Raw genomic sequence first — 57,671 nt, forward strand, 5'->3', positions numbered from 1 at the left:
ATCAAAATTACACTGAACAATACGATAAGCTGGGACGCAAGATATATAAGCTCATACAGACGTGGAAATAAGGCTGAAGGTTCGAACTTCGAACATCGAACTTCGAACCTCGACGGGTAATGGCGTGCCTTTTGTAGAATGAACCGGCGAGTTACGGTAGCAAGCGAGGTTAAGGCGGGGAGCCGGAGCCGAAGCGAAAGCGAGTCTGAAGAGGGCGAAAAGTTTGCTGCCGTAGACCCGAAACCGGGTGATCTACCCATGTCCAGGGTGAAGCGGGAGTAAAGTCTCGTGGAGGCCCGAACCGACCGACGTTGAAAAGTCGGCGGATGAGGTGTGGGTAGGGGTGAAATGCCAATCGAACCCGGAGATAGCTGGTTCTCCCCGAAATAGCTTTAGGGCTAGCCTCAGGGGATGAGTTATGGAGGTAGAGCACTGAATGGGCTAGGGGCCTGAGCAAGGTTACCGAACCTTATCAAACTGCGAATGCCATAACTTGGACCCTGGGAGTCAGACTATGAGGGATAAGCTTCATAGTCGAGAGGGAAACAGCCCAGACCGCCGATTAAGGTCCCGAAGTACAGGCTAAGTGGGAAAGGATGTGCAGCTGCATAGACAACCAGGATGTTGGCTTAGAAGCAGCCATCATTTAAAGAGTGCGTAATAGCTCACTGGTCGAGTGGTTGTGCGCCGAAAATGTCCGGGGCTAAGCCTGTCACCGAAATCGCGGATTCGCTTGAGTCACCAGTGTCCTATAAGGCGAACAGGGAAAGGAAGGAGATTTAGTCAAAACCGACCTTAAGAAAGGAATAATGAGGTTTTGACTAAATGCCAACAGCTAAGCCTGTCCGTCAGATAGGGTAGCGGTGACTCAAGCGAATGGTAGGGGAGCGTTCCATGGGCGGAGAAGGCATACCGAGAGGAGTGCTGGAGCGCATGGAAGTGAGAATGCCGGTATAAGTATGCGAAAAGGCAGGTGAGAATCCTGCCCGCCGAAAACCTGAGGTTTCCTGGGGAAGGCTCGTCCGCCCAGGGTAAGTCGGGACCTAAGCCGAGGCCGAAGAGGCGTAGGTGATGGACAATCGGTTGAAAATCCGATACCACCATACAACCGATATTACGAAGGGGTGACGCAGGAGGCTAGGGAGAGCCGGTGATTGGAAGGACCGGTCCAAGCCAGTAGGGAGTGAGGCAGGCAAATCCGCCTCACGGAAATCCTGAGAGGTGAAGGGGAGCCCGTAAGGGCGAAGCTTCTGACGCCAAACTGCCGAGAAAAGCCTCTAAGGAGGGGGTATGGTGCCCGTACCGGAAACCGACACAGGTAGGTGAGGAGAGAATCCTAAGGCGAGCGAGAGAACCCTCGTTAAGGAACTCGGCAAAATGACTCCGTAACTTCGGGAGAAGGAGTGCCGCTAGATGTGAAGGGCCTTGCGCCTGGAGCATAGAGCGGTCGCAGAGAAGAGGCCCAAGCGACTGTTTACCAAAAACACAGGTCCCTGCCAAAGCGAAAGCTGACGTATAGGGGCTGACGCCTGCCCGGTGCCGGAAGGTTAAGGGGAAAGGTTAGCTGAGAGGCGAAGCTTTGAACCGAAGCCCCGGTAAACGGCGGCCGTAACTATAACGGTCCTAAGGTAGCGAAATTCCTTGTCGGGTAAGTTCCGACCCGCACGAAAGGCGTAACGACTTGGGCGCTGTCTCAACGAGGGGCTCGGCGAAATTGTAGTACACGTGAAGATGCGTGTTACCTGCGACAGGACAGAAAGACCCCGTGGAGCTTTACTGTAGCCTGACATTGGATTTTGGTATTGCATGTACAGGATAGGTGGGAGACTGGGAAGCTTAGGCGCCAGCCTAAGTGGAGTCGGTGGTGGGATACCACCCTTGTGATATTGAAGTTCTAACCCGAACTCGTGAGCCGGGTAGGGGACAGTGTCAGGTGGGCAGTTTGACTGGGGCGGTCGCCTCCTAAAGAGTAACGGAGGCGCCCAAAGGTTCCCTCAGCGCGAATGGAAAACGCGCGGAGAGTGCAAAGGCAGAAGGGAGCTTGACTGTGAGACCGACGGGTCGAGCAGGGACGAAAGTCGGGCTTAGTGATCCGGTGGTACCGAGTGGAAGGGCCATCGCTCAACGGATAAAAGCTACCCCGGGGATAACAGGCTTATCTCCCCCAAGAGTCCACATCGACGGGGAGGTTTGGCACCTCGATGTCGGCTCATCGCATCCTGGGGCTGAAGTAGGTCCCAAGGGTTGGGCTGTTCGCCCATTAAAGCGGTACGCGAGCTGGGTTCAGAACGTCGTGAGACAGTTCGGTCCCTATCCGTCGCAGGCGGAGGAAATTTGAGAGGAGCTGTCCCTAGTACGAGAGGACCGGGATGGACAGACCGCTGGTGTACCAGTTGTTCCGCCAGGAGCAATCGCTGGGTAGCCAAGTCTGGACGGGATAAGCGCTGAAAGCATCTAAGCGCGAAGTCCACCTCAAGATAAGATTTCCCACTGGGAAAACCAGGTAAGACCCCTGGAAGAAGACCAGGTAGATAGGCCGGGAGTGTAAGAGCCGCAAGGCTTTGAGCGGACCGGTACTAATAGGTCGAGGTCTTAACCTCAAAAGAACTCTGTGCGGTTTTGAGGGAGCAATCCCTTGAATTGAATAATGTTCCCCGATAGCTCAATGGTAGAGCGCCCGGCTGTTAACCGGTAGGTTGCAGGTTCGAGTCCTGCTCGGGGAGCCAGTCCGGTGGCAATGGCGGTGGGGCAACACCCGTACCCATACCGAACACGGCAGTTAAGCCCACCAGCGCCGATGGTACTTGGACCGCAGGGTCCTGGGAGAGTAGGTCGCTGCCGGACACAACAACAGGCCTTCTCATAAATAAGAAGGTCTGTTGTTTTTTTCCAAAGAAAATTATTCCTTAAGTATAATCAGGAGAAAAATAAAGGACAAGCTAGTTTTCTTACACTAGTTAAAAATATTTTTCCAAAGCATTTATTGACTTACCCCATATATAGAGTATAAAATAGGTTTAGCCAAGAAATATGCTCTATATCTAGAGCTATATTCTGACAATTTCGCAAGGACGGGGAAGCATATGAAATGCCCGTTTTGTCATGAAACTGCTACCAAAGTAGTGGAATCCCGTACCGCTGATGAAGGCAATAGTATTAGGCGGCGACGGGAATGTGAGAACTGCGGTAAACGATTCACCACTTATGAGAGGATAGAAGAGCGACCTTTACTGGTTATTAAAAACGATGGGCGCCGGGAAGTTTTTTCACCGGAAAAATTAATGCACGGTCTGGTAAAGGCCGTGGAAAAACGACCAGTGTCAATGGAAGTGTTACAGAAAATAGTTACTGAGGTAGAGAGTCAGGTGCGGACCCAATTTGACAAAGAAGTACCTAGTTCTTATTTAGGAGAGCTTGTGATGGAAAAGCTGAGAACAGTGGATGAGGTAGCATATGTCCGCTTTGCTTCAGTTTACCGCCGTTTCCGTGATGTAAATGAGTTTATGGAAGAAATTAAACGTTTTTTGGAGGGCGAGAGCGGATGATCCATTATATCAAAAAACGGGATGGCCGGGTGGTTCCCTTTAATCGGGAGAAGATTAAAAATGCCATTATGGCAGCTGCTCGGGCAGTTGGTGGGGACAATGAGCAATTGGCTGACAGGCTATCGATTGAAGTAGTAAAATACCTGGAGAGCCATCCCGAAGGGCCGGAAGGTACTGTTTCTGTGGAGTATGTTCAAGATGCAGTGGAAAAGGTTTTAATTGAAAATGGACATGCCCAGACTGCCAAAGCGTACATACTTTATCGGAATAAACGCACTAGAATCAGGGAATCGCAATCCGATTTAATGGATGCAGTAGCCGAAATCCTGGTGGAGACTAGCAAGGAAAATGCTAATGTTCAGAATAGCCCGATGGCGAAAATGCTGCAAATAGCCTCTACGGGCAGTAAGAAATACTATTTAACCCGTTTAATGCCGGAGAAGCATGCCCAGGCCCATATCAATGGTGATATTCACATTCATGACCTGGACTTTTTTGCCAAAACCTTGACCTGTGTTCAGATACCTTTAGGGCGTTTGTTGCTAAATGGGTTTAATAATGGACATGGGTTTATACGCAGTCCTAAGGGCATAAAATCGGCAGCTAATTTAACAGCAGTAATTATCCAGTCATCTCAAAACGACATGCATGGTGGACAGTCGGTAGCCTATTTTGATTATGATCTGGCTCCGTTTATACAAAGGGAACGGGAAAGACAGCGCAAAATATTTGCGGAAGTCGGGGTTGAGATCAGTGATGAGCAGTTGGAAAAACTGGTAGATAAAGAGTGCTATCAGGCTATGGAAGCACTGATTTTTAATTTGAATACCATGCATTCCCGAGCGGGAGCGCAGGTGCCGTTCTCCAGTTTGAACTTTGGAACAGATACTTCTCCAGAAGGACGAATGGTTACCAAAAACCTGCTACTGGCCTATGAGGCCGGGTTGGGACGTGGGGAGAACCCGATTTTCCCCAATTTAATATTTAAGCTGAAAAAGGGAGTAAACATGGACCCTGGAGATCCCAACTATGACTTATTCCGTTTGGCCCTGCGGGTGACCTCCAGGAGAATGTTCCCGACTTATGCATTCCAGGATAGCAGTTTTAACGCGCCATATTCCCGGCGCAAAGAAGGGGAGGTAGCCTATATGGGTTGCCGTACCCGGGTAATTGGTAATGTGAATGGGCCTGAGATAACGGAAGGACGTGGTAATGCTTCCTTTACTACCATTAACTTACCGCGACTGGCCTTGAGGGCCCAGGGTGATATCAAAAAGTTTTTTGAACTGCTAGAGGAAATGATGGATTTGGTCAAGGAACAGTTGTTGTTCCGTTTTGATATTCAGCGGCGGCTGAAAGTCAAGGATATGCCTTTTCTGATGGGACAGAATCTCTATCTCGATAGTGATAAACTAGGGCCCAATGACGAAATTTATGAAGCTATTAAGCATGCCACCCTTTCCATTGGGTTTATCGGCTTGGCGGAAACACTGGTAGCTCTGCTGGGTAAACACCATGGTGAGTCAGAAGAGGCCGATGCCCTGGGTGTGGAAATAGTCAAATTTATGCGGGAAAAATGTGACCAGTATACCCGGGAATACAAGTTGAACTTTAGCTTACTGGGAACACCTGCCGAAGGATTGGCAGGACGATTTACCAAACTGGACCAAAAGGAATTTGGTATTATCCCCGGGGTAACAGACCGCATGTACTACACAAATAGTATGCACATTCCGGTGTGGTATAATATTTCGATGTATGATAAAGCCAGGATTGAGGGGAAATATCACAAGTACCTGAATGCCGGACATATCCTTTATCTGGAGTTACCGGCTGCTCCGCAACATAATATCGATGCCCTGGAAGCGATTATTAAGCACATGGCAGCCTGTGATGTAGGCTATGGAGCAGTTAACTTTCCCATAGATTTTTGTAAGGTCTGTGGTTACTTAGGGATTATTAACCACGATAAGTGTCCTAACTGTGGTTCAGTCAATGTAATGGAAGAAGAAATAGAATATGACCTGGAGTGGCCCGCTACGGGTACTACTAACTAGATAAAAAGTGAAGAGGAGGGTGTTGATTGATGAAAAGTGCTGTATGTGTACAGGAGAAATTGCCGGAACTGACTCCGGAGCAAATTGCCTATTATCGGCAGAAGGCTCTTTATGCAGCTAATGCCAGGGGCCTGGAGATAACCGGTATTGATGTATATATGACTCCTCAGGGAAAGGTGAAAGTAGTAACCCATTTTGCTCCTTCTAGTATTGAACGGGTACGGCGGGTTACAGGATATTTTTGTAAATTATCTAATTGCAATGATGCTAAATTGCAGGAAATTGCCCAAAGGGTGAAACATTCCCCGCTGGGGATTACATGTGGGTGTAACTGATGATCAGGCTGGCAGGAATTACAACTGAAAGTGTGGTGGACGGGCCAGGGTTGAGAACAGTAATCTGGACCCAGGGCTGCCCCCACCGCTGTCCGGGTTGTCATAATCCTGATACCCATGACCCTGAAGGAGGGGAACTCTGGACCTTTGAACAGGTCTTTGCTGAACTGGAAGGGGACAAGCTGGCAACAGGAATAACTCTTTCAGGAGGGGAGCCCTTCTTTCAGCCGGAAGCCTGTTTGGTTATCGCCCGCTGGGCCAGGGAGAAGGGTAAAAACCTCTGGGTTTTTACTGGCTATACCTGGGAACAATTGATGCGAATGTCAGAGAGCAATCCGGTTATCGGGGAGCTGCTGCAGTTAACAGATGTGCTGGTGGATGGTCCCTATTTAAAGGAACAGCGAGCATTATGGTTGCCTTTCCGGGGTTCTACCAATCAAAGGCTGATTGATGTACCGGCATCTCTGGCCAGTGGCAGCGTATGCATTATTGATGACAACCAGTTTGGGGTGTAAAAGAGAGGCAAAAGCCTCTCTTTTGTTTGCAAAGAAAGATTCTTCCTGATATAATATTGGCGCAAAGAAACTGGGTGAGGTGGAGACAGATGGCAGTGAATATGTTTGTGGATAATATACCCAATGGCTCATCGCTGGACATTCGACGGGGAACCGCTATTCACTTGATAAAATTAATTATCGGTTTTGCTCAAATCAAAGATAATGAAGTGGTTTTTGACCGTTTGCGTATTCAGCAACTGGCAGGGGCTGTGGGCTGTGCTGAAGAGGAGGCAATCCAGCTCTGTCAGCGGGCATATAATGGGGAAAAAGTGGAAGAAATTGTGGACCAGTTGATGGAAAAGGTTCGGGAAGAGAAAGAAAAAATGCTTTCCTTTATTGAAGCGGAAAAAAAGAAATTGTGGCAACAGTAGAAATTGTATGTTATAATTAGACAAAAGTACCTCTTTTGGGAGGGAGGGCTATGGCTGAGCGCAGGCATTTTCGCTGGCATACTCAGCTGCCGTTGTATTTTGAAGTGGCCCAGTTTGGCACATATCCCATTGAGCATTTACGTGGTAAGCGGGGACGGGGGCAGACCTATGACCTGGCAGAAGAAGGTCTCAGTTTTTTTTCAGCTCTGCGCTTACCAGTTAATATGATATTGCTTCTGGAATTAACTATCCCTGAACTGGGGACTTTAAAGCTAAAAGGCCGGGTTGTAAGATCACGGCCCTGGCAGGAGGGATGGTTAACAGGCGTGCAGTTTATTGGATTTAATGGGCCACGACGGCAAGCCCTGCGGGAACACATTGCCCACCAGGTAAAAAGTCAATATCAGCTAATCGAATATTTGTAGTTACCACTAGGGGTGCCGAAAAGGCTGAGAGAAGCTATGGCTTCAACCCTTTGTACCTGATCTGGGTAATACCAGCGAAGGGAAGTGGGTGGAACGAGTGTATACTCTACACCTGTCTCTTCGGGACGGGTGTTTTTTATTTATGAGAGGAAGGATAATAATGCGCGAAAAATTTTTTCGTATGCTAGATGCCAATTTCAACCGCTGTGTGGAAGGATTGCGGGTACTGGAAGATATGGCCCGGTTTATCCTGGAAGAGAAGGAACTGGCGAAGGCTTTAAAGCAGTTGCGACAGGAAATAGGCCTGGCCCGGCCGGAGGAAATTTGGCGATTTAGGGATGTCCAAGGGGATCCGGGAACAGAAGTGACAACACTCCGAGAACAGGAAAGGGCGTCCTGGCAGGCACTAATCAATGCCAATGCCTCCCGTGTGGCAGAGTCTTTGCGGGTGATTGAAGAAGGAAGTAAAGTGCTTTCCGACCTGGAACTGGCCGCTAAGGCAAAAAGATGGCGTTATCAAAGCTATATTCTGGGGCAAAAACTTTTATTAGCAAGTAAGGCAAAGGAGGAAAATTGAAATGACACAATTGGAGTTGGCCAGAGCTGGGAGAATAACAGCGGAAATGAAACTGGCGGCAGAAGCAGAGGGAATAGCTGCTGAAATTGTGCGGGAAAGGATTGCTGCTGGGGTTATGATCTTACCGGCCAATAAACAGCGGTATCTAGCCCAGCCCAAGTTAATCGGCTATGGGGCGACCACCAAGGTTAATGCCAATATCGGCACCTCTGGTGACTGGCCGGAGGTGGAAAAGGAGCTGGAGAAACTAGAAGTAGCTCTGGCTGCTGGGGCAGATGCCATTATGGATTTAAGTCTGGGGCCCAATCTCCGCCAGGCCCGGCAGGAGATCTTAAAGCGCTGTCCGGTACCAGTAGGGACAGTGCCAATTTATGAAGCCGGGTTTTATGGGGAACTCAGCAAAGATAAACTGTTTCAGGTAATCGAGGACCACTGCCGGCAAGGAGTGGATTTTATTACTGTTCACTGTGGCATCAATCGCCGGGTGCTGGAGGAAATTCAGGAAAGTCCGCGGGTATGTGGTATAGTCAGCCGAGGTGGGTCCTTTATCGTTCGCTGGATGCAGGAAACCGGCGAAGAAAACCCTCTTTATGCTCATTTTGATGAGTTACTGGAACTGGTAAGGGAATATGATGTTACACTGAGTCTGGGTGACGGGCTGCGACCAGGTGCCGTTGCTGATGCTACCGATGGACCGCAGATAGCTGAACTGTTAGAATTAGGGCGGCTGGTGAAAAGGGCCTGGGCCAAAGGAGTTCAGGTCATGGTGGAAGGACCGGGCCATGTTCCTTTAAACCAAATTGAAACTAATATTAAATTACAGAAGCGTCTTTGTCATGGTGCACCCTTCTATGTACTGGGCCCCCTGGTTACTGATGTGGGTGCCGGGCATGACCACATTACGGCAGCTATCGGCGGAGCGATTGCTGCAGCTGCCGGGGCAGATTTCCTCTGTTATGTGACTCCGGCAGAACACCTGGGCTTGCCAGATGCCGATGATGTACGGCAGGGAGTAATTGCTACCCGAATTGCGGCTCATGCCGCTGATTTGGCTAAAGGAATTGAAAAAGCCTGGAATTGGGATAAAGCGATGAGCAAGGCCCGTAAAGAATTGGATTGGGAACAGCAGCTTAATCTGGCCCTGGATCAGGCTACTGCTAGAGAAATGCGAAAAAGAAAAAACCCGGGACACCGGGCAGAATGCTCTATGTGCGGAGAGTTTTGTGCCATGAAGCAATGTCAATAATTGAAGCGGGCTTTCATAGCCACCACCAGGGGCTGGTTATTCAGGCGTAAACGCCAGTAATATTCACCGGCTACCAGGCGAGGAAAGGGCTGTTGAGTAATAAACAGCAGATAACGGGAAGAAATTACCTGGACGTTTCCTTGCCAGTGAGGGGAAATAAACGGCGTCGGAGGCTGAAAGTCATAGACTTTAACCCACTGATCAGCATATTGTTTGGTGCCCAGGAAGTGAATTTCACCTTCCGAACCGGGCCATGGTAACAGAGGCCATTGGGATAAAGGCCCCGGATAAAGATAGGGCGCGGGATAGCCCGACCAGTTACCACCGCGGTAAAGACCGCGGTGGTTTTCGTCTTCATAGAGGGAAGAATAATAAAAACTGCGGTCGTGTTGTAGCCAGCGCAGACGTAAAATCCAGGGCGAAGCGGGGTAAGCCAGAAGCAATTGCTCTGGATTCAGGTCAGATTCGGCAAACTGGCTGGTAATTTCGAGAGCCTGGCGAGGAGCAGTGGTCCATGAGTTTACAGCCGCTAGTACCAGCTGTTTGCTAGCGGGAAAATCTGGAGTAGCGGAAAATATGGATGCAGGGTAAAGCAGGTTTATGAAAAAGGCCAACAGGAAAATCAGCCGGTACCTGGCCATACTGACACCTCCAGCCAGGTAATTCGCTGACGTCCCTGGATATTCCTGCTAAGAAAAATGTCTCTTTTTCCCTTCTTTCCGACATCAGAGGCGGGGAATCCAGCCGAAACGCTGTATTTGTTCCGGGGCCTGCCGAATTTGAGCCAGCAAATGGTCGCGGTCCCGGTTGAGAGTGCCTTTTAATACAAACAGATTGGAAGCATGGTTGGAACGAAAGATACAGTTTTCCAGTTCAACCTGGGACAGCAGAAGCTCCAGTTCAGCCAGGAGTGTCCGTTCATCAATGGGCTGGAAGGTACCCTGTAGGACTTCCTGATATAATGGAGCTGCGGGATCGAGCATCAAGGTTAAAGCTCCGAGATAGTGGGGTTGCATAGCTGTTAAGACCCTGGCAGTGGCCTGGGCGTGTTCCTGCCAGAGGCCTTTGCCACCCAGGCCGTTGATGATTGTGACAGAGAGAAGCAGGCCAGCAGCTTTTACCTTTTCGGCAGCATCAATCATGGCCTGGCTGTCTACACCCTTATTGATTTTTTTCAAAATCAGGTCAGAGCCGCTTTCCAGTCCGAGGTAAGCAATACCCAGCCCTTTTTCTTTCAATAAATGCAATTCTTGTACAGATTTGGTCAAAATACTTTTAGGGCTGGCATAGATGCCGACCCGGTTCACCTGGGGATGGAGTGTTTGAATTAACTCCAGGATGTTAAGGAGATAATCGGTAGGAGCGGCCAGGGCATCGCCATCAGCAAGAAAAACGCGACGGAAATAGGGCCATTGAGTAGCGGACAGCAGGTCTTCCTTAATTTCAGCTACAGGTTTAAGAGCGAATTTTTTATCCTTGTACATGGTACAAAAAGTACAGCGATTATGAGAACAGCCTACTGTTACCTGGAGGATCAGGCTATCTGCTTCACTGGGAGGTCGAAAGATTGCACCCACGTAACCCATAAAATCACCTCAGTTTCATTTTACCATATTTTTTGCTATTATATAGTAACAGATAGTAACAGGAAGATAAGGACGGTGAGAGAGATGCGCAGAGCGGATAATTTTTATGACCGGATCAGACTAAAGATAGCTAACTGGGCGGAGGAAAAAGGGGGAGAAACCAGCCGGCAACTGGTAGACCTGCTTTTATTGGCGCCGGATTTCTTCCTTCTACTGGTGCGCTTATTAAGGGACCCCCGGGTTCCGGCTACAGCTAAATATGGGATAGCGGGAGCAATTGCCTATTATTTCTTGCCACTGGATTTTTTGCCGGAAATCCTGGTAGGGCCTATTGGTTTTGGGGATGATTTGATTTTAGCTGCTCTGGTAATTAATCGTTTATTACAGGCAGCCCCTGATATTGTCGTGGAACACTGGAGCGGTTCAGGAGAGGTTCTGGCCCAGGTGGAAAAAATCCTGAATAATGTCGATAAACTGGTTACTAACAAGGTCTGGAATAAAATCAGAGAGCATTGGCGCAAAATTTCCCGGTAGTGAGGAGTGGAAGCATTGGATAAGAAATATTATCGCGGCTTATTGCTGGATGACTTTCAGCGCCAGGCCATGGATTATGTGGACAATAACCTGTCGGTACTGGTTTCTGCTCCAACAGGAGTAGGAAAAACCTTGATTGCGGATTACACTATTGAAAAATGTTACCGGGAAGGGCGACAGGTTGTTTATACCGCCCCTATCAAGGCTCTTTCCAACCAGAAGTATAAGGATTTCAAACACTATTTTGGTAAGGATGCTGTGGGAATCATAACCGGGGATGTGGTTATTAACAGCAATGCCCCTATTCTGGTAATGACAACAGAAATTTTTCGCAATATGATTTTGACCAGAGACCCGGTTGTGGATATGGTACGATACCTGATTCTGGATGAAATTCACTACATTAGTGACCTGGACCGGGGCAGTGTCTGGGAAGAAACTATTATCTTCTTGCCCAAACATATTAAGATTTTAGGTTTATCGGCAACCATTCCCAATGCGGAAGAACTGGCCGAGTGGATTGCCTCGATTAAAGGTGAAGAAGTAAAGGTAGTTAAACATCATCAACGGGCTGTTCCCTTAAAGCATTTTGTTTTTGAAAAAACCATGGGGGCTGGTAACCTGAAAAAAGCCATCAAAATCCGGCGTCAAAAACTGGAGGAGATGGCGGAGAGCGGAGTTCCGGCAGGAAAAGGATTGCCTGCGACCACCCATGTGGATTTGGTCAGTTTCTTAAAGGATGAATATCTGCCTGCCTTGTATTTTGTTTTCAGCCGTAAAAAATGCGAAGACTATGCATATGAGCTATCCCGCAAGTTCAATTTCCTGACCAGAGATGAACGAATTAAAGTGGAACAATACCTGGCTAACAAATCAGCAGAACAGGGGGTTACAGCTAACCTGCTGGCTTTAGAGCGAGTACGTCGGGTGTTATTAAAAGGCATTGGTTTTCACCATGCCGGCATGTTGCCTATAGTAAAGGAAGTGGTTGAGGATTTGCTTACGGCCCGCCTCATCAAAGTCCTTTACTGTACGGAAACTTTTGCTGTGGGTATCAATATGCCGGTGAAAACTGTCTGCTTTGATTCCAATGAAAAATTTGATGGCAAAGATTTTCGGGTTATGACCAATCAGGAGTATTTCCAGATGGCAGGCCGGGCTGGACGGCGGGGAATAGATACTGAAGGTTTTGTATTTTCCATTGTGGATTTAAACTGGCTTAATCCCGACAAGATGGTAAAACCAGATGAAAGAAAACTGGAAAACCTGCAAAGCCGCTTTAACCTGGGTTATAATTCGGTGGTGAATTTGATAGGTCATCACCAAACCGAGGAAGAAATAGAGGAAGTTTTGCAACATAATTTTGCCTATTTCCAGGCCTCCCGAAAAGCTGATTTTTTACAAAAACGTATTCGAGAACTGGAGCAGGAGCTGGCACAAATCCTGGCAGAGCGCTGTGAAGATATTTACAATCTGACCTGTCCCTTGCAGTATCATACTGCCTGGTCCAGGCTGAAGGCTGACAAGCGGGAGCTTAACCGTCTCTTCCGTACCCGCTGGGGGCGGAGTAAACGTTATGAAAGCAAACGCAAGGAACTGTCCCTGCGTATCAGCCAGAACGAAAGCTTGCTGGCGGAGGTTGTTCCCCGCTTATGTACTGCGGAGCAACAGGGCCACTGTCAGGCCCAGCAGGAAAGATATCGTCGCCTGGATGAGGAAAAGAAGGAATTATATAAAGAGTGGGGGAGGTTAAGCAAGCAAACCAATTTCATCCGGGATTTTCGTTTGAAGCGCCAGCTTTTGCAAAAATTAGGCTTTGTGGATGAAAATAATGCCTTGACTCCCCGGGGCAAGTTTGCTACCCAGATTTATGTTCAGGAGTTGCTGGTAACAGAATTGTATTTTGATGGAGTCTTTCATGAATTTGAACCGGAGCAGATTGTGGCTCTGGTGGCGGCCATTGCCTATGAAAGCCGCAAACACGACTGGTTCAAAAAGGGTCCGGTTTATGATCTGGAACGGATTTACCGACTGATGTTGCCTTTGATTAGGGCGGAGGAGCAAATCCTGAATACGGTAACGGTAGAATTCCATCCTGAAGTTTCCCTCCTGGCTTACCAGTGGAGCGCAGGCCTGGAATTCGCCGATCTGCGCAGTTATTGTAATCTGCAGGACGGAGATATTGTTTCCATCTTCCGCCGTACCATCGATTTACTCCGGCAAATCCGGGGGGCAGCAGCAGCAGATCGCAGTCTGGCGGATAAACTCAGTCATTGTATTAAGTTAATAGATCGCGATGTGGTAGAATTTGTATTGTAGAACCAAAACCGCCGGCTAAAAACGGCGGTTTTAATTTTGGTAAGATTTGTTCCTTGAGTTACACCTTGACCAGTGTTACCATAAAAGCATAGGGGGAGTAAAGCGGAGAAAGAGAGGGGATAAAATGACTAATCTTAAAAGACTGATTTTATTAGTATTGAGTTTCTCCCTGGTTTTAGGTAACTTTATGCCTGTCTTAAGGGCAGAATCAGCAACAGTAATTGTACTGAAAGTAGGCAGTAAAAGTGAAGCTGTTAAACAGGTACAAACCAGATTAAAACAGCTTGGTTATTTTGCCGGACCTATTACGGGGTACTATGGCACTCAAACCAGAGATGCGGTCCTGCGCTGGCAAAAGGCTAATGGCCTGCCTGCTGATGGAATAATCGGTACAGTTAGCTGGAATCGCCTGTTTAATGTCAGTGTAACTCGCGGTACAACCGCAACAGCTCAACGGATCTATTTGACGTTGGGCAGTCGCGGGGAACAGGTGAAACTGCTGCAACAGAAACTGAATCAGCTCGGTTTCTACCAGGGGCCAATTACCGGTTACTTTGGTACCTTGACCAGAACAGCAGTGGTAAAATGGCAAAAGTCCAGGGGGTTAGCGGCAACCGGGGTAGTTAACCAGCAGGCCTGGACAGCACTGATGGCCAGCCAGAATCCTGTCAGCCGGGGGGTAACTGCAACCCGCCCAGCCGTACTGGGGCTAGGGGTGCGTTCCAACCTGGTGCTGGAATTGCAGCAATACCTGAAAACCATGGGATTGCTGACTGTACAACCCACCGGTTATTATGGTTTGTTGACGGTAATGGCAGTACAGGCCTGGGAAAAAGCCAATGGATTAAAAGTCGATGGCATAGTAGTTGAAGAGGAATTAAATAAAATCCGCACTCAGGCTAAAGCTCTGACCAATTTGCTGGGTGGTGCTGAAAAAGGCGCCTGGATTCTGGGCTATACGGCTATTGACTATCCAGGCGATAACCGCTCGGCCCAGAGTGTGATCCAGAGTCAGGGGCTGGGGGCAATAGCTACCTTTACCTATACCTTTGATAACAATGGTAATCTGAAAGGTAATGCTGACCAGGAAGCTTATACATTGCAGCAGGCCAGGGCCCGGGGGATCAAACCACTGGCTTTGTTACACAACTTTGATTATCGTGTGGGTTTTGACAAAAACCTGGCCCGGGCAGTGCTGACTGATCCCGCTAAAAGACAGCGTTTGATCAGCCAGCTGGTGAATGAGGTACAGAATCGCGGTTATCTAGGGGTTAACCTGGATGTAGAAGGAATATATCCGGCAGATGCCCCACACTACCTCGCTTTTCTGGGTGAGCTGAAACAGCAACTAGGGGCAAAAGGCTTATTAACTGTAGTTTCTATCCCGGCGAAAACCAGGGATGATACCACCAGTTCCTGGTCAGGGGGATATGATTATGCGGCTATTGGGCAGCGGGCTGATCTGGTTCAGATCATGACCTATGATGAACACTGGATTGGGGGCCCGGCTGGACCTATTGCCTCTTATCCCTGGACAGAGCAAGTAGTAAAATATGCGGTCAGCAAAATGCCGGCTTCCAAAATTCTGCTGGGCCTGGCCACTTATGGATATGATTGGGTTGGAACCAGTGCTCGCAGTGTAACCTATCCGCAAGCTGTAGCCAGAGCAGCCCAATATGGTGTTAAAGTTAACTGGGATGCTACAGCACTGGAATCCTGGTTTACCTACACCGATGAACAGGGACAAAAACATGAAGTCTGGTTTGAAAACGTAGAAAGCAATGCTAAAAGACTGGTGCTGGTAAAACAATATGGTTTAGCCGGTGCTGGTATCTGGCGGCTGGGCTTTGAGGATTCTGCCTACTGGCAGATGGTTCAGCAATATTTACAGCAATAAATATCCTGAAAAACCGGGCCGACTGGTCCGGTTTTTCTAAATAATAAATTGACTAAAAAATTCAGTCTTGTAGCGAAAATAATGAAGGATTTTGTGATTTTGTGCCGAATATTGTAATAGAGGGCTTGTAACATTAGTAACAAGTGAGGGGCACTAAATGAGGAAGAAACGCTATATCATCAATGGCATATATGGTTTTATTATCGGTCTGCTCATACCCTTTTTCGCTACCGTGGTAGAAATGCTCAGTACAGGGGTTACTTTAAGCTGGCAGGCCTTTTGGGCTACCCATTTTGGACGGGCCTGGTTTTTACTGGTGGATATGGTACCACCATTAATTGGCATTTTGCTGGCCCGACTTACATTGAGCCAGGAAGAGTTGTTGAATCAACATAAAGAGCTGGTTGCGATTAAAAAACATCTTGAAGAACAAAACCGTCTCTGGGAGACGATTTTTCAAAGTACTCCCATTGCTTATGCCTTGATAGATAAAGATTACACTTTTAAAAGGATAAATCGGGCTGCAATAGATATTGTGGGAATGCCGACAGAACGAGTTCTGGAGCGGCATTGTTTTGAGATTTTGGGGCGTAATAGCATTTGTCCCGGGTGTGCGGTAGCCCGTGCTTTTGTTAGCAAGGCGGTAGAGAGTCAGGTTAAAGAAGAGTTCAGTGGAGGACAAAGGCGGATTGTAGAACAAGTAGCAGTGCCCTTGATTGAAAATGGTGCAGTAGAGCAGGTACTGGAAATAATTATTGACAAAACCCAGGAAAGAATGCTACTGCAACAAAGAACTGAGGAAATGCTGGCAACCATTGATATTCTAGTTGGATTAATTGAGTTAAAGGACCAGTATACAGGAGGTCATTCCCAGCGGGTCAGACGCTGGGCAGGCTTACTGGCCAGATATATGAATTTGCCTCAGGAACTGGTGGAACAAATTGAAATGGCTGCCTCCTTACATGATATTGGGAAAATAGGCATTGCCGGCATGATTCTGAATAAACCCCATTGTTTATGTCCGGAAGAAAAGGATATAGTGCGGCGTCATCCGGTTATAGGGCAGGAAGCTCTGGCTGGACTGGAGCAATTTGAAGAGATAGCACTTATGATTCGGTCTCACCATGAACGCTGGGATGGCCAGGGTTATCCCGACGGGCTGGCAGGCAAAGATATTCCTTTAGGGGCACGGATAATCGGAGTGGTAGATGCCTATGATGCCATGATTTCAGACCGGGCTTATCGTAAAGCCCTTGACCAGGATGAAGCCGTAGCTGAGCTTAAAAAAGGTGCGGGTCAGCAATTTGATCCTGAAATCGTCCGTTGTTTTTGCGAGCTGCTGGAAAAGAAAAATAATAATTGAAAAAAAAGGTGAAAGATGAGCAGGAATTCACGCAATCATGGCGAATAATCTGTTATTGTATAACAGGATGCTGAGGTGGGTTCTGTGTATTGTAAGATCTGTCCGAACTGTTATGGTGATTCCTATAGTTCATCTCCCCATTTTACCTGGATTTGTCCCTACTGTGGTAAGGATATTACCAGGGAGCAAGGATTGCCTGCCGGTTCGCCCTTGGTTAAGAAAATACTGGAAGAGATTAAAACCGGACAGGAAAAATTAATAAAAAAATAAAAGCAAAAAGCAGGCGTTACTGACCTGCTTTATTATTTGTTAAACCGGATATTATTAGTTGATGGCAGATATTTTCCAGATGATTGATGGGAAATGAGGGTGTATTCGGTTTCAGGATCCAGTGTAAACAGGCAATGCTAACCGCACCAAAACAGGCAGCAGCGGCAGTTTCACAATCGAGTTCAGGTAGAATAAAGCCAGCCTGCTGGCCTTTGCGTAAGCTTTCGGCCCAGAGGGAAATGAAATCACTCAATTGGGAGCGAAACTGGTTTTGCAGCTCTGAAGCTCCCCAGACCTCAGTTAAAAGCACCTGGCAGAATAATTTATTATGAGCAAAAAAATTCACCTGTACTTTTATAAGGCTATATATATCCTGGGGTGAGGGGTGGTTCAAGGCTTGCTGGCCGGCGGAAAGCAAAGGTTGCAAGCCATTTCTGATCAGCTTTGCAAATAAATCTTCTTTACTGTCAAAATGATAATACAGAGTTCCTTTGGCAACCTGGGCACGAGCAGCGATTTCATCCATTACTGCTCCGGCATATCCTTTTTCGGCAAATACCTCCAGGGCTTTGTTGAATATCTGTTGAAGTCGGGGTGAGACCATTTATTTCACCTCTTACCAATAGCTTATACTTGACAATAAAGGGCGATTTAGGTATTATTTTTGGTGCGAGCCGATGTAGCTCAGCCGGTAGAGCGGCGCACTCGTAATGCGTAGGTCAGGGGTTCGAGTCCCCTCATCGGCTCCAGAGAAATCAAGGCTTCCGGGATTTGGGCCGGAGGCTTTTTTGTTTATTGGTGCCTAATTGGTGCCCAACTTTAGCGAACAAAGTGTACTTATCTGTTTTTATCTTACTATGGACTGCTTATTTAAGCAAGGAAGCTCTCTCAAAGCTTCTTGAAAAAGTACCAGGTGCAACTCTTCATCCTGAATTATCCGCTCTAAAAGTTTTTGGATATAAGGATCGTCAATTTGCATAATACGATAACGATAATTAGCTATAGCTTGTTTTTCTGCTTCAATATCAGCTTGTAATTGATCATAAACACTTGTACCGTATTTTATATAACAGCCATTCCAGTAGTGCCCCCAGGTGCTGAAAGCACCTCGAATTCTTGGTTCACCACCTAAAAGTACAATAGTTTCTGCCAATAACTCCATATGATGCATTTCAGTAATAGCAATACCCTCTAAAAGTTCAGCTATTTTTTTATTTTTTATTATATAGTGATGATATAAATACTGGGTTATTGCAGTAAATTCGCTGGCAAATCCAGCATAATCATCCATCAACAGCTCAGCATAGTAAGGATTTGAAGAAACTACTTTTATTTCTGGATATGGCCCGGCAGCTGCATATTTGTTAGGAGCATGTGCTAGAAAAGGCATAAATATCACCCCCTATGTTATGCTATGCTTTAAGATATGATGTGAAGATGTGAAAAGTTAAATCAGTAATTCTATCTCCATTCTGCCCCTCATAGATATATAGATGTACTTTAATGCTATTTTCTATGAAGGGGTGGGGAGAATGAAAAGAGAAATTTATTTTATTGTTCTATTTATAGCATGTTTATTATTACCTTCGGCAGTTCAGGCTGCCATGAGGGTTGAGGTGGATTTAAGCACCCAGATGGTCAAGGTCTATGATAACAATCTCTTGCTGCGGGCCATGATTTGTTCAACCGGTGCGCCTGGGACGCCAACACCGGTAGGGGATTTTCGCATCCAGGGCAAAGGGCCAATGTTTGTTACTGATTATGGGGTTTCAGCAAAATATTATTCCGCTTTCAACGGGGATTATCTTTTTCATTCCATCCTTTTCGACCGAACCGGGAAACGCCTGATCAGCCGCTCAGTACAAATGTTAGGCCGGCCGGCGTCTCATGGCTGTATTCGCCTGAATCTCTATGATGCCAAGTGGTTACAGGAAAAGGTGCCCCGGGGAACACCGGTAAAAATCAGGAAAAGCGGCAAAGCAGGCATGAAAAAGGAAAAATGGAAAGTCCAGGTTAATGGCAAACTTTACCCTGCCTGGCTGGATATACGCTGGCTGGAAGGGCAGGCTTATCTGCGGGCACAACAATTATCCTGGTTTATTCCCGGGAAAATGATAATAAAAGGAACATATATACAGTTTGTCCGGGAAAAGACGGTTTTAGAGTTGTTTTTAAGCGAACCGGGGCTTAAAATAAATGGCAGGGAAACAAGGAGCAGTCTTGCGCCTCAATTATTTGCCGATGGGCCATACTTGCCTTTGCAGCCTGTACTGTCCGCTTTGGGCTACCAGCTGGAATATATGAACAAAGCCAAAGTCATCAAAATCCAAACAGTGATACAGCTCCTCCAGCCTAATGGTACTGAAAATGTAGCTGATGGTGTATATGGCAATATATATAATTAAAGATTGATTGATAACTCTTCCGGGCATAATAACAGAAAAAGTCCGGAGGTGCAGTTATGAAAAGACATGGTCATAAATCCTGGGGAACCTGGACTTCCTGGGGGGGAATCGGGGCAGCAGAGGAATTTTTTCAACTGGGCTGGGGCCCACTGGCTGGAGGCAGTGAGGCAATGATGAACAAGAAGAGTCACAGGGAGGATGACGGATGAAGCGCTTGCAGGAAGAGACCCATGCCTATATCAGCCAGTACAAGGAGGGCTATTTTAAGCCTTTGACCCTGGTAGCGCGGCTGGCAGAAGAAGTAGGAGAGCTGGCCCGGGAAGTAAACCACCAGTTTGGCGAGAAACCCAAAAAACCGGGGGAGCCGCCAGGAGACATAGCTCTTGAACTGGCGGATATCTTATTCATTGTTGTCTGTTTTGCCAATTCTCTGGGTATAGATCTGGATGAAGCCTGGGACCGGATGATGGAAAAGTACCGGACCCGGGATAAAAACCGCTGGACGCCTATAACAGCTGAATCCGAGTAATATTAGCCCCCTGGCCCTCATAAGATGATAGTGAGGGAAGGGGGCTGGATTATGGGGAAAAACCGGTACTGGATTTTCATAACATTTAGCTTAGCGATTATAGCGGTTCTGGCTGCTGCGAGCTGGTGGTGGTTGACCCGCCCTCTTTCCCCTGAACAAATTTTGCAAAACTTGCCCCGGCAGATGGTGCAATTGCAGAGCTATGAATTTCAAAATCGCGCCTGGCTGGAGGTGGATGGGAAAAAACAGGATTTAAGTGATCTGCAGGGAGTAAAGGTTGGCCAGGATGTGCATTTGCAGGGCCAACTGCTTAAAACGCCTCTGGATTACTATCAGGTCAAGGGGAAAATTTATCTGAAGGACCCCTATGGTCGCTGGCAGCAAATGCCGCCACCGCAGGCGGGTAGCCAGGATTTGATTGAGATTTTGCTTTCATCCTGGGGCCTACTGGACTGGGGCCAGGGCCTAAAAGCAACGGACCAGATTACGGAAGCAAAGGTAGCAGGGGTGAATTGCTATCGTATCACTACTACTCCACGCATTACTAATCCCTATCTGAACCAGGCTTTTGGTCAGTTTGAGGGGACATTATGGCTGGATCAAAAAGAAGGAAAACTTTATCGAGTAATGCTGACCGGGACTCATCAGAAAAATCCCGGGGTAAAAATCTTTATTAACCTGGATTTTCGGCGACACAACCAGATTAATCAACCACTAAAACCACCGGTCATACCTTGACCGGTTTCCTTTTTCCGTGTTAAAATTGAAAAACAAACTTGCAGGGAGGACAGAACATGATCGCAGAGGCTGAACGGATTTTATTGTCAGAAGAGGAAATTCAGGCAAAAGTAAAGGAATTGGGAGCAGAAATTTCTTCCTATTATGGGGACAAGCCCATTTTGGCTCTGGGGATACTGAAAGGTGCTATTGTGTTCATGTCTGACTTGATTCGGCAGATCACCTGTCCACTGGAAATAGACTTCATGGCAGTATCCAGTTATGGTTCTTCCACCGAATCTTCCGGTGTGGTTAGAATCTTAAAGGATCTGGACTGCAGCATTGAGGGGAAAAACGTTCTGATTATTGAGGATATTATTGACAGTGGCCTCACTTTGAATTATCTCGTAGAAAACCTGAAATCCCGGGGGCCGGCCAGTGTTAAGATTGTAACTCTGCTGAATAAGCCCAGCCGGCGTAAAGTGAATATTCAAGCTGATTTTAACGGTTTTACCATTCCCGATGAATTTGTGGTGGGCTATGGTCTGGATTTTGCAGAAAGATACCGCAACCTGCCCTATATTTGCGTGTTAAAACCGGAAGCTTATCAGAAATAGGATAGGAGGCCATTAAAGAAATGCAACAGCAGGAAATGGTATTGGTCCTGGATTTCGGCGGTCAATACAGTCAGCTGATCGCCCGGCGCATCAGGGAGTGCAGGGTATATTGCGAAATGCTGCCTTATACCACTTCCCTGGAACGCATTAAAGCCATGAATCCGAAAGGGATTGTCTTTTCCGGCGGACCAGCCAGCGTCTACGGAGAAGGAGCACCGCGGATTGATGCCGCCATCTTTGAGCTGGGAATTCCGATTCTGGGTATTTGCTATGGCATGCAGCTGATGGCTTATACCCTGGGGGGCAAAGTGGACCGGGCTGTTAACCGGGAATATGGCAAAACCGAGCTGCGCATCCTGAAAGAGGATCAAGTTTTTGCCGGGATCGAAAGCCCTACCCAGTGCTGGATGAGCCATGGGGATTTTGTAGCTGCTGCTCCGGCTGGTTTTGAGGTGACAGCCCAGACGGAACATACTCCGGTGGCAGCTATGGCTGATTACCAGCGCCAGCTCTATGCGGTACAATTCCATCCGGAAGTGGTGCATACCCCGAAAGGCCAGGAGATGCTGCGCAATTTCCTCTTCAATGTTTGCGGCTGCCATGGTACCTGGAACATGGGCTCCTTTATTGAACAAACAGTAAAGGAAATTCGGGAGCGGGTAGGAGACCGCAAGGTGCTGTGTGCCCTCTCGGGTGGAGTGGATTCTTCCGTAGCAGCAGTACTGGTTCACAAGGCAGTAGGGGATCAGCTGACCTGTGTTTTTGTTAACCATGGCCTTTTGCGCAAAGGGGAAGCCGAACAGGTACGGCGAATCTTTAGCGAGAAGTTTAAGATAAATCTGGTTTATGTGGATGCGGAAGAGCGGTTCCTGCAAAAACTGGCCGGGGTTACTGATCCGGAACGCAAACGGAAACTGATTGGCAATGAATTCATTTATGTTTTCGAAGATGAGGCCAAAAAACTGGGGCAGATTGATTTTCTGGTGCAGGGTACCCTCTATCCCGATGTGGTGGAGAGCGGCACGGAAACAGCAGCTACGATCAAAACCCACCACAATGTGGGGGGCTTGCCGGAAGACATGCAGTTTGAACTGATTGAACCCCTGCGCTGGCTGTTCAAGGATGAAGTGCGAGCAGTGGGTGAGGAACTGGGATTGCCTGCTGAGATCGTCTGGCGCCAGCCTTTCCCGGGCCCCGGGTTGGCGGTACGCATTTTGGGAGAGGTTACCAGGGACAAACTGGATATATTGCGGGAAGCTGATGCGATTGTTACTGAAGAGATCTTTAATGCGGGCTTGAACAAACGGGTATGGCAGTATTTCGCCGTACTGCCTTCCATGAAAAGTGTGGGTGTGATGGGGGATGAACGCACTTATGCATACACTATCGTAGTGCGAGCAGTGACCAGTGAGGACGGTATGACTGCGGACTGGGCCCGCTTGCCCTATGAGCTGCTGGAGCGTATCTCCAACCGGATTGTCAATGAGGTACCCCATGTGAACCGGGTTGTCTATGATATAACTTCTAAGCCTCCTGGCACCATTGAGTGGGAGTAAATGCTATCCCTCCGTTTAACGGAGGGTATTTTGTTAATTAGCGAAAATAGGGTAAGATAAAAAAGGATTTTCTTCTTTCTCGTTGAATAGTAAAAAGTATGTGAAACTGAGGACAAGGAGGCAGTACATACATGAATGACACCTTTCTCAAAGCATGTCGCCGGGAGCCGGTGGATTATACTCCTGTTTGGCTGATGCGCCAGGCGGGCCGTTACATGGCCGAATATATGGCGATTAGAAGCAAGTATTCTTTCCTGGAAATGTGCAAGATTCCGGAAATTGCCGCTGAAGTTACTTTGCAACCGGTGAACAAACTGGGGGTGGATGCTGCCATCCTCTTTGCCGATATTCTTTTGCCTTTGGAAGGCATGGGGATTCAACTGGAGTTTGCCAAAAACGAGGGCCCGGTAATTCATAACCCGGTCCGAACCAGGGCGGATGTGGATGCCATCCGGGTCATTGAGGCGGAAGAGGCTACTCCCTATGTCATGGAAGCCATCCGTATCTTACGGCGGGAACTGGCAGATAAAGTTCCTCTGATCGGTTTTTCCGGTGCGCCCTTTACCCTGGCTAGCTATATTATCGAGGGGGGCGGCTCTAAAAATTATATTGAGTGCAAGAAGATGATGTGGCAGGCCCCCGAAGTTTGGCATGCTCTGATGGACAAGATTGCCGAGGTGATTTTGCGTTACCTCAAGGCTCAGATTGCTGCCGGAGCCCAGGCGGTGCAGTTATTTGACTCCTGGGTAGGGGCTCTGTCTCCCGAAGATTATCGTCAGTATGTGCTGCCTTATTCCAAAAAGGTGCTGGACGGCCTGAAGGATAGTGGCGTGCCCGTGATCCATTTTGCCAATAATGCCTCCAGCATGCTGGAACTGGTGAAAGAAGCCGGTGGAGATGTCATCGGCCTGGACTGGCGCATCAATATCGATGATGCCATTCGTCGCCTGGGCGATGATGTAGCTGTTCAGGGCAATCTGGATCCCATGATGTTGTTTGCACCGCCCCGGGTAATTGAGGAAAGGGTTAAGGATATTCTGGCCCGGGTTGGCAATCGGCCGGGACATATTTTTAACCTGGGCCATGGCATCCACAAAGATACCCCGGTAGAACATGTGATTGCTCTGGTGGAAGCAGTGCACAAACACAGTCGCCGGTAAGGAGTGAAGTAAATGGGAGAGCGGCTCAACGGGGTGCTGTTGCTGGGTTTTGGCGGGCCAGAAGGGCCAGAAGGGGTCGAGGCTTTTATGACCCGGTTGATGAAAGGGCGAAAACCGCCGCCGCCGGTGATCACCAAAGTACAGGCCCGTTATCGGCAAATTGGAGGAAAGTCTCCCCTGCTGGAGATTACCAGGGCCCAGGCGGCCGCCCTGGAAGCCAGACTGAACCAGCTGGGAGGAAGCTGGAAGGTAGCGGTAGGAATGAGCAATTCGGCTCCATATATAGAAGAGGGCTTGAAGGAACTGATTGCAGCAGGGGCCGGGCAGGTTATCGCTCTCAGCATCTCGCCCCATTATTCGCGGATAACCACTGGAGCCTATCTGGCTGAAGTGGACAGGCTAAAGGAGCAGTTTTCCTGTCCGGTGATTCCGGCACCGGCCTGGTATGACCATCCCCTGTTTATCGCGGCTCTGGCTGCGAGGGGAAGGGAACAGCTACAGGACTTTGAGCGGCCGGAAGAGGTAGAATTGATTTTCAGTGCCCACAGCTTGCCTGTCTCCTATGTAAGCGGGTCGGAGGCTGACCCCTATCAGGAGCAGGTGGAAGTAACAGCCCGGGCTCTGGCTGCTCATTTTCCGGCCAATCCCTGGACCCTGGCTTACCAGAGCAAAGGGGGCGGGCAGGGGGAATGGCTGGGCCCGGAAGTGGAGGAAGTGCTGGAGCAGCTGGCGGCGAAGGGTAAAAAGGATGTCCTGCTGATTCCCATCGGTTTTGCGGCTGACCATATTGAGACACTGTATGACATAGATATCGAGCAGGCCAATCATGCCAGATCCCTGGGGCTGAATTTCCGGCGGGCCCGGGCAGTCAATGATTTGCCGTTATTTATTTCAGCCCTGGCGGAGGTTGTAACAGAGGTGATGAAAAGATGAAAAAAGTGGTCATTATCGGTGGCGGCATCACGGGTTTAGCGGCTGCCTACACTCTGGGGAAAAAGGGACAGGGCCAGGTGGACTATCTCCTGATCGAGCGGGAGCAGCGCCTGGGAGGCAAAATTGCCACAGATAAGGTTGATGGCTTTGTTATTGAAGGTGGGCCCGACTGTTTTCTTTCGGAAAAGCCTCAGGTGGCTCAGCTCAGTGCCGAACTGGGGATTGAGGAACAGCTCTTGCCCAGCCATGAGGCCAGCAAAGGGACTTATGTCTTTTCCGGAGGCAGACTGCACAAGCTGCCGGAAGGCTTGATGTTGATGGTGCCGACCAAAATCGTTCCTTTTGCGCTGAGCTCCCTCATTTCCTGGCCGGGAAAAATCCGCATGGGGATGGATCTGTTTATTCCACCGCGCCAGAGTGATGAAGATGAGAGTCTGGCCAGTTTTGTTACCCGCAGATTGGGGCGGGAAGCACTGGAGAAAATTGCTGAACCCCTCATTGGGGGCATTCATGCTGGGGATCCGGAGAAAATGAGCTTAAAGGCCAGTTTTCCCCGTTTCCTTGATATGGAAAAGAAATATGGTAGCCTGATTAAAGCCATGCTGGCAGCCCGAAGGCATAAAGCGCCGGTACAGTATCTGGCCAATGGTAAAATTGAAAAAACCTATTTCATGTCCTTCAAGGAGGGCATGGGACAACTGGTAGAGGCTGTTGCCAGCAAACTGGACCCGGCCAAAATCTGGCTGGGGCAGGAAGTAAAAGGGATAAAGCGTCAGGCTGACGGAAAGTATCTCGTGGAACTGGCAGGCAAAGAGCCGGTAATTGCCGATGCAATTATCCTGGCCACACCGGCCAATGCAGCGGCAGAATTGACCGCTGAACTGGATCGGGAAATCAGTCAGCTCTTGCAGGGCATTCCTTTTGTTTCCTCGGCTACTGTCTCTCTGGCTTACCGGAAAGGGGATGTAAAACAGGACCTGAACTCCTTTGGTTTTGTCATTCCCAGGGTGGAAGGGCGTAAAATCATGGCGGCTACGTATAGCTCTACCAAATGGTATGGGCATCGAACCCCGGGAGAGGAATATGTTCTCCTGCGGGCTTTTGTGGGCGGGCCAGCCAGTCAGGAGCTGGTCTTGCTGGATGACGAGCGCATGATCAGTATGGTTCGCGCCGAATTGCGGGAGATTATGGGCTTGACTGCAGATCCGTTGCTTACCCGGGTGTACCGCTGGGTTAAAGGCATGCCTCAGTATGTGCTGGGCCATCTGGAGCGGATTAAGGCCCTGGAGGAAAAAACGGCCCAGTATCCGGGGTTGCAGATCGTAGGCGGTTCTTATCGTGGAGTAGGTATTGGTAACTGTGTAGGCGAAGGCTGGAATGCCGCTGAAAACATCTTGAAGCAGCTGAGCTAAAAATATGGGAGGAGACCGCATGGAAGGGCAGAAACGGCAAGTGCTGGCACTGGTGGGCAGTTACCGCAAAGGGGGTAATACCGACTTGATCATTGAGCAGGCTCTGGCCGGGGCTAGAGACTGTGGAGCGGAAACGGAAAAATTTTTTGTGGATGATTTGCGGTTTACCTCCTGTCAGGGTTGCTATGAATGCCGGCCGGCAGGGGTATGCAAACTGGAGGATGATGTCCGCCTGATTCGGGATAAAATAGAGGCTGCTGATGGCATTATTATCGGTACTCCCATTTATGGAAATTACATGACCGGGCAACTAAAAATGTTGCTGGATCGTTTGATGGGGGTATTAACCCGACGGGTTTTTGATCCCCGGGAAAAGAAGTTCCAGACTTTTAGCCGCCTGGTGCCGAAACAGCGCAATGTATTGCTGGTATTCACAGCTGGCGCACCTCATCCTGAATGTGCTGAAGATGCTGAAAAACTGCTGCGGCGGATGATGGAAAAGCATGCCAATGGCGGGTTTGTAGAAGCCCTGGTGGCTACTTCGGTTACCAGCCAGGGGGCTATTGCCATGAGTGTAGCGGAACTGCTGGAATTAGCCAGGCGATCCGGGATACCAATTGGGGAGGAACAGGCCCGCCAGGCCTGGGAGCGCAACCAGAGGGTACTGGCTCGGGCTTTTGAGCTGGGAAGAAAGTTATAAGGAAAGGAAACAGGCTGTCTGCGAGAGGCGGACAGCTTTTTTGTTCACACAATCGCCATATTCTTTCGTTATACTGAAATTAGTATCCTGGGTCGGAGGGTGAGGCTATGGCGGAGAAAAAAATTCTCGTGGTCGATGATGAAATGAGAATGCGCAAACTGGTAGGAGATTTTCTGAAAAAAGAAGGCTATGCTGTGCGGGAAGCAGCAGATGGTCGCCAGGCACTGGAGATTTTTCAGCGGGAACATCCGGATTTAGTTATACTGGATGTAATGATGCCGGAATATGATGGCTGGGCTGTCTGCCGGGAGATCAGAAAGACTTCCCGGGTCCCGATTATCATGTTAACGGCGCGGGGAGAAGAGGAGGATGAGCTTTTTGGTTTTGATCTGGGAGCAGATGAATATATCGCCAAGCCTTTTAGCTTAAAGATACTGGCAGCAAGAATCCAGGCCCTGTTTCGCCGCCTGGAAAACCGGCAAGTGGCGATAAGAAATTATGACGGGCTGGAAATCGATGAACCGGGGCGTAATGTTTATGTGAACGGGGAACGGATTGAACTAACACCCAAGGAGTTTGATCTTTTGCTCTATCTGGCAGATAATGCCGGCCGGGCTTTGAACAGGGATCAGATTTTAAATGCGGTATGGAATTATGATTACTTTGGCGATACCCGTACAGTGGATACCCATATCAAGCGACTCAGACTGAAACTGGGGGAGAAAAGCGAATTGATTCAGACGGTACGGGGGGTTGGTTACAGATTTGAGGTGAAAAAATGAGATTATCTATACGCACAAAACTTTTTCTGGCAGGGAGTGGGCTGGTGGCCTTTTTTGTCGGGTTTTCTCTGCTGTTAAACAATCTTTATTTAAATGAGTATTATCTCTGGCAAAAGAAAAACATTCTGATCGAGAGTCTGGAGATGCTTAACGAGAACTACCAGGGGGATCTTGAAACTATTGGATTGCAACTGGAAAAACTGGAGAGAAATCAAGGACTAAATGTTTATATTATCGGCCCGGGGATGGAGTTAAAGTATAATCCTGCGATGCGTCTTTTTGGTATGGGTGGCCCCGGTCGAAAAGGCATGGAGATGACCCTCTGGATGCATGTTTTGCGGTCAGATCTGTGGCAACGTCCCCAGGGGGAGTATCGGCTGGAAGTGGTGGAGGACCCGCGGCTGAAGACCAATTTTCTCCTGCTGACAGGGCGGTTAAAAACAGGGGAGCTGCTGGTATTGAGCCTGCCTGTTGCGGCTATTGATGAAAGCACTGCGGTTGCCAATCGCTTTTTCCTGTTCACGGGTCTGATCACAATGGTTCTGGGGGGACTGGGAGCATATATCTTTGCCCGGCGGTTTACCAGGCCAATTCTGGAGCTGAATGAACTGGCCCAGCATATGGCCCGGCTGGATTTTAGCCAGAAATATCGCGGGCAGACTGATGATGAGATTGGGCAGCTGGGGGAGAGCATTAATTCGATGTCTGAACAACTGGATAGGGCTATCAACCAGCTGCGGGAGGACATTGAGCGGGAGCGCCGGATTGATCAAATGCGGAAGGAGTTTATCTCCAATGTTTCCCATGAATTAAAGACTCCTATTGCCTTGATTCAGGGTTACGCAGAAGGGTTGAAACTAAATGTCAATGAGGATGAGGAAAGCAGAAATTTCTACTGTGATGTGATTATAGATGAGGCCGGCAAAATGAACCGGCTGGTGAGGGACCTGCTGGATTTATCCCAGATCGAGTCAGGCTATTTGCAACTGGAGAAGACGGAATTTGACCTGGCGGAACTGTTAAGGCAGATTGTGGAAAAATTCCGGCCCCTATTGAATGAACAGGGCGTAGATATTGGGCTGGACATACCCGGAGCTTTGCCAGTACTGGGGGATGTTGGTCGGATTGAGCAGGTCGTGATTAACTATTTGAATAATGCGATAAACCATCTGGACCAGCGCAAGCAGCTTAGAATCAAGGCCAGGCGGCGGGGGGAAAAGGTTCGGGTCGAAGTGTTCAACAGCGGCCAGTCTATTCCGGCCGAGGCTCTGGAAAAAATCTGGACCAGTTTTTATAAAGTAGACAAAGCCCGTACCAGAGCCTATGGTGGTACCGGGCTGGGTCTGGCCGTAGTGAGGGCGATTATGGAATTGCACCAGAATGGGTACGGCGCCGAGAATTTGCCCGATGGGGTGAATTTCTGGTTTGAGCTGGATTTTCATCAATCTGCCACCTAGTTTTCACAGAACTGCCACAGAAACAGCATATAATCTGCTTTGTACAAAAACAAAGCAGGAGGGAAGGAGAATGAAATTAAGTCGGCAGTTGCTCTGCGGGCTCAGTATCGGCAGCAGCAAAAATCAGTAACTCCATGAATTTGCCAGCAGCCAGGGGTAAAGGAAAATCGGAACGGGTAACTACCCCCAGATGACGCCGGGGCAGTTCCAGTTCCAGCGGTAGGAGAAAGACCTGACTGCTGGCCAGTTCTGCCTGCACATAGGCTAAAGGCAGGAAGGTGAGGCCCAGCCCGATTTTGGTCAATTCAACCAGCAAGTCAATGCTGCCGGATTCGATTTCGGGTTGAACGCTGAGATTGTGAGGAGCCAGAAGCTGATCCAGCAAGTTTCTGGTGGTAGTGGCTTTCTCCAGTAACAGCAATGGATAAGTTACGATTTCTTCAAGGGTCAGGGTTTGGCCCTGCAGTTGCCGGTACTGGGGGCCGGCGATAAAGCCATAATTCAATTCTTGCAAAGGGACTGCCTGCAGGTTTGCAGGCAGTTCTTTTGCCGGGAGGTGGATGACCGCCAGATCCACCAGTCCCCGGCTTAATAAATCCAGACAGCCCGGGGAAGTGGTGTTGGTGACCCGGAGTTTGAGCTGGGGATAGAGCTGGCTAAAGTGTTGAAAGGGATGAAGCAAGAAATGCTTACAAATAGTGTCGGTAGCTCCCAGTCGCACTTCGCCCCGAGCCAGGGTGCGCATTTCATCCAGGGTGCGCTCAGCGGTTTTGATGGCCAGGTATGCCTGCTCGATATGCTGGAAAAGGACTTCGCCCTCTCTGGTTAAGCGGACTTGCTTGGTATGGCGGGAGAAGAGAGAGCAACCCAGCTGCTCTTCCAGAGCCTTGATATTCTGACTGACGGCTGACTGGGAAATGAACAGTTCCCGGGCTGCGGCAGAGAAGCTCAGGCTTTTGGCTACATGGTAGAAAACTTTATAGAGTTCAAAGCTGATGTTCATCTTACCGCTCCTGTGATAGTTTTTGCTTTATTGTATCATTAGATAATTTTTCTTAGCAACTATTTGGCGATATAATAAAGATGGGGTGGTAAAGATGAACTTTGCGCTGATTGAGCAAAAAAAGAGAATGCTTGACGCTAAACGGCCGTTGCCAGCCAGTACTGTAAAATCTTTACGGGAGCATATTCTGGTAGAATGGACCTATAATTCTAATGCCATCGAAGGAAATACCCTGACTATTTATGAAACTAAGGTGGTCCTGGAAGGGATAACTATTGGGGGCAAGTCCTTGAAAGAACATTTGGAGGTTATCAACCATAAAGATGCTATTTTATATCTGGAGGAGTTAGTAGATAAGGATGCTCCCCTGACTGAGTGGGAGATTAAGAATATTCACCGGCTTGTATTAAAGAATATTGATGATGCTAATGCCGGGGTGTATAGGAAAGAAAATGTGATAATCAGTGGGGCTAAACATCGACCGCCTCAGCATTTTCTTGTAAAAGAGCAGATGGAAAACCTGATAAAACAGTATCAGGGGGAGTGGCGTAACCTCCATCCAATTGAAAGGGCGGCTCTATTACATGGCGAGTTTGTTAAAATCCATCCCTTTGTGGATGGAAATGGCAGAACAGCAAGGCTTTTGTTAAATTTTGAGTTGATGAAAGCGAGTTATCCGCCAGTAATTATTAAGAAAGAACGGCGGGCAGAATACTATGATTCCCTTGATAATGCTCATATTTCCGGGGATTACAGGGATTTTATTAGCCTTGTGGCTAGTTGTGTTGAAGAGAGTTTGGATTTGTGGTTAAGTGTAGTTTTATAAGCAGGAAAACACAACATGGGTTGTAGGCCGGGGCGGCTGCAGCTAAATTGGGTTTAGACAGTTATTAAGCCTAGAAAAACCCTATTTGCAGATGCCAGCTATACCCGGTATGGGGGGATTAAGGGTATCTGAAGCCAATAAGTCAGGCGACACCCATCAGGGGATGAGACAATTTGCTCCTGAAAAGGCTCTGAGCCCAGTACTATTTTATTTTAAAATTAACCTCAAGAGAGTGATTTTTGCTTTCTTGAGGTTCTTTTATGTACAAAAAATGATATAAGTTGCGCACACATATAATTCAGTCATGCTTATAAATAACATTAGATATATTAACTACTATTATGAATGCGGCTATGATATAATAAAAGCAAAGAAAAGCCGAGGGGGAAGGTATTAATGGTGCCAGTGCGCAGGATTTATGTAGAAAAAAAGCCGGAGTTTGCCGTGGAGGCCCGGCATCTATATGAAGACTTAAAGGAAAATCTGGGCATCAAGGGTTTAACCGGACTGCGTATTATCAACCGCTATGATGTGGCTGGTATCAGTGAGGAAGAATACAGGCTGGCCCGGGACACCATATTCTCCGAACCCCCTGTGGATGTGGCATATGATGAGGTATTACCCCTGGACCCCCGGGAGCGGGTGTTTGCCATCGAATATTTGCCCGGGCAATATGACCAGCGGGCTGATTCCGCCGGACAATGCCTGCAAATTCTTACCCAGAAAGAACGGCCCCTGGTACGCTCCGCCAAGCTGATTGTTTTACAGGGAGATATCACCGAGGAAGAACTGGCCAAAATCAAGGACTATTGCATTAACCCGGTGGAAGCCCGGGAGGCGGCACTGGACAAGCCTGCCAGTCTGGAGCTGGAAATGGCGGAACCGCCGGAGGTGGCGGTTATTCAGGGCTTTATCGACATGAAGGAGCCAGAACTGGCTGAACTCCATGCCCGGCTGGGCCTGGCTATGGGGCTGGAGGATCTGGCCTTTTGCCAAACATATTTCCGGGATACAGAAGGGCGCAATCCCACCATTACCGAACTGCGGGTGCTGGATACCTACTGGTCTGATCATTGCCGGCATACTACCTTCCTGACCCGGATTAATGAGGTGGAGATTGAGGCGGCACCCTTGACTGAGCCGGTAAAGGAGGCCTATCAGGAATATCTGCGGGCCCGCACCCTGGTTTATGGTGAGGAAGAACGGGATATCTGTCTGATGGATATCGCCGTCATGGGCATGAAGGAACTGCGTCAGCTGGGGAAACTGCCGGACCTGGATGAGTCGGAGGAAATCAATGCTTGCAGTATAATTGTGCCGGTGGAGATCGATGGTCGAACGGAAGAATGGCTGGTGATGTTCAAAAACGAAACCCATAACCATCCCACTGAAATCGAGCCCTTCGGGGGGGCGGCTACCTGTCTGGGCGGGGCGATTCGGGACCCTCTCTCCGGCCGTTCCTATGTCTACCAGGCGATGCGAGTAACGGGCAGTGGTGACCCGCGGGCCCGGGTGGAGGATACTTTGCCCGGCAAGTTGCCGCAGAGGAAAATTACTACCGGGGCGGCAGCCGGTTACAGCTCTTATGGTAACCAGATCGGCCTGGCTACCGGCCAGGTAGCGGAAATCTATGACCAGGGCTATATCGCCAAGCGTATGGAAATCGGGGCAGTGATCGGGGCGGCACCGCGAACCAATGTGGTGCGGCAGCGGCCCCAGCCCGGAGATGTCATAATTTTGCTGGGAGGCCGCACTGGGCGGGATGGCTGTGGCGGTGCGACCGGTTCCTCCAAGGAACATACCGAAGAATCCCTCTTTAGCTGTGGGGCGGAAGTACAAAAGGGCAACCCGCCGGAGGAGCGCAAAATCCAGCGGCTCTTCCGCAAGCCGGAAGTAAGCTGCCTGATCAAGAAATGCAATGACTTTGGCGCCGGTGGGGTGTCGGTAGCTATCGGGGAACTGGCCGATGGGCTGGATATTAATCTGGATGCCATCCCGAAAAAATATGAGGGATTGGATGGGACAGAACTGGCTATTTCTGAATCCCAGGAGCGGATGGCAGTAGTGGTAGCCGCTGCTGATGTAGAGCAGTTTATTCAGCTGGCAGCAGAGGAAAACCTGGAAGCTACACCGGTGGCCCGGGTTACCGCTGAACGGCGTTTGCGCATGCACTGGCGGGGCCAGACCATCGTCGATATCAGCCGGGATTTTCTCAACACCAATGGGGTGAAACAGACCACTCAGGTGACGGTAATCGCACCGAAAGCAGAGGAAAACTACTTTGCTGCTGTACCGGCAGCGGTGGCGAAAGCCGGGGATTTACAGCAGGCCTGGCTGGCCAATTTACAGGACCTCAATGTCTGCAGCCAGAAGGGATTGGTCGAACGATTTGACAGCACTATTGGTGCCGGAACCGTGCTGATGCCGCTAGGAGGGATTTATCAGGATACCCCGGCCGAGGGTATGGCGGCTAAGATTCCTGTACTGGAAGGGGAAACGGTCACCGGGACCCTGATGACCTTTGGTTATAATCCTCAACTGGCCAAATGGAGCCCATTCCATGGTGCCCTCTATGCTGTGGTGGAGGCAGTGACCAAAATAGTGGCTATGGGTGGGGATTATCGCCGGGTGCGCCTCACCCTGCAGGAGTATTTTGAGAAGCTGGGCAAGGACCGGCAAAAGTGGGGCAAGCCTTTTAGTGCCTTGCTAGGGGCCTATCTGGCCCAAAAACGGCTGGGGATTGCTGCCATTGGCGGTAAGGATAGCATGTCCGGCACTTTCAAGGATCTGAATGTGCCACCGACCCTGGTAGCTTTTGCCGTGGCACCGGTGGATGTACGCCAGGTTATATCGCCAGAGTTCAAGCAGGCAGGAAGTCGGGTGGTGCTGGTTCGGGCCCGGCGGGATGAACGGGAAATCCCCGATTTTCAGCAATTACAGCAAAACTTCAGCCGTATACACGAATTAATCAGCCAGGGCCGGGTGCTGGCTGCCCATTCGGTACGCCTGGGCGGGCTGGCGGCAGTGATTAGTAAAATGGCGTTCGGCAATCGGATAGGTTTTGCCTTTGCAAATATATTTGATGGGAAGGAACTTTTCGCCCCTCTTTATGGTTCCCTGGTCCTGGAAGTGGAGGCAGGGCTGGATTTGGAACGGGTTCTGGCAGGACTGGACTGGCAGCTCCTGGGCCAGACCCTGGCGGAAAAAGTAATCAGGGTTAATGGTATAGAGATAGACATGGAAGAGGCATACCGGGCCTGGACAGAACCCCTGGAAGGGGTATTTCCCACCCGGGTTAAGACGCAGGAAGAGCCGCCGAAAATTTTTAGCTACTGGCAGGAACAGCGGCGACAGAGTACGGTTAAAATCGCCCGTCCCCGCATTCTGATGCCGGTTTTCCCCGGCACCAACTGCGAATATGACACAGCCCGGGCCTTTACTGCTGCGGGTGGAATTGTGGAAACTCTGGTTATCCGCAACCTGACCCCGGCGGCTATCGAGGAATCCCTGGCGGCCCTGGTGGCAGGGATTAAGCGGGCCCAGATTATCATGTTGCCAGGAGGCTTTAGCGGCGGGGATGAACCCGATGGCTCCGGCAAATTCATCGCCACCGCCTTCCGTAACCCCCGGGTCAGGGATGCGGTAATGGAGCTTTTATATCAGCGGGATGGCTTGATGCTGGGAATCTGTAATGGTTTTCAGGCCCTGATCAAACTGGGACTGGTGCCCTTTGGTGAAATCCGGGATTTGAGCGATGATTCTCCGACCCTAACCTTCAATACCCTGGGGCGCCATGTCTCCAAACTGGTGCGTACCCGGGTGGCTTCTAACCTGTCCCCCTGGTTGAGTCTGGTAGAGGTAGGGGATATTCATACCGTAGCAGTCTCCCATGGGGAAGGGCGGTTTGTAGCCGCACCGGAACTGGTGGCTGAACTGGCCCGACGGGGGCAGATTGCCACTCAGTATGTGGACCTGGAGGGTAAGCCCACCTATGACCTGCAGTTCAACCCCAATGGCTCCATCGAGACCATTGAAGGTATTACCAGCCCTGATGGCAGGGTACTGGGCAAAATGGGGCATTCGGAGCGGATTGGCCCCCATCTCTACCGGAATGTGCCCGGGGAATTTGACCAGAAAATCTTTGCCGCTGGGGTAGCTTATTTCCGGTAATATCCGAACGTCATTGTTAAGATAATGTTAAACGTTCGGTTTTGCTCCTTGACAGCAGTGGCCAGACCTGGTAACATAGGTAGTGGACAGCCAAATAGCATCTCGTATAAGCCGAAGAATATGGCTTCGGCGTCTCTACCAGATGACCGTAAATCATCTGACTACGAGAGAAAGTGTGCCTAGGGTTCCGCCGGTTTTATGGCCGGGTCTGTGACCGAGTGGCACAGGTGGGTATTTTTTACCCGCTACACCGATGGGACAAAAGCCCGGACGGGTAGGTTTCTTCTCGTATTTTTTCGCGGAAGAAGTCTGCCTGTCCGGGCCAATTTTCTTTTGGAGGTGAAAAGTAGTAGAGATTTTACGGTTAGGAGAAACTATGGCTGATTAAACTCACTACCATGGATGCTAGGAGGCGTAGAGATGCTAGAGAAACTGTTCAAATTGCGGGAACGCAACACCACTGTTGGTACGGAAATCATTGCCGGTTTGACTACTTTTATGACCATGGCCTACATACTGGCGGTTAACCCCGGTATCCTTTCTACCACCGGGATGGACTATGATGCGGTTTTCTTCGCTACCTGTGTGGCAGCAGGGATTGTAACTATCGCTATGGGTCTGTTTGTCAACTTCCCCATCGCTCTGGCTCCGGGCATGGGCCTGAATGCCTACTTTGCCGTAGTGGCGGCTAAAGGCGGAGAATTTACCTGGCAGGCAGCTCTGGGGGCAGTTTTCATTTCCGGTATTATCTTTCTAATCCTGACCGTCACCAATATCCGGCAGTTGCTGGTGGTTGCCGTACCCAATTCCCTGAAAAAAGCCATTACTGTCGGGATCGGTCTCTTTATTACTATTATCGGTTTTAAGACTTCGCATTTGCTGGTCGCAGGTTTGCATGTTATTCCTCCTACCCTGGAGACTTTGAATAAAACTAATGGTATTGCCGGTTCCCTGCTCTTCTTTGAATGGGATCTAAAGCTGGGCAACCTGACCCATGCCGAACCCTTGCTGGCCCTGATTGGCCTGGCCATTACCGGGATTCTCATGGCCCGGCGAGTAAAAGGCTCCCTGCTCTGGGGGATTATCTTAACCACTTTAATTGGGATTCCGATGGGTGTTACTCCGATTGACAAATTCCAGTATGCCCTGCCCAAGTTGAGTAACCTGGCGGTAGGTAAACTGGATATCATGGGAGCCCTGGAACATGGTCTGATTGCTGTAGTGCTGACCTTTACCTTCGTGGAATTGTTTGATACCTTTGGTACCCTGGTGGGTACTGCTGGCCGGGCTGGCTTGCTGGATGAGACCGGCAACAATCCTTATATCGGCCGGGCCATGCTGGTGGATGCCCTGGGGGTCAGTTTCGGTGCTCTGATGGGTACCAGTACTGTTACTGCTTATATTGAAAGCGCAGCCGGGATTGGGGAAGGTGGACGCACCGGCTTGACTGCTGTTACCACCGGGGTACTGTTTCTGGCTGCCCTCTTCCTGGCTCCTTTCTTTAAGCTGATTCCCGATGCTGCTACAGCTCCGGCCCTGATTATTGTAGGCTTGCTAATGGCTTCTGCCATTAAAGAAATCGATTTTGATGATTTCACTGAAAGCATGCCTGCTTTCTTAACTATGACGGTAATGCCCTTTACCTATAATATCGCCAATGGGATTTCGGCTGGTATCGTTTTCTACACTGTGCTGAAGGTGGTTACCGGCCGGACTAAGGAAGTGCACTGGCTAATGTGGATTCTCACCGCTCTGGTGTTAAGCCGTTACGTTTTCATCGGAGCGGAATAAGGAAAAAATTCAGGAGGGATGAGTTGATGGCAAAACTGGTTGGAATCATCATGGGCAGTGACTCTGACTTGCCGATCATGGCTGAAGCGGCCAAAGTGCTGGATCAATTTGGAGTAGAGTATGAAGTCAAGATCTCTTCCGCCCATCGGGCCCCGGAGGTGACCATTGAGTGGGCTAAAGGGGCAGTGGAACGGGGCCTGGAGGTGATTATTGCCGGTGCCGGAGTAGCTGCCCATCTGCCCGGAGTGGTGGCTGCAGTGACACCATTGCCGGTAATTGGTGTACCAATAAAAGCTGGGGCCCTCAATGGTATTGACGCGCTGTACGCTATAGTGCAGATGCCCAGTGGCATTCCGGTCGCTACTGTAGCTATCAATGGAGCAAAGAATGCAGGATTGCTGGCTGTCCAAATCCTGGCATCAACCAGACCGGAATTGCAGGCCAAACTGGTGGAGTACCGCCGGAAGCTGGCTGAGGAAGTACAGGCAAAGGCGGACAAACTGCAGCAATTGGGCATTGACGGTTATCTGGCCCAAAAACAGCAGGGCTAAAGAGGACCGCCCCGGAATTTTCAACTCGTCCCTGACCCAGGCAGCCAGGTCCTCGCCATAAAACGAGGGTTTGGTCTGCCTGGGATTATTTTTAGCAAAGGAGTGCTGAGAAGAGGATGATTGAGCGTTACACCTTGCCGGAAATGGGGAGAATCTGGTCAGAAGAAAACAAGTATCGCAAATGGTTACAGGTGGAAATAGCTGCCTGTGAAGCTATGGCAGAGCTGGGCATGATTCCGGCTGACGCAGTAGCGGAAATCAAGGCCAAAGCTGATTTCAGTGTAGAACGCATCCTTGAGATTGAACAGGTAACCAATCATGACGTAATCGCTTTTTTGACCTGTGTGGCTGAGCGGGTGGGTGAAGCCAGCCGTTTTATCCACCTGGGTATGACTTCTTCCGATGTGCTGGATACGGCCTTGGCCCTGCAGATGAAAGAAGCCGGGGAAATCCTCCTGGGCCAGCTGCGGGAACTTTACCAGATATTGCTGGAAAAGGCGCAGGAGTATCGCTATACCCCCATGATTGGGCGCACTCATGGCATTCATGCTGAACCCATTACCTTTGGCCTGAAAATGCTGTTGTGGGCGGCGGAAACAGAGCGCAATCTGACCAGGCTCCAGGCAGCATTAGAGGATATCTCTACTGGCATGATTTCAGGGGCAGTAGGCACCTATGCCAATATCGATCCACGGGTGGAGGAAATCGCCTGCCGTAAATTGGGCTTAAGACCGGCGAAAGTTTCTACCCAGATTATCCAGCGGGACCGCCATGCAGCCTTCATGACCACCCTGGCTGTGATTGCGGGCAGCCTGGATAAATTCGCCACTGAAATCAGGAACCTGCAACGGACTGATATTCTGGAAGTGGAAGAATTCTTCCAGAAAGGCCAGAAGGGCTCTTCGGCCATGCCTCATAAGCGCAATCCCATTACCTGTGAGCGTATTGCCGGCCTGGCCCGGGTGGTGCGGGCCAATGCTCTGGCGGCCCTGGAAAACCAGGCGCTCTGGCATGAACGGGACATTACCCATTCCTCGGTGGAACGGGTGATTATTCCTGACAGCACCATTGCTCTCAATTATATGTTGCACAAATTCATCGGAGTGATGAAAAACTTGCTGGTCTACCCGGAAAACATGCTGGCTAATATCAATAAGACCCATGGCCTGGTCTTTTCCCAGCGGGTGCTGCTGGCCCTGGTGGATAAGGGCTTGACCCGGGAAGCGGCCTATGCTCTGGTGCAGCGTAATGCCCTTCAAGCCTGGGAGACCAAACAGCCTTTCCTGGACCTGGTCCTGGCTGACCGGGAAATTACCGCTCATTTGAATGAGGAGGAAATCCGGGGGCTGTTCAACTTCAATTACCACCTGGCCCAGGTGGATACCATCTTTGCTCGTTTCGGCTTATAAAATTAACAAGTTAGGAGGAAGGCAGATGCAAAAAGGCGAATTCTTATACGAGGGCAAGGCCAAAAAAATCTATGCTACTGATCAGCCCGGTCTGGTCTGGATTGAGTACAAGGATGATGCTACTGCTTTCAATGGCTTAAAGAAGGGGACCATTAGTGGTAAAGGGGAGCTGAATAACAAGATTTCTGCTTACTTTTTCCAGCTGCTGGCCCAGAAGGGGATTGAAAGTCACTTTGTCCAGCTGGTCAGTGATAATGAGCAGATCGTTAAAAAAGTTGAAATCGTACCTCTGGAAGTAGTAGTGCGCAATATCGCTGCCGGCTCCCTGGCCAAGCGGCTGGGCCTGGAGGAAGGAACTGCCATGCAGCAACCCGTTGTAGAGCTATATTACAAAAATGATGAGCTGGGAGATCCCCTGATTAACTACTATCATGCTCTGGCTCTGGGGCTGGCAACCCGGGAAGAAATGCTCTACATGGAAGAAATGGGCCTGAAAATCAACGCTATTTTACAGGAATATCTCCGCGACAAAGAAATCATCCTGGTGGACTTCAAACTGGAATTTGGCCGGGTAGATGGTAAAATCATTCTGGCTGATGAAATTTCCCCTGATACCTGCCGTTTCTGGGATGCAGAGACCAGGGAAAAACTGGACAAAGACCGCTTCCGTCGTGATCTGGGCGGAGTGGAGGAAGCCTATCAGGAAGTGTATCGCCGGTTGACCGGCAACTAATAATTAGGGGGAGAAACCATGGCGGGGGAAATAAAAGACGAATGCGGTGTATTTGGGATTTATTTGCCTGGTGGCGAAGTAGCCCAGATCACCTATTATGGCCTCTATGCCCTCCAGCACCGGGGACAGGAGAGCGCCGGAATTGCTGTGGCTGACGGTAAGGAAATCCGCCTCCATAAAGGCATGGGCCTGGTGCCAGCTGTATTTCAGGATAAAGATTTACAAAGCCTGAAAGGGTATATTGCCTGTGGTCATGTCCGTTATTCTACCACAGGAGCCAGTTCGCCCATTAATGCCCAGCCCCTGGTTTTTCGCTATGCCAAGGGAATGCTGGCAGTAGCCCACAATGGCAACCTGGTCAATGCCTATGAATTAAGGAAGAATCTTACCGCCCGTGGGTCCCTCTTTCAGTCCACCATTGACACGGAAGTGATTATCAACCTGCTGGCCCGGCATAGCCAGGGCGGGATAGAGGATGCTGTCCATAAAACCATGATTGACCTCAAAGGCTCCTATTCCCTGGTGATCATGACCCAGGATAAATTGCTGGGAGTGCGGGATCCCCATGGCATCCGTCCCCTCTGTCTGGGGCGGCTAGGGGATGGCTATGTGATTGCTTCCGAAAGCTGTGCACTGGATACGGTGGGAGCTACTTTCCTGCGGGATGTTGAGCCGGGGGAAGTGGTGGTAATCGATGAAAATGGCCTGCATTCCCGCCAGGCTTTACCGCCTCAGAAGCAGACCTGCATTTTCGAATATATCTATTTTGCCCGGCCCGACAGCCGCATTGATGGCTTCGGGGTCAACTGGTGCCGGCGCCAGATGGGGCGGCAGCTGGCCCGGGAGGCTCCCCGGGATGTAGATGTGGTCATTTCTGTGCCTGATTCCGGCACGGCAGCAGCGCGAGGCTATGCCGAAGAGCTGGGCCTGCCCTTTGAAGAAGGGCTGATGAAAAACCGCTACATTGGCCGCACTTTTATCCAGCCATCTCAGGCCTTAAGGGAGCTGGCGGTGCGGTTAAAACTCAATCCCATTATTTCGGTAGTGAAAGATAAGCGCCTGGTGCTGGTGGATGACTCCATTGTACGGGGCACGACCAGTCGCCGCATTGTCAAAATGCTGCGGGAAGCGGGGGCGAAAGAAATTCACTTGCTGATCAGCAGTCCGCCCATTTTGCATCCCTGTTACTATGGTATTGATACTTCGGAACGGAGTGAACTGATCGCTGCCCAGAAAAGTGTGGAAGAGATAGCCCAGTATATCGGGGTGGATAGCCTGCATTATCTCAGCCTGGAAGGCCTGCTGGCTGTATTTCAGGCTGATGTCAATCAGGGCTTTTGTACCGCCTGTTTTAATGGTCAATATCCCGTCCCCATCCCGCCGGAAGCGGGGAAACACATTCTGGAAAAAGGGGGGTCTTGCTGTTGAAAGGCTTGACCTATAAAGAAGCCGGTGTGGATATTGATGCCGGCAATCGCGCCGTAGAACTGATTAAGGAAAAAGTCAGGAAAACCATGCGACCGGAAGTCTTGACAGATATCGGCGGCTTTGGTGGGCTGTTTGCCCTGGATATCAGCAAATACCGGCAGCCGGTGCTGGTCAGCGGCACTGATGGGGTAGGGACCAAGCTGCGGGTGGCCATGCTGATGGATAAACATGACACCATTGGCATCGACTGTGTGGCCATGTGTGTCAATGATATCCTGGTTCAGGGGGCAGAACCCCTCTTTTTCCTTGACTACCTGGCAGTGGGTAAACTGGATCCGGAACAGGTAGCCGCTATTGTTGGCGGCATTGCCGAAGGCTGCCGGGAGGCAGGCTGTGCGCTCATCGGGGGCGAAACGGCGGAAATGCCCGGTTTTTACCCGCCGGGAGAATATGATGTGGCCGGTTTTGCTGTGGGAGTGGTGGATAAGGAGAAAATTCTCGACGGCTCCCGGGTGCGGGAAGGCATGACGGTGCTGGGCCTGGCTTCTCACGGTCTCCATTCCAATGGCTATTCCCTGGCCCGTAAAGTCTTGCTGGAGCGGGCCGGACTGAACCTTGACCTCTACCTGCCGGAACTGGGTTGTACTGTAGGGGAGGAGTTGCTGAAACCTACCCGTATTTATGTACGTTCCCTCCTGCCCCTGGTTCAGGAAGGGCGCATCGCTGCCCTGGCCCATATTACCGGCGGGGGACTGCTGGAAAATATCCCGCGGGTATTGCCGCCGGGTCTGGGGGTGGAGTTAACCGCCGGCAGCTGGCCGATTCCACCGATTTTTGATTTGATTGAGAAGCTGGGGCATATAGCCAAAGAGGAAATGGCCCGTACCTTTAATCTGGGGATTGGCATGGTGGCTATCGTCGCGGCTGAGGAAGCGCCGGCCATCGCTGACCGTTTGAAGGCTGCCGGGGAAAAGGTCTATACCATCGGCCGGGTGGTAGCCGGGGCCGGAGTGCAGGTGGTGTGAGATGCTAAAACTGGGAGTGCTGGTTTCCGGGCGGGGCTCGAATTTGCAGGCATTGCTGGATGCCCGGGCCCGGGGAGAACTGAAAGCAGAAGTGGCGGTAGTGATCAGCGACAAGGCGGGGGCCCTGGCTTTAGAACGAGCCAGGGCCGCCGGAGTGCCTGCCTATCATGTTGATCCCAGGGCTTATCCGGATAAAGCAGCCTATGAACAGGAAATCTGCCGGCTGCTAAAGGAAAATGGAGTGGAACTGGTAGTGCTGGCTGGTTATTTGCGCCTGGTGGGACCGGTGCTGCTGGCAGCCTACCCGGAGCGGATTATCAATATCCATCCTTCGTTGTTGCCCGCTTTTCCCGGGCTGGAGGCCCAGCGCCAGGCCTGGGAATACGGGGTAAAAATCAGTGGATGCACGGTGCATTTCGTTGATGAGGGGCTGGATAGCGGGCCCATCATCCTGCAGGCAGCCGTGCCGGTGGAGGAAGGGGATACGGCAGCTGAGCTGGCGGCCCGGATTCTGGCTGAGGAACATAAACTTCTGCCCCGGACAGTCAATTTGATTGCCGAAGGCAGAGTAAAGATAGTAGGGCGGCGGGTACAGATTGAGCCGCAGGACAGAAAGGAGGCTTTCTGATGAAACGAGCGCTGATCAGCGTTTCTGATAAAACCGGGGTGACGGAACTGGCCCGGGGTCTGGTAGAACTGGGCTGGGAACTGGTTTCCACCGGAGGTACTTATAAGACCATCAAGGAAGCGGGAATTCCCGTAACCTATGTCAGTGAAATTACCGGTTTTCCTGAGATTCTGGATGGACGGGTAAAAACCCTGCACCCCAAAATCCATGGGGGCATCCTGGCCCGGCGCACGCCGGAACACCTGGCCCAGCTGGCCGAACAGGGGATCGGGACTATTGATCTGGTGGCTGTTAACCTCTATCCCTTCCGGCAAACCATCAGCAAGCCGGGAGTGACTCTGGAGGAAGCCATCGAGAATATCGATATCGGGGGCCCGGCCATGGTACGGGCTGCCGCCAAAAACCACGAGAGCGTGGTGATTGTAGTCAATCCCCAGCGCTATTCCCAGGTCCTTAACTATTTGCGGGAAGAAGGGGAAGTGCCTTTGGTTATGCGCCGCCAGCTAGCAGCGGAAGCATATTGCCATACGGCCCAGTATGATGCCATGATCAGCCAGTATCTGTTTGGCCAGACCGGGGAACGGCCGGGATTGCTGACAGAAGACTTGATTCTGGCCGGCAACAAGGTGCAGACGCTACGTTATGGCGAAAATCCCCAGCAGCAGGCAGCCTTTTATCGCCTGCCCGGCTATGCTGCCTCCGGAGTAGCCGGGGCGGAACAGCTGCAGGGCAAGGAACTGTCCTTCAATAACCTGCTGGACACCCAGGCGGCCTGGAATCTGGTCCAGGAATTTACCCAGCCGGCGGCGGTGATTGTTAAACACAACAATCCTTGCGGAGCAGCTATTGCCGAAGATATTGCCACTGCCTACCGCAAGGCCCTGCAGGCTGACCCGGTTTCCGCTTTTGGCGGGATAGTTGCCCTTAACCGGGAAGTGGATGGAGAAACGGCCAGAGAGCTGACGGAAATCTTTCTGGAAGTGATTGCTGCCCCTGCCTTTAGTGAAGAGGCCAAAACCATCCTGGCAGCCAAATCCAACCTGCGCTTACTGGTTATGCCTGCCGGGAATGCCACCGTATTTCCCTATGACCTGCGGGTAGTAGGCAGCGGTCTCCTGGTCCAGGAAGCTGATACAAGAGAAATAACTGCTGCTGATCTGCGGGTAGTGAGCCAGAAACAGCCCACACCGGAGCAAATCGAGGAAATGCTGTTTGCCTGGCGAGTGGTCAAGCATGTCAAATCCAATGCTATCGTGGTTACCAAAGGGGGCGTTACCCTGGGAGTCGGAGCTGGTCAGATGAACCGGGTGGGTTCGGCCCGCATTGCCCTGGAACAAGCCGGCGAAAAGGCAGCCGGGGCGGTCCTGGCTTCAGATGCTTTCTTCCCCTTCCCCGACACGGTGGAACTGGCAGCCCGGGCCGGAATCAGTGCTATCATTCAGACCGGTGGGGCCCTCAGGGATGAGGAAGTAATCGCAGCGGCTGACCGGTTGGGCCTGGTAATGGTACTGACGGGAGTGCGGCATTTCAAACACTGAGGAGGTAAGGGATCTTGAAAGTGCTGGTTATAGGCGGAGGCGGCCGGGAACATGCCCTGGTCTGGAAAATCGCTCAGAGTCCCAGAGTGGAAAAAATCTATTGTGCGCCGGGCAATGCGGGCATTAAAGCCCTGGCTGAATGTGTAGAGATTGCCGCTGATGATGTGGAAAAACTGCTGGCCTTTGCCAGAGAAGAAGGTATAAACTTAACTGTGGTGGGGCCGGAAGCGCCTTTGATGGCCGGGATTGTGGATGCTTTCCGGGCGGAAGGGCTGAGGATTTTCGGCCCTACCCGGGCTGCCGCTGAACTGGAAGGCAGCAAGGCCCTGGCCAAGGATTTGATGGCCAAATACAACATCCCGACGGCAGCTTATCGGGTTTTTACCGAGGCGGAACCAGCCAAAGCCTTTATCCGCCAGCTGGGGGCTCCCTGCGTAGTTAAGGCCGATGGTCTGGCGGCAGGCAAGGGGGTAATCGTGGCCCGGACTCTGGCGGAAGCGGAAGCTGCCGTGGACCTGATTATGGGAGAAAGGGCCTTTGGTTCTGCCGGGGACCGGGTGGTGGTGGAAGAATACCTGGAAGGACAGGAAGTGAGCATCCTGGCCTTTACCGATGGTCGCACCGTTATTCCCATGGTTTCCGCCCAGGACCACAAGCGTATTTTTGACGGCGACCAGGGGCCCAACACCGGCGGCATGGGGGCCTACTCCCCGGCCCCCATCTACACGCCCGAGGTAGCGGCGGTAGTGGAACGGGAAATACTCCTGCCCACCATCCAGGGGATGGCGGCAGATGGCCGTCCCTATCAAGGGGTATTGTATGCCGGGCTGATGTTGACCAAAGATGGTCCGAAAGTGCTGGAATACAATGCCCGTTTCGGTGATCCGGAAACCCAGGCTGTCCTGCCCCGGCTGGAGACTGACCTGGTGGAAATCATGGAGGCGGTGATCGATGGCCGTCTGGATGAAATCCAGATTCAGTGGAAGCCGGAAGCGGCGGTATGTGTGGTAATGGCGGCAGAAGGCTATCCCGGTCCCATTACTAAAGGGGATGAAATCCAGGGCCTGGCTGAAGCGGCAGCGACAGGGGCGCTGGTTTTCCATGCCGGGACAATGGCCGAAGGTGAACGCATCCTCACGGCCGGGGGCCGGGTGCTGGGGGTGACGGCCCTGGGGGCAAACATCGAAGAGGCGATTCAGAAGGCCTACCAGGGCGTGGAGTGCATCAGTTTCCGGGGTATGCAATACAGAAGGGATATTGGGGCAAAAGCGTTAAGATAACAGGAAAAATCCCATCTCTTGAGAAAGGAGATGGGATTTTTTGCATATCTATAGCATCTGATGGAAAAAAATGATAAGATAAAAACAGATGGAGGGAATAAACTATGCCTGACAACTATTTTTCCGAAAGCGCTGTGCAATACCGAATTAAATCCTATCAAGACTACCTTAAATTACCGGAAGGAGAAAGATGGGAAATCATCGACGGCCAAGCCTATGCTATGGTAGCTGCCCCATCCTGGCAGCATCAACAAATAGTTCTCGAGCTGGCGAGCACCATCCACTCTTACCTGAAGCAGAAAGGAAACTGCCAGGTCTATGTGGCCCCCTTCGATGTCAGACTGATCGATGCAGGAGAAACCGAGCAAAACTGCTGCAATGTAGTACAGCCGGACATCAGCGTCATCTGTGACCGTACCAAACTGGATGATAAAGGCTGTCTGGGGGCCCCGGACTGGATTATTGAGGTGGTTTCCCCCTCCCATACCTCCCATGATTATGTGCGCAAGCTGAATCTTTATGAACGATTCGGGGTACGGGAGTACTGGATCGTCAACCCTGATTCCCGCCATATCCTGGTGTATCGCCTGGGAGAGCAAGGAGGTTATGGTGCCCCAATCATGATCCGGGAAGGGGAAATCGCCCAACCTGGCTTGTTCCCGGAATTGAACATTGACAGCCGGGAACTGTTTGCGGAATAGGGAAATGGGGGTATGATCATGTCGGATAACCATTTTTCCGAAAGCGCTGTGCAATACCGTATTAAAACCTATCAAGACTACCTAAAATTGCCGGAAGGAGAAAGATGGGAACTCATTGACGGACAAGCATATGCGATGGTAGCGGCTCCTTCCCGGCGCCATCAGGAGATAGTGACTAATCTAATCGCTATAATCAAACCTTTTTTGATGAAAAAGGGGATATGTAAAGCTTATGTAGCCCCTTTTGATGTCAGGCTGCCGGAGGAAGGAGAAACCGAGGAAAACTGCCGCAATGTAGTACAGCCGGACATCAGCGTCATCTGTGACCGTACCAAACTGGATGATAAAGGCTGTCTGGGGGCTCCGGACTGGATTATTGAGGTGGTTTCCCCCTCCCATGCCTCCCATGATTATGTGCGCAAGCTGAATCTTTATGAGCGATTCGGGGTACGGGAGTACTGGATCGTCAACCCTGATTCCCGCCATATCCTGGTGTATCGCCTGGGAGAGCAAGGAGGTTATGGTGCCCCAATCATGATCCGGGAAGGGGAAATCGCCCAACCTGGCTTGTTCCCGGAATTGAACATTGACAGCCCGGAACTGTTTGCGGAATAGGGAAATGGGGGTATGATCATGTCGGATAACCATTTTTCCGAAAGCGCTGTGCAATACCGTATTAAAACCTATCAGGACTACCTCAAATTGCCGGAAGGAGAAAGATGGGAAATCATCGACGGGCAGGCCTATGCCATGGTAGCGGCTCCTTCCCGGCGTCATCAGGAAATAGCGGGCTATCTGTTTAATAAAATCTATTCATATTTACAGCAGAATGGGACATGCAAAGTCTATGTAGCCCCTTTTGATGTCAGGCTGCCGGAGGAAGGAGAAACCGAGGAAAACTGCCGCAATGTAGTACAGCCTGACATCAGCGTCATCTGTGACCGTACCAAACTGGATGATAAAGGCTGTCTGGGGGCCCCGGACTGGATTATTGAGGTGGTTTCCCCCTCCCATACCTCCCATGATTATGTGCGCAAGTTGAATCTTTATGAACGATTCGGAGTTCGTGAGTACTGGATCGTCAACCCTGATTCCCGCCATATCCTGGTGTATCGCCTGGGAGAGCAAGGAGGTTATGGGGCCCCAATCGTGATCCGGGAAGGGGAAATCGCCCAACCTGGCTTGTTCCCGGAATTGAGCATTGATACCCGGGAACTGTTTGCGGATTAATTCAGAAAAAACAATTGCTAAGAAGGAAATACCACGGGGAGCGAAAAGGTTTAAGGCAGTTGCCTCCTTTCGCTTTTTTTTATATTATACCAGATATAAGGAATAAATAAGGAGCAGTAAGATGAAACTGGATGAGCTATTTATCGAAAAGGTTATGAAGAAAGTAAATAATTATTTATTACGGTATGAACCGGAAAAAGCCTTGCGTTTACTGGACCGTGAGCTAAAAAAACATCCTCAGGCCTGGCCGCTGGCAATGAAGAAGGCAATTATTCTTTTCGAGGAGGGGGAAATGGCAGAGGCTGAACAGCTGTTGCTTACAACCAGGGAGCAGTATCCCGAATTGCCGGTAGTCTATTTCTGGCTGGCGCGCCTGGCGCTGGAACAGATGCAACTGGAAAAGGCTCTGCAGTACTGTCAGACCTTGCTGGAGCTGGAACCTTTTGATGCGGTCAACTATGTACTGCGGGCAGAGGTTTACGAACTGCTAGAGCGAAACCAGGAGGCGGAAGGGGATTATACTAAGGCGTTGGAGCTAGAGGAAAAGACTGACCTCTACTACCGACGCAGTTATGTCCGTTTCTTGCAAAAAGATTTTGAGGGAGCTCTGGCTGACCTGGAAGAGGCCCGGCAGGCAGCCCTGACTGATGAAGAAAAAAGCCGGGTGGAATTTGGTACGGGTGTGGTTCTGGCGGGAATGGGCCACTATGATGCGGCAGAACGGGCCTTCAACCTGGCCCTGGAGCTTTACCCCGATTATTTTGCCGCCCATGAGCAGCGGGCTTTTTGCCGGCTGGAACTGGAAGACTGGGAGGGGGCACTGGAGGATAGTGAATGGCTGCTGGCAAGAAGGCCGGATGAGGACCGTTTCTGGTGGTTGAAAGGCCTGGCGTTATACCGGCTGGGACGAGTGGAGGATGCTTTGCTGGCTGCGGAAAATTATCTGCAGCAACATCCGGAGGATCCGGCGGCCTATTTCAATTTAGGCCTGATGTACGAAGAGCTGGGAGAACTGAAACAGGCAACAGAATTTTACTCCCTGGCCCTTGAGCTGGACCCTGGCTATGCTGAGGCCTATTTGCGCCGGGCCTGGAGTAATTATCAGCAGCTGGAACTGGAGAAAGCCCGAACAGATTTGCTCTGGTGGGTTTATACTGCTTTTTCCGATAGTGACCTTACCACCATGCGGGCGAGGCTGGCAGAGGCCCCTGGTTTTGATGAAGAGTTTCTGAACTCAGTGAGTGAACAGCTGGAAATGGGGCCGCCACAGGATAAAAGCTTTTTATGCTGATGGCGAAATTTGCTGCAATTTTTGGCAAGGATATCCTGCAACGGTGTCGAATACCCCTGGTGTACAGAGTTAAAACTTTGGAGGCCGATTTGGCCCTGGCAGCGGCAGGAGGTCTCAACAATCCGTTGCTGGCGCGCTATCGACGCTATATAGTCGAACATGCCTTATTTTCCGGGCGGCCAGTACTGGGGCTGATCACCCTGGGTACTCCGCCCTCGCCCCACTTGCTACTCCAACTCAATGTTTTCTTCTCTGCTGGCAATAAATTGGCCAGTTGGTAATGTGAACAAAATCTGATATAATGTCCATAAAGGCCGCCCATGTAATACTGAGGGGGGAGGACTATGCCAACCAGAATGAGGTTAACAGATATTAACTTGTTGGAAGTCCTGAGTTCGCCGGAGTATGCCCGGTACTTGAAAGAGTTTCGGGAACAACGGTTTTCTAAAAAGGCAATACTTTTTTCGCCGAACGACGAGAAAAATCTGGTGTTTTTGGTGAAATCGGGAAAAATCAGGGTTTACCTGGCTTATGAGGATAAAGAATTTACCCTGTCCATTTTGGAGGCGGGTGATATATACAGTACACATACCCGGGCTTTTACCCAGGCAATGGAAGACACAACTATACTGGTTACTGATGTCCGTAATTTTAAAAAGATTATTGCCGAGTTTCCTGCTTTTGGTTTAAATATGGTTAATGTGCTGGGGGATTTGCTGAAAAACTCAATTACGATAATTAATGGTTTGGTTTTTAAAGACACCCATCTAAGATTGGCGGAATTTTTGGTTCAAGCTGCGAAGGACAGAGGCGTGACGGTAGAACAAGGAATCAAGTTAGAGCTGGGCTTAACTACTGAAGAAATTGCTCTGGTTCTGGGGGCTACCCGTCAAACGGTTTCAGTTCTTTTAAATGACCTGAGAAAATCGGGTATTTTAGAAAAATTGAGTCGGCGAACTATTTTGATTAAAGACTTGAAAAGATTACAGGAAATATCTTCAGGTTTCTAATGAGGGAGCGAAAATGCTATTTCGCTCTTTTTTTTATGCAATGTGTTGCGATACCGCAAAAAAGCATGGCTGAATTTTTTTGAAAACTGTCGGCTACCCGACAGATTTTTTTTAATTCTTCGCTAAAGTAAAAATAGCATAAATTTTTTGAAAGTTCATTGAAAGGAGGCTAAAAATATGAGCAAAACTGTTCACAACGTAGAAGAGTTAAGTCTGGACACCGGGGTTCAGGAAATGTTGCTTAAAGCCCGGGAAGATGGTGTGGAGACTGCTTTTGACCGAAGTGAGGCGATGGGTGCTCGTTGTAAATTTGGGCTATTAGGGGTTTGTTGTAAACGCTGTCTGGAGGGACCCTGCCGAATTGTTCCCGGAGGCAAGGGACCTCAGGCGGGAGTTTGTGGGGCAACGGCTGATGCTATAGTTGCACGGAATTTCTTGACCCTGGTTACTGAGGGAGCGGCTCCCCATATAGAGCATGCCAGAGAGGTAGCATTAACCCTGCTGGAAACTGCTGAAGGAAAGGCGCCCTATAGTATCAGCAACCCTGATAAACTGCTGGATATTGCCGCCAGGTTAGGTCTGACAGTTGATGGCAGGGAAATTAAGGAGGTAGCCAGGGAGGTGGCTCTTAAGGCCCTGGAAAACTTCCAGCAGCAATTTGGCGTACTCCCCTGGTTAAAAATCAAGGCTCAACCAAAGACTGTAGAAAGATGGCAGAGTTTAAATGTTTTGCCTGTTAATGCTCATCTGGAGGTAACTAATGCCGTCAACCGGCAGGCCATGGGATGTGATGCCGATCCGGTTAACCTCCTGTTAGGTGCAATACGGGTAGCCTTGACTGATGGGTATGCAGGGCTGCACCTGTCTACTGACTTGCAGGACGTCCTGTTTGGTGTCCCGGCTGTGGTCAAGTCTGAATACCGGCTAGGGGTAATTAAAGAAGATATGGTTAATATTTCCGTACACGGCCATATACCCATGCTTTCTGAAAAAATAGTGGAATGGGCGGAAAAACTGGAAAATGAGGCCAGGGCGGTTGGAGCAAAAGGGATTAATATTTTCGGGGTCTGCTGTACAGGAAATGAAATATTGATGCGCCGGGGTGTGCCTGTGGCAACCAACTTCTCCAGTCAAGAAATGCCGATTGTTACAGGTGCGGTAGAAGCCATGGTGGTAGATATTCAGTGTATTATGCCCAGCTTACCCAGGGTGGCAAAATGTTATCATACAGAAATTATTACTACTTTACCCAGTGTTAAAATCCCGGGGGCTACTCATGTAGAATTTACCCCGGAAAATGCTGATGAGGCAGCACAAACGATTATTCGCAAAGCCATAGCTAACTTCACCAAACGGGACCCCGCGAAAATAAAAATACCTCAGGATAAAGTAGAGGCTTATGCCGGATTTTCGACGGAGCAGATTTTAGAGGCGCTGAAAAAGGTGAACCAGGAAGACCCTCTGCAACCTCTGGTGGAAAACATCAAATCTGGAAACATTCTGGGCGTAGTGGCCCTGGTAGGTTGTACCAATCCTCGAATCAAGCAGGACTGGGCCAATGTCGAAGTAGCCAAAGAGCTGTTGAAACATAATGTGCTGATTGTAGCAACAGGTTGTTCGGCCCACTCCCTGGCCAAATTTTCCTTGATGTCACCCCGGGGGCTGGAGTATTGCGGTGAAGGATTACAGCAGGTGTTAAAGGTTATTGGAAAGGCCAACGGCCTGGAAACTCTGCCGCCCGTTCTGCATATGGGTAGTTGTGTTGATAATTCCCGGGTAGATGACCTGGTAATGACGCTGGCCAACTATCTTGGAGTTGAAGCAAGGGATCTGCCTGTTGCCGGATCAAGCCCGGAAGTGCAAAGCCCCAAAGCTTTAGCCATTGGCTCCTATTTCCTGGCCCAGGGAATTGATGTGCATGTAGGGATTCAGCCTCCCATTGCCGGATCAGAGCTGGTCAGCAATATTTTGATGGGAGACAAAGACCGGCATGCTCTGACTATGGATGGTCTCTTCGGGGGAAAACTAATCTATGAAGAGGATCCGATCAAGGCCGCACACCTAATTTTAGAGAGAATCATACAAAAACGCAAAGCCTTAGGGTTACCCTGCCCGGATATAACTTAAATGTCAGGAGTTGATACCGGTGTCTGAAAAAGGGCTTAAAATTGCTATTTCCGGTAAGGGCGGGGTGGGGAAAACCACCCTGTCCGCCCTCCTCTGTCATATTTTTGCCCGCGAGGAGAAGCGGGTACTGGCTGTGGATGCGGACCCTGATGCTAATTTAGGCACAGCTTTAGGATTTCCGCCAGAGATTTTAAAAAATTTGACTGCAATCTCTGAGGATAAAGAGCTAATCAAGGAGCGTACCGGAACCGAACCGGGCACATCGGGTCAGTTTTTTACCCTTAATCCCCGGGTTGAGGATATTCCTGAAAAATATATAGTAGAGTATGACGGCATACGGTTAATGCAAATGGGTAAAGTAGCTAAAGGGGGTTCAGGGTGTGCCTGTCCGGAGAGTGTTTTGCTTAAACATCTTCTACGTCATTTGGTATTAAAGGCTGAGGATACTGTAGTAGTTGATATGGAAGCCGGTTTGGAGCATTTAGGACGTGGTACGGCTGCGGGGGTAGATGCTTTTATTGTTGTAGTTGAACCTGGTAAACGAAGTTTCCAGACAGCACAAGCAATAGTAGCTCTGGCTCGGGACCTGGGAGTCACCAGGGTTTTTGCAGTGGCCAACAAGGTACGTCCGGAAGATGAGGCAATAATTCGGCGAGATTTGGATTTTATGCCGATTTTAGGATTTATACCTTATGACCAGGCAGTAATTGCTGCTGATTTGTCTGGTTTAAGTGTAGTGAAGCAAGCTCCCGAAATCGTGGCAAAAGCATATGAAATTAAAAATCGCTTGTTGGAAGAGCTGGGAAGAGTGTAACTTTACGCGGCCCTAAAGTGCTGATGTAATGGTCGTTAAGAGCCGACCATTCAGACGCCTTTAGAGCCTTTTTTTCTTTGTGTCATCTTAGCGACAGAAATAATGGGGTGACATTGATATACTGAAAGTGAAAAACCACACGATTTTAAGTAAAGGCTTTGGGAAGGAGGCAGAAGATGTGAATTTTGGTTCTCTATTCAGTGAGTCATCTGTGCTAGCTTTGTTTGGTGCAATCGTTATTCTGGCTGGCGAACTGATTGCGCTGAAGCAGATGAAAAACTTAATCCGATTACTGACTATCTCCAGTATTGCAGAAATCGGATATGTTCTGCTGGGACTTGGTCTTGGTACTTATGAAGGTACATCGGGAGCTCTGTTGCATCTGGAATATCAAATAGTAATGCGGGCATTGGTCTTTGTTGCTGCGGCAGCGCTAATTGCACGAGAACGATCTGACAGTATTGAAAAGCTCAAGGGTATAGGTAAGGCCATGCCGGTTACAGCAACCTTGTTCGGTTTTGGCCTGTTCTCGGTCATGGGCTTATCACCCTTTAAAGGTTCTATTAGTAAATTTTTAATAATTTATGCGGCCATTGCAAGCGGTCACTGGTTTTATGCCGCTATCGCCACATTAGGAAGTATCCTTGAGGCAATCTACTTCCTTCTCATCTTTCAGAAACTGTGTTTCGAGCAACCTGCACAGTCAGGGGCCAGTACAGAAAAAGTTAGAGAAGCTTCCCCGGTTTTGCTGGCAGCTATGCTGGTCCTGAGTGGGCTCACCGCTTTAATGGGCTTGTTACCGGAGCCTTTCATTCATAGTGTTGAGTATATGACTGCTGTATTATTAGGGAAATCAGCGCAACTACCTGCCTTTGAATCACCCTGGTCCATTTTGGTGCTCGTTCCCTATGTGGGCGGATTTATTGTTTATCTGGTCGGGCGTTTTTCAGCGGTTTTGCGCAATATCCTGGCGGTCGCCCTTACCGGTACAACGGTATACTTGACCTGGCAGGGTGGCGATTTTGACAGTCTATCCAGATTTTTCGCCCTGATTATGGCTTTTATTGGCTTCTTAGTTACGCTTTACTCTATCGGTTATTTTAAGGATAAGCCGCACACAAATCGCTACTTTTTCTTCTTATTTTTAATGATCGGCACTTTGCTTGGTTTGACAACCAGCAAGCACCTGGGGAATTTTTACGTCTACTGGGAATTAATGACCTGGACTTCTTACTTTTTGGTTATTCAGGAACAAACTGAAAAGGCGCTGCGGGCCGGTTTCAAATATTTTATCATGTGTACTTCCGGTGCTTATATTATGCATTTTGCAATTTTAACTTTGCATGTAAAGCTTGGAACCTTCGATATGGCGGCGATTTCCGCAAACTTACCTGAGTTAACTCCAAGCCTTATGCTTGCAGTTTTGGGAATGTTTATAATCGGTTTTGGTGTCAAAACAGGCCTGGTACCGCTGCATAGCTGGTTGCCTGATGCTCACCCTGTAGCACCTTCGTCTATTTCAGCACCGATGTCAGGGATTTTGACCAAAACCGGTATTTACGGACTGGTACGTATTCTCTTTGTTGTTTTTGGGGCAGGTTTGCTGACTGAGCTGGGCACTACCGGTCAATTTTCTACCATTGGATTTATAATCTCCATGCTTGGGGCCCTGACCCTTTTGTACGGTGAAATTATGGCCCTCCGGCAGACCGACATTAAAAAAATGCTGGCTTATTCCACTATGGCCCAGGTGGGCGAGATAGCAGTCACGCTGGGAATAGGCACTTATTTGAGCCTGGTTGGTGCTCTTTATCACGTTTTGAATCATGCTATTATGAAAAACCTCCTGTTCCTGGCGGTGGGTGCTTTAATTTATCGCTTGAAGAGTCAGGAAATCTCTAAGTTCAAGGGTATCGGCCGGGTAATGCCGGTAACGTCTTTGTGTTTTAGTATTGGCATTTTAGCTATCATGGGCTTGCCACCTTTCAACGGCTTTATCAGTAAATTTTTAATGCTTTACGCCAGTGTACAATCCGGCCATCTGGCAGTGGCGGGTTTAATCCTTCTGGGCAGTATTATTGGCGCTTTTTATTACCTGAAACTGGTTAGGGTTATTTTCTTTGAAAAGTACGAGGGTCCTGCTGTTAAGGAAGCTCCTATTACCATGTTGATTCCAGTTGGGATCCTAACGGGTTTGACTGTGTTTAATGGCTTGTATCCGCAAGCGGGCCTGGCTTTAGTTAAGCCGGTGGTCGATATGATTGCAGCCAAAGGACATATGGCTACAACTGCTATACCTGATGTTACCATCGCCTGGCCCCTGATGGCAGTAATTCCGATGGTAGGCGCTCTGGTTACTTACCTTTTAGGCAGACGTTCGGCCAGGGTCAGCGGCTGGTTAGCAGTTGCGACAATGGTGGCAACATTGATAACAGTTTTAACTGTCTCTTCTGGTCATGACATTTTTTCCCGGAGTTTTGCTTTACTTATCGCTTTTATTGGGGTTGTAAATTTATTCTACTCACTGGGTTATATGGATCACGGACACGCCCAGAATCGCTTTTATGCGTTCTTCCTTTTAATGATTGGCGGCCTTCTGGGTGTGGCGGTGAGCAAAGACCTCTTCAGTTTCTTTGCTTTCTGGGAAATCATGAGCAGCTGGACTCTGTACTTTGTGATTATTCATGAGGAAACCAGGGAGGCATTACAAGAAGGATTCAAATACTTTATTTTTAATTATGCTGGAGCCAGTTTGATGTTTTTGGGACTATTAGTATTAACAGCTAGCACAGGCACCTTTGAGATGAGTGAGCTGGCCGGGCGGTTAAGTGCCTTGCCGACAGGTCTGGTGGCTTTTGGTTTAATCTTGATGTTGATCGGCTTCGCCATGAAAGCTGCTATGTTACCTTTCCGCATCGATTATCAAATGCATCCACCAACAGCACCAACACCGGTCAGTGGCTATATTTCTTCTGTGCTGTTAAAAAGTGCGCCTTTTGGGATGGTTAAATTATTTTATGTATTTGGAGGCATTTCTCTTATAAGCAAGTTAGGCCTGGCAGGCGGGATACCGAGCCTGATGTATATAGTTGCCTGGGTAAGCGGCTTAACAATCTTAATGGCTGCGGCACTGGCTCTGCTGCAAAGTGGTATGAAACGCCTGCTTATTTATCATACGGTAAGCCAAATGGGTTATATCATCTTAGGAGTCAGCCTGGGCTCTTCTTTAGGTATGGCTGGAGGATTATTGCATTTAGTTAACCATATGCTGTTTAAGAACCTGCTGTTCTTAGTTGCCGGTGCCATTATGGTGAAAACCGGTATTGAAAACCTGGACAAGTTAGGAGGAATTGGCAGGAAAATGCCGGTAACTCTGGGGGCCTTTGCGATTGGGGCATTTTCTATTGCTGGCATTCCGCCTTTTAATGGTTTTACCTCTAAATGGATAATCTATGAAGCTGCCATGGAGAAAGGATATGTGTTTTTAGCGATATTCTCCTTGTTAGCAAGTGTTTTAACCTTAGCTTCTTTTCTTAAATTTTTACATTCTGCCTTTTTCGGACAATTACCGAAGGAGTTAGAGAATGTAACTGAAGCACCGTGGACAATGCAAATTCCTATGGTAATTCTGGCTGTTTTGTGTGTAGTTTTTGGGGTTTTCCCTGGTATACCACTTACTACCATTGCGGCCATCGAAAGCTGGTTGGGTCTAACCCCGGTTTCAGCTTCGCTCTTTGGGATTGATTCCGGGCTGGGGGCGTGGAACGCCGGAGTTATCGCTGCAGTATTGGCAATAGCCTTCATTGCAGGTGTAAGTGTCTACTTTATTGGCAACGGGAAAATCAGATATACAAAAATCTATACTTGTGGAGTAACTGATTTAACAGCCGAAGAAGTGCATGTTAATTCCCATAATCTTTATGAATCGCCCAAAGGCCTGGTTAAACAGTGCATTAAAGTTTTATACCGGATTACCGGTCTGGGTAAGGGGGTGGAATTGTGACGGATGTTGTACAACTAATCTTTAATTTGTTGCTCTTTCCCGGGGGTTTGTTTGCTATAGTCGTTGGCTTGTTCCTTATGGGAATTGACCGTAAGATTGTTGCCCGAATACAGAGGCGGGTTGGACCCCCTATTTTCCAGCCCTTTATTGACCTGGTCAAACTAGCCAGGAAGGAGGTAGTTGTGCCGGAGACTGCGCATCTGCAGGCATTCAGGTTAGCGCCATTGCTGGGGTTTGCCGGGATGATGGTGGCCGTTACCTTGATACCTATTGCTGGCGTATACAAGGGTCTTGAGTTTTCGGGAGATTTGCTGGTTGTGCTTTATTTGCTGGCATTACCTGCCATTGCTTTGATGGTCGGTGGCTCTGCTTCCAGCTCACCCTTTGGAGCTGTAGGTTTTTCCAGGGAAATGGTCATGATGATGTCCTATGAACTGCCGTTACTGGTAGTACTGGTAACCGTTGCTTTGAAAGTTGGATTGGCAACGGGTGGAATTGCTACTTTCTCTTTAAGTGAAATTGTGAGGTACCAGCTGGAAAACGGGGCATTACTTTTTGATTACACCATGTTACCGGCTTTACTGGCTTTTCTGGTTTTCATTCCAGGTAACATGGGGGTAGTTCCCTTTGATATCCCCGAAGCAGAAACTGAAATTGTCGAAGGTCCGCTTCTGGAATATTCCGGCACTTCTTTGGCTTTATTTAAACTAACAAGTTCCTTAAAAATGGTTGTGGTACTGGGTTTAGCCATAGCCCTCTTTTT

At 49.6% G+C, this 57,671-nt stretch carries 51 protein-coding genes, 2 tRNA genes, 2 rRNA genes and 2 riboswitches (2 of these 57 only partly in view); of the genes, 50 read left to right on the top strand and 5 right to left on the bottom strand.

Features of this window, described 5'->3' with window-relative positions:
* From CTH_RS00565 to thiC, 11 genes are all read left to right on the top strand, one after another.
* Positions 1–2,600 (top strand): 23S ribosomal RNA (locus tag CTH_RS00565) (it extends 964 nt beyond the left edge of the window).
* Positions 2,601–2,651: 51 nt separating this feature from the next.
* A tRNA-Asn gene (locus CTH_RS00570) sits at positions 2,652–2,726 on the top strand.
* 1 nt (position 2,727) lies between these two features.
* Positions 2,728–2,844, top strand: a 5S ribosomal RNA gene (rrf, locus tag CTH_RS00575).
* Between the two features lie 239 nt (positions 2,845–3,083).
* Positions 3,084–3,545, top strand: coding sequence for a transcriptional regulator NrdR (gene nrdR, locus CTH_RS00580; protein ID WP_078665622.1), 462 nt, complete (start codon positions 3,084–3,086; stop codon positions 3,543–3,545).
* On the top strand, positions 3,542–5,602 hold the full coding sequence (gene nrdD, locus CTH_RS00585) for an anaerobic ribonucleoside-triphosphate reductase (RefSeq protein ID WP_078665623.1): 2,061 nt from the start codon (positions 3,542–3,544) through the stop codon (positions 5,600–5,602). The genes nrdR and nrdD overlap by 4 nt, the downstream gene beginning before the upstream one ends.
* A 29-nt stretch (positions 5,603–5,631) precedes the next feature.
* Positions 5,632–5,937: a hypothetical protein gene (locus CTH_RS00590; protein ID WP_078665624.1), complete on the top strand. Its 306-nt coding sequence runs from the start codon at positions 5,632–5,634 to the stop codon at positions 5,935–5,937.
* The gene (gene nrdG / locus CTH_RS00595; protein ID WP_078665625.1) at positions 5,937–6,452 is read left to right on the top strand and encodes an anaerobic ribonucleoside-triphosphate reductase activating protein; all 516 of its coding nucleotides are present in this window, start codon (positions 5,937–5,939) and stop codon (positions 6,450–6,452) included. Before CTH_RS00590 ends, nrdG begins: the two co-directional genes overlap by 1 nt.
* Positions 6,453–6,541: 89 nt before the next feature.
* Positions 6,542–6,865 (top strand): hypothetical protein, encoded by a 324-nt coding sequence (locus CTH_RS00600; protein WP_078665626.1) that lies wholly within the window; start codon positions 6,542–6,544, stop codon positions 6,863–6,865.
* Positions 6,866–6,915: 50 nt separating this feature from the next.
* Positions 6,916–7,290 (top strand): PilZ domain-containing protein, encoded by a 375-nt coding sequence (locus CTH_RS00605; RefSeq protein ID WP_078665627.1) that lies wholly within the window; start codon positions 6,916–6,918, stop codon positions 7,288–7,290.
* Positions 7,289–7,390: riboswitch (TPP riboswitch) on the top strand. Its footprint overlaps the gene before it by 2 nt.
* Before the next feature lie 60 nt (positions 7,391–7,450).
* Positions 7,451–7,867, top strand: a complete 417-nt coding sequence (locus tag CTH_RS00610; RefSeq protein WP_078665628.1) for a hypothetical protein — start codon at positions 7,451–7,453, stop codon at positions 7,865–7,867.
* A gap of 1 nt (position 7,868) precedes the next feature.
* Positions 7,869–9,113 carry a phosphomethylpyrimidine synthase ThiC gene (thiC, locus tag CTH_RS00615; RefSeq protein ID WP_107752700.1) on the top strand — a complete coding sequence of 415 codons (1,245 nt, stop codon included), beginning with the start codon at positions 7,869–7,871 and terminating at the stop codon, positions 9,111–9,113.
* Here thiC and CTH_RS00620 read toward each other — a convergent pair.
* Both CTH_RS00620 and CTH_RS00625 read right to left on the bottom strand, forming a co-directional pair.
* The gene (locus CTH_RS00620) at positions 9,107–9,754 is read right to left on the bottom strand and encodes a hypothetical protein (protein ID WP_078665630.1); all 648 of its coding nucleotides are present in this window, start codon (positions 9,752–9,754) and stop codon (positions 9,107–9,109) included. The two genes, thiC and CTH_RS00620, sit on opposite strands and share 7 nt — an antisense overlap.
* 84 nt (positions 9,755–9,838) lie before the next feature.
* The gene (locus CTH_RS00625) at positions 9,839–10,699 is read right to left on the bottom strand and encodes a radical SAM protein (RefSeq protein ID WP_078665631.1); all 861 of its coding nucleotides are present in this window, start codon (positions 10,697–10,699) and stop codon (positions 9,839–9,841) included.
* 84 nt (positions 10,700–10,783) lie between these two features.
* Here CTH_RS00625 and CTH_RS00630 point away from each other — a divergent pair, with 84 nt between their 5' ends.
* The 5 genes from CTH_RS00630 (at position 10,784) to CTH_RS00650 (ending at position 17,082) form a co-directional block, all read left to right on the top strand.
* On the top strand, positions 10,784–11,233 hold the full coding sequence (locus tag CTH_RS00630) for a YkvA family protein (RefSeq protein ID WP_159071765.1): 450 nt from the start codon (positions 10,784–10,786) through the stop codon (positions 11,231–11,233).
* Positions 11,234–11,248: 15 nt separating this feature from the next.
* Positions 11,249–13,552: a DEAD/DEAH box helicase gene (locus CTH_RS00635; RefSeq protein WP_107752702.1), complete on the top strand. Its 2,304-nt coding sequence runs from the start codon at positions 11,249–11,251 to the stop codon at positions 13,550–13,552.
* A gap of 124 nt (positions 13,553–13,676) precedes the next feature.
* The gene (locus CTH_RS00640) at positions 13,677–15,449 is read left to right on the top strand and encodes a peptidoglycan-binding protein (RefSeq protein WP_107752704.1); all 1,773 of its coding nucleotides are present in this window, start codon (positions 13,677–13,679) and stop codon (positions 15,447–15,449) included.
* A gap of 157 nt (positions 15,450–15,606) precedes the next feature.
* Positions 15,607–16,812 carry an HD-GYP domain-containing protein gene (locus CTH_RS00645; RefSeq protein WP_078665635.1) on the top strand — a complete coding sequence of 402 codons (1,206 nt, stop codon included), beginning with the start codon at positions 15,607–15,609 and terminating at the stop codon, positions 16,810–16,812.
* 84 nt (positions 16,813–16,896) lie between these two features.
* The gene (locus CTH_RS00650) at positions 16,897–17,082 is read left to right on the top strand and encodes a hypothetical protein (RefSeq protein ID WP_078665636.1); all 186 of its coding nucleotides are present in this window, start codon (positions 16,897–16,899) and stop codon (positions 17,080–17,082) included.
* Between the two features lie 16 nt (positions 17,083–17,098).
* Here the strand turns inward: CTH_RS00650 and CTH_RS00655 are convergent, their stop codons facing one another.
* Entirely contained in the window at positions 17,099–17,686 is a 588-nt protein-coding gene (locus tag CTH_RS00655; RefSeq protein WP_079906133.1) for a TetR/AcrR family transcriptional regulator, read from the bottom strand.
* A 69-nt stretch (positions 17,687–17,755) separates the two neighbouring features.
* Between CTH_RS00655 and CTH_RS00660 the strand changes: the two genes are divergently transcribed.
* Positions 17,756–17,831: transfer RNA gene (locus tag CTH_RS00660), tRNA-Thr, on the top strand.
* Between the two features lie 98 nt (positions 17,832–17,929).
* Here the strand turns inward: CTH_RS00660 and CTH_RS00665 are convergent.
* The gene (locus CTH_RS00665) at positions 17,930–18,472 is read right to left on the bottom strand and encodes a ferritin-like domain-containing protein (protein ID WP_079906132.1); all 543 of its coding nucleotides are present in this window, start codon (positions 18,470–18,472) and stop codon (positions 17,930–17,932) included.
* A gap of 142 nt (positions 18,473–18,614) precedes the next feature.
* On the opposite strand from CTH_RS00665, the gene CTH_RS00670 reads away from it, so the two are divergent.
* The 12 genes from CTH_RS00670 to CTH_RS00720 all read left to right on the top strand — a co-directional run bounded on the left by CTH_RS00670 (position 18,615) and on the right by CTH_RS00720 (position 29,350).
* On the top strand, positions 18,615–19,487 hold the full coding sequence (locus CTH_RS00670; RefSeq protein ID WP_159073784.1) for a L,D-transpeptidase: 873 nt from the start codon (positions 18,615–18,617) through the stop codon (positions 19,485–19,487).
* A 56-nt stretch (positions 19,488–19,543) separates the two neighbouring features.
* Positions 19,544–19,696: a hypothetical protein gene (locus CTH_RS14045; RefSeq protein ID WP_159071767.1), complete on the top strand. Its 153-nt coding sequence runs from the start codon at positions 19,544–19,546 to the stop codon at positions 19,694–19,696.
* A complete protein-coding gene (locus tag CTH_RS00675; RefSeq protein WP_078665640.1) occupies positions 19,693–20,016 on the top strand; it encodes a nucleotide pyrophosphohydrolase in 324 nt (107 codons plus the stop codon). The genes CTH_RS14045 and CTH_RS00675 overlap by 4 nt, the downstream gene beginning before the upstream one ends.
* Before the next feature lie 51 nt (positions 20,017–20,067).
* Positions 20,068–20,754: a LolA-like protein gene (locus tag CTH_RS00680; RefSeq protein ID WP_107752709.1), complete on the top strand. Its 687-nt coding sequence runs from the start codon at positions 20,068–20,070 to the stop codon at positions 20,752–20,754.
* A gap of 56 nt (positions 20,755–20,810) precedes the next feature.
* The gene (hpt, locus tag CTH_RS00685) at positions 20,811–21,350 is read left to right on the top strand and encodes a hypoxanthine phosphoribosyltransferase (RefSeq protein WP_078665642.1); all 540 of its coding nucleotides are present in this window, start codon (positions 20,811–20,813) and stop codon (positions 21,348–21,350) included.
* Between the two features lie 20 nt (positions 21,351–21,370).
* Positions 21,371–22,906, top strand: a complete 1,536-nt coding sequence (gene guaA / locus CTH_RS00690; RefSeq protein ID WP_107752711.1) for a glutamine-hydrolyzing GMP synthase — start codon at positions 21,371–21,373, stop codon at positions 22,904–22,906.
* A 131-nt stretch (positions 22,907–23,037) separates the two neighbouring features.
* Positions 23,038–24,066, top strand: a complete 1,029-nt coding sequence (gene hemE / locus CTH_RS00695) for a uroporphyrinogen decarboxylase (protein WP_078665644.1) — start codon at positions 23,038–23,040, stop codon at positions 24,064–24,066.
* Positions 24,067–24,078: 12 nt separating this feature from the next.
* Positions 24,079–24,999 (top strand): ferrochelatase, encoded by a 921-nt coding sequence (gene hemH / locus CTH_RS00700; protein ID WP_107752713.1) that lies wholly within the window; start codon positions 24,079–24,081, stop codon positions 24,997–24,999.
* The gene (hemG, locus tag CTH_RS00705; protein WP_078665646.1) at positions 24,996–26,411 is read left to right on the top strand and encodes a protoporphyrinogen oxidase; all 1,416 of its coding nucleotides are present in this window, start codon (positions 24,996–24,998) and stop codon (positions 26,409–26,411) included. The genes hemH and hemG overlap by 4 nt, the downstream gene beginning before the upstream one ends.
* 19 nt (positions 26,412–26,430) lie before the next feature.
* Positions 26,431–27,111: a flavodoxin family protein gene (locus CTH_RS00710; RefSeq protein WP_159073785.1), complete on the top strand. Its 681-nt coding sequence runs from the start codon at positions 26,431–26,433 to the stop codon at positions 27,109–27,111.
* A 107-nt stretch (positions 27,112–27,218) separates the two neighbouring features.
* Positions 27,219–27,893, top strand: coding sequence for a response regulator transcription factor (locus CTH_RS00715; RefSeq protein WP_078665648.1), 675 nt, complete (start codon positions 27,219–27,221; stop codon positions 27,891–27,893).
* Positions 27,890–29,350 (top strand): sensor histidine kinase, encoded by a 1,461-nt coding sequence (locus tag CTH_RS00720; RefSeq protein WP_107752717.1) that lies wholly within the window; start codon positions 27,890–27,892, stop codon positions 29,348–29,350. Before CTH_RS00715 ends, CTH_RS00720 begins: the two co-directional genes overlap by 4 nt.
* A 76-nt stretch (positions 29,351–29,426) precedes the next feature.
* On the opposite strand, the gene CTH_RS00725 is transcribed toward CTH_RS00720, so the two are convergent.
* Positions 29,427–30,353: a LysR family transcriptional regulator gene (locus tag CTH_RS00725; RefSeq protein ID WP_107752719.1), complete on the bottom strand. Its 927-nt coding sequence runs from the start codon at positions 30,351–30,353 to the stop codon at positions 29,427–29,429.
* A 94-nt stretch (positions 30,354–30,447) separates the two neighbouring features.
* Here CTH_RS00725 and CTH_RS00730 point away from each other — a divergent pair, with 94 nt between their 5' ends.
* From CTH_RS00730 to CTH_RS00830, 21 genes are all read left to right on the top strand, one after another.
* Positions 30,448–31,179: a Fic family protein gene (locus tag CTH_RS00730; protein WP_078665651.1), complete on the top strand. Its 732-nt coding sequence runs from the start codon at positions 30,448–30,450 to the stop codon at positions 31,177–31,179.
* Between the two features lie 396 nt (positions 31,180–31,575).
* The gene (locus CTH_RS00735; RefSeq protein ID WP_107752721.1) at positions 31,576–35,349 is read left to right on the top strand and encodes a phosphoribosylformylglycinamidine synthase; all 3,774 of its coding nucleotides are present in this window, start codon (positions 31,576–31,578) and stop codon (positions 35,347–35,349) included.
* An 82-nt stretch (positions 35,350–35,431) separates the two neighbouring features.
* Positions 35,432–35,533, top strand: a riboswitch (purine riboswitch).
* Positions 35,534–35,769: 236 nt separating this feature from the next.
* Positions 35,770–37,140, top strand: coding sequence for an NCS2 family permease (locus CTH_RS00740; RefSeq protein ID WP_078665653.1), 1,371 nt, complete (start codon positions 35,770–35,772; stop codon positions 37,138–37,140).
* A gap of 26 nt (positions 37,141–37,166) precedes the next feature.
* Complete coding sequence (purE, locus tag CTH_RS00745) at positions 37,167–37,691, top strand: 5-(carboxyamino)imidazole ribonucleotide mutase (RefSeq protein WP_078665654.1); 525 nt, start codon at positions 37,167–37,169, stop codon at positions 37,689–37,691.
* 116 nt (positions 37,692–37,807) lie between these two features.
* Positions 37,808–39,100, top strand: coding sequence for an adenylosuccinate lyase (gene purB / locus CTH_RS00750; RefSeq protein ID WP_078665655.1), 1,293 nt, complete (start codon positions 37,808–37,810; stop codon positions 39,098–39,100).
* A gap of 25 nt (positions 39,101–39,125) precedes the next feature.
* On the top strand, positions 39,126–39,833 hold the full coding sequence (purC, locus tag CTH_RS00755; RefSeq protein ID WP_078665656.1) for a phosphoribosylaminoimidazolesuccinocarboxamide synthase: 708 nt from the start codon (positions 39,126–39,128) through the stop codon (positions 39,831–39,833).
* Positions 39,834–39,851: 18 nt separating this feature from the next.
* Positions 39,852–41,261, top strand: coding sequence for an amidophosphoribosyltransferase (gene purF / locus CTH_RS00760; RefSeq protein WP_078665657.1), 1,410 nt, complete (start codon positions 39,852–39,854; stop codon positions 41,259–41,261).
* A complete protein-coding gene (gene purM, locus CTH_RS00765) occupies positions 41,258–42,286 on the top strand; it encodes a phosphoribosylformylglycinamidine cyclo-ligase (protein ID WP_143311838.1) in 1,029 nt (342 codons plus the stop codon). Before purF ends, purM begins: the two co-directional genes overlap by 4 nt.
* Before the next feature lies 1 nt (position 42,287).
* Complete coding sequence (gene purN, locus CTH_RS00770) at positions 42,288–42,914, top strand: phosphoribosylglycinamide formyltransferase (RefSeq protein WP_078665659.1); 627 nt, start codon at positions 42,288–42,290, stop codon at positions 42,912–42,914.
* Entirely contained in the window at positions 42,911–44,452 is a 1,542-nt protein-coding gene (gene purH, locus CTH_RS00775; protein ID WP_078665660.1) for a bifunctional phosphoribosylaminoimidazolecarboxamide formyltransferase/IMP cyclohydrolase, read from the top strand. Before purN ends, purH begins: the two co-directional genes overlap by 4 nt.
* A 14-nt stretch (positions 44,453–44,466) precedes the next feature.
* On the top strand, positions 44,467–45,732 hold the full coding sequence (gene purD / locus CTH_RS00780) for a phosphoribosylamine--glycine ligase (protein WP_078666711.1): 1,266 nt from the start codon (positions 44,467–44,469) through the stop codon (positions 45,730–45,732).
* A 104-nt stretch (positions 45,733–45,836) separates the two neighbouring features.
* Entirely contained in the window at positions 45,837–46,433 is a 597-nt protein-coding gene (locus CTH_RS00785) for a Uma2 family endonuclease (protein ID WP_079907340.1), read from the top strand.
* A gap of 18 nt (positions 46,434–46,451) precedes the next feature.
* On the top strand, positions 46,452–47,048 hold the full coding sequence (locus CTH_RS00790) for a Uma2 family endonuclease (protein ID WP_079933414.1): 597 nt from the start codon (positions 46,452–46,454) through the stop codon (positions 47,046–47,048).
* 18 nt (positions 47,049–47,066) lie between these two features.
* A complete protein-coding gene (locus CTH_RS00795) occupies positions 47,067–47,663 on the top strand; it encodes a Uma2 family endonuclease (protein ID WP_107752723.1) in 597 nt (198 codons plus the stop codon).
* Positions 47,664–47,784: 121 nt separating this feature from the next.
* Positions 47,785–48,954 (top strand): tetratricopeptide repeat protein, encoded by a 1,170-nt coding sequence (locus CTH_RS00800; protein WP_078665958.1) that lies wholly within the window; start codon positions 47,785–47,787, stop codon positions 48,952–48,954.
* The gene (locus tag CTH_RS00805) at positions 48,948–49,235 is read left to right on the top strand and encodes a hypothetical protein (RefSeq protein ID WP_107752725.1); all 288 of its coding nucleotides are present in this window, start codon (positions 48,948–48,950) and stop codon (positions 49,233–49,235) included. Before CTH_RS00800 ends, CTH_RS00805 begins: the two co-directional genes overlap by 7 nt.
* 63 nt (positions 49,236–49,298) lie before the next feature.
* A complete protein-coding gene (locus tag CTH_RS00810; protein WP_078665960.1) occupies positions 49,299–49,964 on the top strand; it encodes a Crp/Fnr family transcriptional regulator in 666 nt (221 codons plus the stop codon).
* A 177-nt stretch (positions 49,965–50,141) separates the two neighbouring features.
* Positions 50,142–52,091, top strand: coding sequence for an anaerobic carbon-monoxide dehydrogenase catalytic subunit (gene cooS / locus CTH_RS00815; protein ID WP_078665961.1), 1,950 nt, complete (start codon positions 50,142–50,144; stop codon positions 52,089–52,091).
* 19 nt (positions 52,092–52,110) lie between these two features.
* Complete coding sequence (locus CTH_RS00820; RefSeq protein WP_107752727.1) at positions 52,111–52,905, top strand: ATP-binding protein; 795 nt, start codon at positions 52,111–52,113, stop codon at positions 52,903–52,905.
* Positions 52,906–53,083: 178 nt separating this feature from the next.
* Complete coding sequence (locus tag CTH_RS00825) at positions 53,084–56,908, top strand: proton-conducting transporter transmembrane domain-containing protein (RefSeq protein ID WP_107752729.1); 3,825 nt, start codon at positions 53,084–53,086, stop codon at positions 56,906–56,908.
* Positions 56,905–57,671, top strand: the 5' portion of a protein-coding gene (locus tag CTH_RS00830) for a respiratory chain complex I subunit 1 family protein (protein WP_078665964.1). The gene runs 199 nt beyond the window's last position; 767 of the gene's 966 nt are visible here — the first part of the coding sequence; the start codon lies at positions 56,905–56,907; its stop codon lies off the right edge, out of view. Before CTH_RS00825 ends, CTH_RS00830 begins: the two co-directional genes overlap by 4 nt.

Origin of the sequence: Carboxydocella thermautotrophica, from assembly GCA_003054495.1 — a bacterium.
Taxonomy (GTDB): Bacteria; Bacillota.

Bases quoted from the DNA above. Each gene is read 5' to 3' on its own strand.
- CTH_RS00810 (WP_078665960.1), top strand. From the start codon at position 49,299: ATGCCAACCAGAATGAGGTTAACAGATATTAACTTGTTGGAAGTCCTG.
- CTH_RS00785 (WP_079907340.1), top strand. From the start codon at position 45,837: ATGCCTGACAACTATTTTTCCGAAAGCGCTGTGCAATACCGAATTAAA.
- CTH_RS00715 (WP_078665648.1), top strand. From the start codon at position 27,219: ATGGCGGAGAAAAAAATTCTCGTGGTCGATGATGAAATGAGAATGCGC.
- hemG (WP_078665646.1), top strand. From the start codon at position 24,996: ATGAAAAAAGTGGTCATTATCGGTGGCGGCATCACGGGTTTAGCGGCT.
- CTH_RS00625 (WP_078665631.1), bottom strand. From the start codon at position 10,699: ATGGGTTACGTGGGTGCAATCTTTCGACCTCCCAGTGAAGCAGATAGC.
- CTH_RS00730 (WP_078665651.1), top strand. From the start codon at position 30,448: ATGAACTTTGCGCTGATTGAGCAAAAAAAGAGAATGCTTGACGCTAAA.
- guaA (WP_107752711.1), top strand. From the start codon at position 21,371: ATGCAACAGCAGGAAATGGTATTGGTCCTGGATTTCGGCGGTCAATAC.
- CTH_RS00640 (WP_107752704.1), top strand. From the start codon at position 13,677: ATGACTAATCTTAAAAGACTGATTTTATTAGTATTGAGTTTCTCCCTG.
- purC (WP_078665656.1), top strand. From the start codon at position 39,126: ATGCAAAAAGGCGAATTCTTATACGAGGGCAAGGCCAAAAAAATCTAT.
- thiC (WP_107752700.1), top strand. From the start codon at position 7,869: ATGACACAATTGGAGTTGGCCAGAGCTGGGAGAATAACAGCGGAAATG.
- CTH_RS00735 (WP_107752721.1), top strand. From the start codon at position 31,576: ATGGTGCCAGTGCGCAGGATTTATGTAGAAAAAAAGCCGGAGTTTGCC.
- CTH_RS00790 (WP_079933414.1), top strand. From the start codon at position 46,452: ATGTCGGATAACCATTTTTCCGAAAGCGCTGTGCAATACCGTATTAAA.
- nrdR (WP_078665622.1), top strand. From the start codon at position 3,084: ATGAAATGCCCGTTTTGTCATGAAACTGCTACCAAAGTAGTGGAATCC.
- hemE (WP_078665644.1), top strand. From the start codon at position 23,038: ATGAATGACACCTTTCTCAAAGCATGTCGCCGGGAGCCGGTGGATTAT.
- CTH_RS14045 (WP_159071767.1), top strand. From the start codon at position 19,544: ATGAAAAGACATGGTCATAAATCCTGGGGAACCTGGACTTCCTGGGGG.
- CTH_RS00610 (WP_078665628.1), top strand. From the start codon at position 7,451: ATGCGCGAAAAATTTTTTCGTATGCTAGATGCCAATTTCAACCGCTGT.
- CTH_RS00720 (WP_107752717.1), top strand. From the start codon at position 27,890: ATGAGATTATCTATACGCACAAAACTTTTTCTGGCAGGGAGTGGGCTG.
- cooS (WP_078665961.1), top strand. From the start codon at position 50,142: ATGAGCAAAACTGTTCACAACGTAGAAGAGTTAAGTCTGGACACCGGG.
- CTH_RS00725 (WP_107752719.1), bottom strand. From the start codon at position 30,353: ATGAACATCAGCTTTGAACTCTATAAAGTTTTCTACCATGTAGCCAAA.
- purB (WP_078665655.1), top strand. From the start codon at position 37,808: ATGATTGAGCGTTACACCTTGCCGGAAATGGGGAGAATCTGGTCAGAA.
- CTH_RS00645 (WP_078665635.1), top strand. From the start codon at position 15,607: ATGAGGAAGAAACGCTATATCATCAATGGCATATATGGTTTTATTATC.
- nrdD (WP_078665623.1), top strand. From the start codon at position 3,542: ATGATCCATTATATCAAAAAACGGGATGGCCGGGTGGTTCCCTTTAAT.
- CTH_RS00795 (WP_107752723.1), top strand. From the start codon at position 47,067: ATGTCGGATAACCATTTTTCCGAAAGCGCTGTGCAATACCGTATTAAA.
- hpt (WP_078665642.1), top strand. From the start codon at position 20,811: ATGATCGCAGAGGCTGAACGGATTTTATTGTCAGAAGAGGAAATTCAG.
- hemH (WP_107752713.1), top strand. From the start codon at position 24,079: ATGGGAGAGCGGCTCAACGGGGTGCTGTTGCTGGGTTTTGGCGGGCCA.
- CTH_RS00655 (WP_079906133.1), bottom strand. From the start codon at position 17,686: ATGGTCTCACCCCGACTTCAACAGATATTCAACAAAGCCCTGGAGGTA.
- CTH_RS00800 (WP_078665958.1), top strand. From the start codon at position 47,785: ATGAAACTGGATGAGCTATTTATCGAAAAGGTTATGAAGAAAGTAAAT.
- CTH_RS00680 (WP_107752709.1), top strand. From the start codon at position 20,068: ATGGGGAAAAACCGGTACTGGATTTTCATAACATTTAGCTTAGCGATT.
- CTH_RS00740 (WP_078665653.1), top strand. From the start codon at position 35,770: ATGCTAGAGAAACTGTTCAAATTGCGGGAACGCAACACCACTGTTGGT.
- CTH_RS00710 (WP_159073785.1), top strand. From the start codon at position 26,431: ATGGAAGGGCAGAAACGGCAAGTGCTGGCACTGGTGGGCAGTTACCGC.
- nrdG (WP_078665625.1), top strand. From the start codon at position 5,937: ATGATCAGGCTGGCAGGAATTACAACTGAAAGTGTGGTGGACGGGCCA.
- CTH_RS00670 (WP_159073784.1), top strand. From the start codon at position 18,615: ATGAAAAGAGAAATTTATTTTATTGTTCTATTTATAGCATGTTTATTA.
- CTH_RS00665 (WP_079906132.1), bottom strand. From the start codon at position 18,472: ATGCCTTTTCTAGCACATGCTCCTAACAAATATGCAGCTGCCGGGCCA.
- CTH_RS00590 (WP_078665624.1), top strand. From the start codon at position 5,632: ATGAAAAGTGCTGTATGTGTACAGGAGAAATTGCCGGAACTGACTCCG.
- purN (WP_078665659.1), top strand. From the start codon at position 42,288: ATGCTAAAACTGGGAGTGCTGGTTTCCGGGCGGGGCTCGAATTTGCAG.
- CTH_RS00620 (WP_078665630.1), bottom strand. From the start codon at position 9,754: ATGGCCAGGTACCGGCTGATTTTCCTGTTGGCCTTTTTCATAAACCTG.
- purF (WP_078665657.1), top strand. From the start codon at position 39,852: ATGGCGGGGGAAATAAAAGACGAATGCGGTGTATTTGGGATTTATTTG.
- CTH_RS00675 (WP_078665640.1), top strand. From the start codon at position 19,693: ATGAAGCGCTTGCAGGAAGAGACCCATGCCTATATCAGCCAGTACAAG.
- CTH_RS00600 (WP_078665626.1), top strand. From the start codon at position 6,542: ATGGCAGTGAATATGTTTGTGGATAATATACCCAATGGCTCATCGCTG.
- CTH_RS00605 (WP_078665627.1), top strand. From the start codon at position 6,916: ATGGCTGAGCGCAGGCATTTTCGCTGGCATACTCAGCTGCCGTTGTAT.
- CTH_RS00805 (WP_107752725.1), top strand. From the start codon at position 48,948: ATGCTGATGGCGAAATTTGCTGCAATTTTTGGCAAGGATATCCTGCAA.
- purE (WP_078665654.1), top strand. From the start codon at position 37,167: ATGGCAAAACTGGTTGGAATCATCATGGGCAGTGACTCTGACTTGCCG.
- CTH_RS00630 (WP_159071765.1), top strand. From the start codon at position 10,784: ATGCGCAGAGCGGATAATTTTTATGACCGGATCAGACTAAAGATAGCT.